The organism is Sphingopyxis sp. Soil_C_28 (assembly GCF_057657055.1).
The window spans coordinates 570,914-623,549 of the sequence record NZ_JBDGJE010000001.1; the positions used below are offsets into that span (position 1 = coordinate 570,914).

65 protein-coding genes and 1 pseudogene (2 of these 66 cut by a window edge) are annotated in these 52,636 nt (G+C 61.9%); 26 read left to right on the top strand and 40 right to left on the bottom strand.

The genetic code is table 11. The features are described 5' to 3' along the window. Both AC3A43_RS02570 and AC3A43_RS02575 read right to left on the bottom strand, forming a co-directional pair. A protein-coding gene (locus AC3A43_RS02570) for a Csu type fimbrial protein (RefSeq protein ID WP_487790975.1) crosses the window boundary here: on the bottom strand, positions 1-299 show its start. The gene continues 331 nt to the left of window position 1, outside the view; 299 of the gene's 630 nt are visible here — the first part of the coding sequence; its start codon is at positions 297-299; the stop codon falls past the left edge of the window. Next, complete coding sequence (locus tag AC3A43_RS02575) at positions 271-813, bottom strand: Csu type fimbrial protein (protein ID WP_487790976.1); 543 nt, start codon at positions 811-813, stop codon at positions 271-273. Before AC3A43_RS02575 ends, AC3A43_RS02570 begins: the two co-directional genes overlap by 29 nt. Before the next feature lie 110 nt (positions 814-923). Between AC3A43_RS02575 and AC3A43_RS02580 the strand changes: the two genes are divergently transcribed. Beyond that, positions 924-1,202 carry a hypothetical protein gene (locus AC3A43_RS02580; protein ID WP_487790977.1) on the top strand — a complete coding sequence of 93 codons (279 nt, stop codon included), beginning with the start codon at positions 924-926 and terminating at the stop codon, positions 1,200-1,202. A gap of 145 nt (positions 1,203-1,347) precedes the next feature. Here the strand turns inward: AC3A43_RS02580 and AC3A43_RS02585 are convergent. Continuing rightward, positions 1,348-2,132 (bottom strand): annotated as a pseudogene (locus AC3A43_RS02585) (threonine aldolase family protein); the annotation flags it as partial. Between the two features lie 16 nt (positions 2,133-2,148). On the opposite strand from AC3A43_RS02585, the gene AC3A43_RS02590 reads away from it, so the two are divergent. After that, positions 2,149-2,514, top strand: a complete 366-nt coding sequence (locus AC3A43_RS02590) for a hypothetical protein (RefSeq protein WP_487792044.1) — start codon at positions 2,149-2,151, stop codon at positions 2,512-2,514. Here the strand turns inward: AC3A43_RS02590 and AC3A43_RS02595 are convergent. Then, positions 2,511-2,714 carry a helix-turn-helix domain-containing protein gene (locus tag AC3A43_RS02595; protein ID WP_487790978.1) on the bottom strand — a complete coding sequence of 68 codons (204 nt, stop codon included), beginning with the start codon at positions 2,712-2,714 and terminating at the stop codon, positions 2,511-2,513. The genes AC3A43_RS02590 and AC3A43_RS02595 overlap by 4 nt on opposite strands. Between AC3A43_RS02595 and AC3A43_RS02600 the strand changes: the two genes are divergently transcribed. Continuing rightward, complete coding sequence (locus tag AC3A43_RS02600; RefSeq protein ID WP_487792045.1) at positions 2,619-3,116, top strand: hypothetical protein; 498 nt, start codon at positions 2,619-2,621, stop codon at positions 3,114-3,116. The genes AC3A43_RS02595 and AC3A43_RS02600 overlap by 96 nt on opposite strands. 83 nt (positions 3,117-3,199) lie before the next feature. On the opposite strand, the gene AC3A43_RS02605 is transcribed toward AC3A43_RS02600, so the two are convergent. Genes AC3A43_RS02605 through AC3A43_RS02625 form a run of 5 tightly spaced genes read right to left on the bottom strand, consistent with a single transcriptional unit; the run spans position 3,200 to position 12,122 of the window. Then, positions 3,200-5,008, bottom strand: coding sequence for a DUF262 domain-containing protein (locus AC3A43_RS02605; RefSeq protein WP_487790979.1), 1,809 nt, complete (start codon positions 5,006-5,008; stop codon positions 3,200-3,202). Positions 5,009-5,034: 26 nt separating this feature from the next. Then, entirely contained in the window at positions 5,035-8,169 is a 3,135-nt protein-coding gene (locus AC3A43_RS02610; RefSeq protein WP_487790980.1) for a type I restriction endonuclease subunit R, read from the bottom strand. Continuing rightward, complete coding sequence (locus AC3A43_RS02615) at positions 8,166-9,188, bottom strand: SIR2 family NAD-dependent protein deacylase (RefSeq protein WP_487790981.1); 1,023 nt, start codon at positions 9,186-9,188, stop codon at positions 8,166-8,168. Before AC3A43_RS02615 ends, AC3A43_RS02610 begins: the two co-directional genes overlap by 4 nt. Next, positions 9,188-10,522: a restriction endonuclease subunit S gene (locus AC3A43_RS02620; protein ID WP_487792013.1), complete on the bottom strand. Its 1,335-nt coding sequence runs from the start codon at positions 10,520-10,522 to the stop codon at positions 9,188-9,190. Before AC3A43_RS02620 ends, AC3A43_RS02615 begins: the two co-directional genes overlap by 1 nt. Next, on the bottom strand, positions 10,515-12,122 hold the full coding sequence (locus AC3A43_RS02625; protein WP_487790982.1) for a class I SAM-dependent DNA methyltransferase: 1,608 nt from the start codon (positions 12,120-12,122) through the stop codon (positions 10,515-10,517). The genes AC3A43_RS02620 and AC3A43_RS02625 overlap by 8 nt, the downstream gene beginning before the upstream one ends. Before the next feature lie 601 nt (positions 12,123-12,723). Between AC3A43_RS02625 and AC3A43_RS02630 the strand changes: the two genes are divergently transcribed. Both AC3A43_RS02630 and AC3A43_RS02635 read left to right on the top strand, forming a co-directional pair. Further along, on the top strand, positions 12,724-13,866 hold the full coding sequence (locus tag AC3A43_RS02630; protein ID WP_487790983.1) for a hypothetical protein: 1,143 nt from the start codon (positions 12,724-12,726) through the stop codon (positions 13,864-13,866). A gap of 422 nt (positions 13,867-14,288) precedes the next feature. Then, entirely contained in the window at positions 14,289-14,777 is a 489-nt protein-coding gene (locus tag AC3A43_RS02635; RefSeq protein ID WP_487790984.1) for a GFA family protein, read from the top strand. Between the two features lie 23 nt (positions 14,778-14,800). On the opposite strand, the gene AC3A43_RS02640 is transcribed toward AC3A43_RS02635, so the two are convergent. After that, on the bottom strand, positions 14,801-15,661 hold the full coding sequence (locus AC3A43_RS02640) for an NmrA family NAD(P)-binding protein (RefSeq protein ID WP_487790985.1): 861 nt from the start codon (positions 15,659-15,661) through the stop codon (positions 14,801-14,803). Between the two features lie 428 nt (positions 15,662-16,089). Between AC3A43_RS02640 and AC3A43_RS02645 the strand changes: the two genes are divergently transcribed. Continuing rightward, a complete protein-coding gene (locus AC3A43_RS02645) occupies positions 16,090-16,455 on the top strand; it encodes a hypothetical protein (RefSeq protein WP_487790986.1) in 366 nt (121 codons plus the stop codon). A gap of 206 nt (positions 16,456-16,661) precedes the next feature. Here the strand turns inward: AC3A43_RS02645 and sciP are convergent, their stop codons facing one another. Further along, positions 16,662-16,943 carry a CtrA inhibitor SciP gene (sciP, locus tag AC3A43_RS02650; protein WP_487790987.1) on the bottom strand — a complete coding sequence of 94 codons (282 nt, stop codon included), beginning with the start codon at positions 16,941-16,943 and terminating at the stop codon, positions 16,662-16,664. A 547-nt stretch (positions 16,944-17,490) separates the two neighbouring features. Here sciP and AC3A43_RS02655 point away from each other — a divergent pair. The 4 genes from AC3A43_RS02655 to AC3A43_RS02670 all read left to right on the top strand — a co-directional run bounded on the left by AC3A43_RS02655 (position 17,491) and on the right by AC3A43_RS02670 (position 20,286). Then, positions 17,491-18,219 (top strand): DUF72 domain-containing protein, encoded by a 729-nt coding sequence (locus tag AC3A43_RS02655; protein WP_487790988.1) that lies wholly within the window; start codon positions 17,491-17,493, stop codon positions 18,217-18,219. Continuing rightward, positions 18,216-19,181, top strand: coding sequence for an NAD(P)/FAD-dependent oxidoreductase (locus AC3A43_RS02660; protein WP_487790989.1), 966 nt, complete (start codon positions 18,216-18,218; stop codon positions 19,179-19,181). Before AC3A43_RS02655 ends, AC3A43_RS02660 begins: the two co-directional genes overlap by 4 nt. Before the next feature lie 358 nt (positions 19,182-19,539). Then, positions 19,540-19,782, top strand: a complete 243-nt coding sequence (locus AC3A43_RS02665) for a KTSC domain-containing protein (RefSeq protein ID WP_487790990.1) — start codon at positions 19,540-19,542, stop codon at positions 19,780-19,782. Positions 19,783-19,938: 156 nt separating this feature from the next. Beyond that, positions 19,939-20,286 (top strand): hypothetical protein, encoded by a 348-nt coding sequence (locus AC3A43_RS02670; RefSeq protein WP_487790991.1) that lies wholly within the window; start codon positions 19,939-19,941, stop codon positions 20,284-20,286. Positions 20,287-20,439: 153 nt separating this feature from the next. Here AC3A43_RS02670 and AC3A43_RS02675 read toward each other — a convergent pair whose 3' ends face one another. The 7 genes from AC3A43_RS02675 to AC3A43_RS02705 all read right to left on the bottom strand — a co-directional run bounded on the left by AC3A43_RS02675 (position 20,440) and on the right by AC3A43_RS02705 (position 25,154). Further along, positions 20,440-21,504, bottom strand: coding sequence for a sensor histidine kinase (locus AC3A43_RS02675; protein ID WP_487790992.1), 1,065 nt, complete (start codon positions 21,502-21,504; stop codon positions 20,440-20,442). Between the two features lie 2 nt (positions 21,505-21,506). Then, a complete protein-coding gene (locus tag AC3A43_RS02680) occupies positions 21,507-21,953 on the bottom strand; it encodes a response regulator (protein WP_487790993.1) in 447 nt (148 codons plus the stop codon). Next, a complete protein-coding gene (locus AC3A43_RS02685) occupies positions 21,946-23,448 on the bottom strand; it encodes a sensor histidine kinase (protein WP_487790994.1) in 1,503 nt (500 codons plus the stop codon). The genes AC3A43_RS02680 and AC3A43_RS02685 overlap by 8 nt, the downstream gene beginning before the upstream one ends. Positions 23,449-23,667: 219 nt before the next feature. Continuing rightward, on the bottom strand, positions 23,668-23,895 hold the full coding sequence (locus AC3A43_RS02690; RefSeq protein WP_487790995.1) for a hypothetical protein: 228 nt from the start codon (positions 23,893-23,895) through the stop codon (positions 23,668-23,670). A gap of 152 nt (positions 23,896-24,047) precedes the next feature. After that, the gene (locus AC3A43_RS02695; protein ID WP_487790996.1) at positions 24,048-24,425 is read right to left on the bottom strand and encodes a lysozyme inhibitor LprI family protein; all 378 of its coding nucleotides are present in this window, start codon (positions 24,423-24,425) and stop codon (positions 24,048-24,050) included. 45 nt (positions 24,426-24,470) lie between these two features. After that, positions 24,471-24,875 carry a PRC-barrel domain containing protein gene (locus AC3A43_RS02700; protein ID WP_487790997.1) on the bottom strand — a complete coding sequence of 135 codons (405 nt, stop codon included), beginning with the start codon at positions 24,873-24,875 and terminating at the stop codon, positions 24,471-24,473. A gap of 105 nt (positions 24,876-24,980) precedes the next feature. Beyond that, on the bottom strand, positions 24,981-25,154 hold the full coding sequence (locus tag AC3A43_RS02705; RefSeq protein WP_082521450.1) for a DUF1328 family protein: 174 nt from the start codon (positions 25,152-25,154) through the stop codon (positions 24,981-24,983). Positions 25,155-25,359: 205 nt separating this feature from the next. Between AC3A43_RS02705 and AC3A43_RS02710 the strand changes: the two genes are divergently transcribed. Continuing rightward, complete coding sequence (locus AC3A43_RS02710) at positions 25,360-25,914, top strand: OmpA family protein (RefSeq protein WP_487790998.1); 555 nt, start codon at positions 25,360-25,362, stop codon at positions 25,912-25,914. 13 nt (positions 25,915-25,927) lie between these two features. After that, positions 25,928-26,539: a flavodoxin family protein gene (locus AC3A43_RS02715; RefSeq protein ID WP_487790999.1), complete on the top strand. Its 612-nt coding sequence runs from the start codon at positions 25,928-25,930 to the stop codon at positions 26,537-26,539. Positions 26,540-26,602: 63 nt separating this feature from the next. On the opposite strand, the gene AC3A43_RS02720 is transcribed toward AC3A43_RS02715, so the two are convergent. The 5 genes from AC3A43_RS02720 to AC3A43_RS02740 form a co-directional block, all read right to left on the bottom strand. Beyond that, a complete protein-coding gene (locus AC3A43_RS02720; RefSeq protein WP_487791000.1) occupies positions 26,603-27,124 on the bottom strand; it encodes a lipocalin family protein in 522 nt (173 codons plus the stop codon). Between the two features lie 489 nt (positions 27,125-27,613). Next, positions 27,614-27,817 carry a hypothetical protein gene (locus AC3A43_RS02725; RefSeq protein ID WP_487791001.1) on the bottom strand — a complete coding sequence of 68 codons (204 nt, stop codon included), beginning with the start codon at positions 27,815-27,817 and terminating at the stop codon, positions 27,614-27,616. 191 nt (positions 27,818-28,008) lie between these two features. Further along, a complete protein-coding gene (locus AC3A43_RS02730; protein ID WP_487791002.1) occupies positions 28,009-28,272 on the bottom strand; it encodes a DksA/TraR family C4-type zinc finger protein in 264 nt (87 codons plus the stop codon). Between the two features lie 91 nt (positions 28,273-28,363). Continuing rightward, positions 28,364-28,621, bottom strand: a complete 258-nt coding sequence (locus tag AC3A43_RS02735; RefSeq protein WP_487791003.1) for a hypothetical protein — start codon at positions 28,619-28,621, stop codon at positions 28,364-28,366. 233 nt (positions 28,622-28,854) lie between these two features. Then, positions 28,855-29,127, bottom strand: a complete 273-nt coding sequence (locus AC3A43_RS02740; RefSeq protein WP_487791004.1) for a hypothetical protein — start codon at positions 29,125-29,127, stop codon at positions 28,855-28,857. Positions 29,128-29,339: 212 nt separating this feature from the next. Here AC3A43_RS02740 and AC3A43_RS02745 point away from each other — a divergent pair, with 212 nt between their 5' ends. Further along, positions 29,340-29,822: a GFA family protein gene (locus AC3A43_RS02745; protein ID WP_487791005.1), complete on the top strand. Its 483-nt coding sequence runs from the start codon at positions 29,340-29,342 to the stop codon at positions 29,820-29,822. Positions 29,823-30,080: 258 nt separating this feature from the next. Further along, the gene (locus tag AC3A43_RS02750) at positions 30,081-30,431 is read left to right on the top strand and encodes a hypothetical protein (RefSeq protein WP_487791006.1); all 351 of its coding nucleotides are present in this window, start codon (positions 30,081-30,083) and stop codon (positions 30,429-30,431) included. Positions 30,432-30,762: 331 nt separating this feature from the next. Here AC3A43_RS02750 and AC3A43_RS02755 read toward each other — a convergent pair whose 3' ends face one another. From AC3A43_RS02755 to AC3A43_RS02765, 3 genes are all read right to left on the bottom strand, one after another. Next, on the bottom strand, positions 30,763-31,557 hold the full coding sequence (locus AC3A43_RS02755) for a DUF1206 domain-containing protein (RefSeq protein ID WP_487791007.1): 795 nt from the start codon (positions 31,555-31,557) through the stop codon (positions 30,763-30,765). A gap of 302 nt (positions 31,558-31,859) precedes the next feature. Beyond that, positions 31,860-32,156, bottom strand: coding sequence for a plasmid stabilization protein (locus AC3A43_RS02760; protein WP_487791008.1), 297 nt, complete (start codon positions 32,154-32,156; stop codon positions 31,860-31,862). A gap of 153 nt (positions 32,157-32,309) precedes the next feature. Continuing rightward, positions 32,310-32,747 (bottom strand): VOC family protein, encoded by a 438-nt coding sequence (locus tag AC3A43_RS02765; RefSeq protein ID WP_487791009.1) that lies wholly within the window; start codon positions 32,745-32,747, stop codon positions 32,310-32,312. A gap of 225 nt (positions 32,748-32,972) precedes the next feature. Between AC3A43_RS02765 and AC3A43_RS02770 the strand changes: the two genes are divergently transcribed. From AC3A43_RS02770 to AC3A43_RS02790, 5 genes are all read left to right on the top strand, one after another. Further along, positions 32,973-33,545, top strand: coding sequence for a DUF4142 domain-containing protein (locus AC3A43_RS02770; protein WP_487791010.1), 573 nt, complete (start codon positions 32,973-32,975; stop codon positions 33,543-33,545). A gap of 556 nt (positions 33,546-34,101) precedes the next feature. Next, positions 34,102-34,626: an Hsp20 family protein gene (locus AC3A43_RS02775; RefSeq protein ID WP_487791011.1), complete on the top strand. Its 525-nt coding sequence runs from the start codon at positions 34,102-34,104 to the stop codon at positions 34,624-34,626. 83 nt (positions 34,627-34,709) lie between these two features. Further along, on the top strand, positions 34,710-35,597 hold the full coding sequence (locus tag AC3A43_RS02780; RefSeq protein WP_487791012.1) for an aldose 1-epimerase family protein: 888 nt from the start codon (positions 34,710-34,712) through the stop codon (positions 35,595-35,597). Positions 35,598-35,625: 28 nt separating this feature from the next. Then, positions 35,626-36,369, top strand: a complete 744-nt coding sequence (locus tag AC3A43_RS02785) for a hypothetical protein (RefSeq protein WP_487791013.1) — start codon at positions 35,626-35,628, stop codon at positions 36,367-36,369. Beyond that, positions 36,366-37,325 (top strand): cation efflux transmembrane domain-containing protein, encoded by a 960-nt coding sequence (locus AC3A43_RS02790; protein WP_487791014.1) that lies wholly within the window; start codon positions 36,366-36,368, stop codon positions 37,323-37,325. The genes AC3A43_RS02785 and AC3A43_RS02790 overlap by 4 nt, the downstream gene beginning before the upstream one ends. 131 nt (positions 37,326-37,456) lie before the next feature. Here the strand turns inward: AC3A43_RS02790 and AC3A43_RS02795 are convergent, their stop codons facing one another. The 9 genes from AC3A43_RS02795 to AC3A43_RS02835 form a co-directional block, all read right to left on the bottom strand. After that, positions 37,457-37,861, bottom strand: a complete 405-nt coding sequence (locus tag AC3A43_RS02795; RefSeq protein ID WP_487791015.1) for a response regulator — start codon at positions 37,859-37,861, stop codon at positions 37,457-37,459. Next, the gene (locus AC3A43_RS02800; RefSeq protein WP_487791016.1) at positions 37,828-38,217 is read right to left on the bottom strand and encodes a response regulator; all 390 of its coding nucleotides are present in this window, start codon (positions 38,215-38,217) and stop codon (positions 37,828-37,830) included. The genes AC3A43_RS02795 and AC3A43_RS02800 overlap by 34 nt, the downstream gene beginning before the upstream one ends. Positions 38,218-38,478: 261 nt before the next feature. Beyond that, entirely contained in the window at positions 38,479-38,844 is a 366-nt protein-coding gene (locus AC3A43_RS02805; RefSeq protein ID WP_487791017.1) for a hypothetical protein, read from the bottom strand. A 25-nt stretch (positions 38,845-38,869) separates the two neighbouring features. Further along, entirely contained in the window at positions 38,870-39,436 is a 567-nt protein-coding gene (locus AC3A43_RS02810) for a hemerythrin domain-containing protein (protein WP_487791018.1), read from the bottom strand. Between the two features lie 21 nt (positions 39,437-39,457). Next, positions 39,458-40,213, bottom strand: a complete 756-nt coding sequence (locus AC3A43_RS02815; protein WP_487791019.1) for an SDR family oxidoreductase — start codon at positions 40,211-40,213, stop codon at positions 39,458-39,460. A 412-nt stretch (positions 40,214-40,625) separates the two neighbouring features. After that, on the bottom strand, positions 40,626-40,946 hold the full coding sequence (locus AC3A43_RS02820) for a hypothetical protein (RefSeq protein WP_487791020.1): 321 nt from the start codon (positions 40,944-40,946) through the stop codon (positions 40,626-40,628). 8 nt (positions 40,947-40,954) lie between these two features. Then, entirely contained in the window at positions 40,955-41,251 is a 297-nt protein-coding gene (locus tag AC3A43_RS02825; RefSeq protein WP_487791021.1) for a hypothetical protein, read from the bottom strand. Positions 41,252-41,370: 119 nt separating this feature from the next. Next, the gene (locus AC3A43_RS02830; protein ID WP_487791022.1) at positions 41,371-43,593 is read right to left on the bottom strand and encodes a hypothetical protein; all 2,223 of its coding nucleotides are present in this window, start codon (positions 43,591-43,593) and stop codon (positions 41,371-41,373) included. 96 nt (positions 43,594-43,689) lie between these two features. After that, the gene (locus tag AC3A43_RS02835) at positions 43,690-44,829 is read right to left on the bottom strand and encodes a glycoside hydrolase family 130 protein (protein ID WP_487791023.1); all 1,140 of its coding nucleotides are present in this window, start codon (positions 44,827-44,829) and stop codon (positions 43,690-43,692) included. Positions 44,830-45,006: 177 nt separating this feature from the next. On the opposite strand from AC3A43_RS02835, the gene AC3A43_RS02840 reads away from it, so the two are divergent. Beyond that, a complete protein-coding gene (locus AC3A43_RS02840) occupies positions 45,007-45,765 on the top strand; it encodes an HAD-IIB family hydrolase (RefSeq protein WP_487791024.1) in 759 nt (252 codons plus the stop codon). A gap of 38 nt (positions 45,766-45,803) precedes the next feature. Here the strand turns inward: AC3A43_RS02840 and AC3A43_RS02845 are convergent, their stop codons facing one another. Then, a complete protein-coding gene (locus AC3A43_RS02845; RefSeq protein WP_487791025.1) occupies positions 45,804-46,040 on the bottom strand; it encodes a hypothetical protein in 237 nt (78 codons plus the stop codon). Between the two features lie 612 nt (positions 46,041-46,652). Between AC3A43_RS02845 and AC3A43_RS02850 the strand changes: the two genes are divergently transcribed. After that, on the top strand, positions 46,653-46,937 hold the full coding sequence (locus AC3A43_RS02850) for a hypothetical protein (RefSeq protein WP_487791026.1): 285 nt from the start codon (positions 46,653-46,655) through the stop codon (positions 46,935-46,937). On the opposite strand, the gene AC3A43_RS02855 is transcribed toward AC3A43_RS02850, so the two are convergent. The 3 genes from AC3A43_RS02855 to AC3A43_RS02865 are packed head-to-tail and all read right to left on the bottom strand — an operon-like array spanning position 46,869 to position 48,309. Further along, on the bottom strand, positions 46,869-47,366 hold the full coding sequence (locus tag AC3A43_RS02855; RefSeq protein WP_487791027.1) for a cupin: 498 nt from the start codon (positions 47,364-47,366) through the stop codon (positions 46,869-46,871). The two genes, AC3A43_RS02850 and AC3A43_RS02855, sit on opposite strands and share 69 nt — an antisense overlap. Beyond that, positions 47,363-48,169: an exodeoxyribonuclease III gene (gene xth / locus AC3A43_RS02860; RefSeq protein ID WP_487791028.1), complete on the bottom strand. Its 807-nt coding sequence runs from the start codon at positions 48,167-48,169 to the stop codon at positions 47,363-47,365. The genes AC3A43_RS02855 and xth overlap by 4 nt, the downstream gene beginning before the upstream one ends. After that, complete coding sequence (locus AC3A43_RS02865) at positions 48,166-48,309, bottom strand: hypothetical protein (protein WP_487791029.1); 144 nt, start codon at positions 48,307-48,309, stop codon at positions 48,166-48,168. The genes xth and AC3A43_RS02865 overlap by 4 nt, the downstream gene beginning before the upstream one ends. A gap of 109 nt (positions 48,310-48,418) precedes the next feature. Between AC3A43_RS02865 and AC3A43_RS02870 the strand changes: the two genes are divergently transcribed. From AC3A43_RS02870 to AC3A43_RS02890, 5 genes are all read left to right on the top strand, one after another. Then, positions 48,419-48,598, top strand: coding sequence for a DUF3606 domain-containing protein (locus AC3A43_RS02870; RefSeq protein ID WP_487791030.1), 180 nt, complete (start codon positions 48,419-48,421; stop codon positions 48,596-48,598). Beyond that, on the top strand, positions 48,598-48,870 hold the full coding sequence (locus tag AC3A43_RS02875; RefSeq protein ID WP_487791031.1) for a hypothetical protein: 273 nt from the start codon (positions 48,598-48,600) through the stop codon (positions 48,868-48,870). Before AC3A43_RS02870 ends, AC3A43_RS02875 begins: the two co-directional genes overlap by 1 nt. 68 nt (positions 48,871-48,938) lie before the next feature. After that, a complete protein-coding gene (locus AC3A43_RS02880; protein ID WP_487791032.1) occupies positions 48,939-49,133 on the top strand; it encodes a hypothetical protein in 195 nt (64 codons plus the stop codon). Positions 49,134-49,148: 15 nt separating this feature from the next. Beyond that, on the top strand, positions 49,149-51,551 hold the full coding sequence (locus AC3A43_RS02885; protein WP_487791033.1) for a PAS domain S-box protein: 2,403 nt from the start codon (positions 49,149-49,151) through the stop codon (positions 51,549-51,551). A 46-nt stretch (positions 51,552-51,597) separates the two neighbouring features. Further along, positions 51,598-52,203 (top strand): DedA family protein, encoded by a 606-nt coding sequence (locus tag AC3A43_RS02890; RefSeq protein WP_487791034.1) that lies wholly within the window; start codon positions 51,598-51,600, stop codon positions 52,201-52,203. Between the two features lies 1 nt (position 52,204). On the opposite strand, the gene AC3A43_RS02895 is transcribed toward AC3A43_RS02890, so the two are convergent. Then, on the bottom strand, positions 52,205-52,636 hold the 3' end of the coding sequence (locus tag AC3A43_RS02895; RefSeq protein ID WP_487791035.1) for a PQQ-dependent sugar dehydrogenase. 906 nt of this gene lie beyond the right edge of the window; the window shows 432 of its 1,338 coding nt (coding positions 907-1,338); the start codon falls outside the window, past its right edge; the stop codon is at positions 52,205-52,207.

Consider the following 52,636-nt stretch of genomic DNA (forward strand, 5'->3'; position numbering starts at 1 on the left):
GTCGCGGTGGAGAAGGTTGAATCGGTGCCGAAATCAAGCGTTCCAATGTTCCCGGCATGCCCGCTGTCGCCAAAGCCGTCCACGAGACACCCCGACGTGACGGTCGCGGATACATCGAATTGTGCTGTCGTTTCTGCGTAAGCCGGAGAAAAAAGGCCGCCCCCGCTCGCGACCACAGCGAGGAAGGCGGCCAGCGCCCGGCGCTCAGGTTCCCAAGTGCCCGCCACGTGTAGGGCCATGACGGGGCGCCGGACGGAGAGCACGATAAACCTAGAGCTCCAGCAAAACGGTGACGACATCGCCGTAGGTGCCAGGAACCAGCGTCGCTTCACCGAAGGCGCGGCCATAAACATTGACGGTCTGCGCAGCACCGCTGGATGAAAGGGTCAGGTCGCCGCCAATCGGGATGATGGTTGTGCGGCCGGCGTCCGAATAGAGATTATAGGTGACGAACTGCCCCGGGGTGCTGCTGTGCGCCATCGCGCGCAAACCCGAACCCGCGCCGTCGCCGTCATTCTCTCCGGCATCAAACGACAAAACCGGGGTGATGCCGGGGCTGCACTGGATAGTGATGGCGCTGCCACCGCTCAGGACTTCGCCGTCGGCCTCGGTGAACAGCGTGTTCTGCGTTCCGAAATCGAGACTGCCGAAATCGGCGCCGGATGCACCATCGGAATAATTCTGGCCGTTGACGATGCAACCGGCTTCGAGTGTGATCGTCGCGTCGACCGAGCCGGTAATGTCCGCATAGGCTGGCGCCGCGGTTAAAAACGCGACGCCAATCCCAAGGACTGGAAAGAGGATTTTGCGCATAGCTTGTCTCTGCCTCCTTGGCGCTGTCGGCCATTGACGCGAATGCGCTGCTGGCCTCACCTCAGAGATAGGCCAGACGGCTTAACCATAAGCTGCTTGGACCCCGCGAATTGGACCAAATTGGAGTAGATGACGAAGCGCTCGCGGCGAGGCAGTTAGATGCGCAGGATCGCGGAAATACGCGATTTTCAGTACTGCTGACGGCTTTATTGTTGGGACAAAACAAGGTCCAATTTGGAGAAATAACGGTCGAGAAGCATCAATGGCGCTATCGTATCGCGCACCTTGACGTCACCCAAATCGATCCGGCTTTGCATCGCAATGGGGAAACGGCCTTCGAGCGACATCGTTGGCGAGTGGGCGACATCGCCGGTTTGCGTTTTACGTAAACGCCGCCGCGTCGCTTTTCTCGATGAAGACTTTAGCGCTATTCTCCGCGCTACGCGATCCACGACACAACAGAACGGCGGTAGCCAATGACGGCTTCGCACAAACCTCACCTAGCAGCCGACGGACCGGGACGGCCATCGCAGGCTAAAATTGAAGATCATAGGTCGCCTCGACGGCCAATCCCGCCATATGCTCTGCCAATAGATCGACGGCCTCGATACTGGCATCCCAGGCGAACATGAAGCGCGCGCTGCCACCTATGAACGTGTAAAATCGCCAACCCCTCGCGCTGAGACCTTCAAGGATATTGTCGGCAGCGTGGAGGAACACCGCATTGGCCTGCACCGGGAAGGCAAGGCGGACACCGGGAAGACTTTCGACCGCCGCAGCGAGGCGCGCGGCACAGCGGTTCGCATGTTCGGCATTGCGGAGCCAGGCACCGCTTCGAACAGGCCGATCCACGGCGCCGCCAGGAAGCGCATTTTCGAAGCGAGCTGGCCCGCTTGTTTGCAGCGATTGTCGAAGTCGGTCGCGAGCGCGGTGTCGAAAAAGACGATCGCTTCCCCCGCCGCCATGCCGTTTTTCGTGCCGCCGAAGCAAAGCTCATCGACGCCTGCCCGCCAGGTGATATCGGCTGGCGCGCATTGCAGCGTTGCGCAGGCATGCGCGAAGCGCGCGCCGTCCATATGGAGCTTCAGCCCGAGATCATGGCACGTCGCCGAGATCGCGTGGATCTCGTCGATCGAATAGCACTGTCCGGTCTCGGTGGGCTGGGTGATCGTCACAACGCGCGGTTTCGGAAAATGAATGTCGGACCGGCTGGTCGCGAGATCACGAATCGCCTCGGGCGTCAACTTGCCGTCGGGCGATTGCGCGACGAGCAGCTTCGATCCGTTCGAGAAGAACTCCGGGGCGCCGCATTCGTCGGTTAAGGAGGAATGGGATGTGGCGATTTCGGGAAGAATGAGTTCAGCCAAGCAGGGTGCCGTCTTAGCTCCTTGGCGGATTCACGACATCCGAAGGACGGTGGCGACGGGAATCCAAGCTTTGCAGGTCAGAACGGAAATCATCGAGGCGGTCCTCAATCATCTCTCCGGCACGAAGAGCGGCATTGTAGGCGTCAGTGCGCCGCAATATACGCAGGTCGATGGCAGGATATTGCTCAACAGCCCCGCGACGGACGCTGCGCCGCCGACCGGAATTGATACCGCCCATGATGGCCTCTCTATGTCGCTAATGCTGGACATTATACGAAATAGTCCGGCCAAGATCAGGCGAAACCCCGGTCGTTGGGCTAGCCTATACAGCTAGTCGAGTAGGCGGCCGGGGGCGACTTCCAAAGCGATGGCGAGTTTCTCCACTACGCTAATTGTCGGATTGCGAGCGGCGCGTTCAAGGTCGCTGACGTAGGTGCGATGCAAACCCGCTTCGTCAGCGAACGCTTCTTGGGACCAGCCCTTGTCCTGTCTCAACTGACGCAGGTTCTTCGCGAGGCGCTCTCGGATATCCATCTGCGCGACAGCACCTTTATGTCGCCGATTGGTCTACAGACGATGAGTGACAAATCCTTTGACCCCGGAATCAACTCTACTTATCGATGTCACTTATCGACTACACTATGGGGAAGTGAAATGCGGAAACATTATGTCGTCTTTGCTGCGCTGTTGCTTGCTGGCTGCGTTTCAATGGGCACGAATTACGACGCTACCGCAGTTGATCGGCTCCGGGTTGGCATGACCAAAGCGGAGGTTGTCCAGATGCTCGGACAGCCCAATCAGGTCATCACGATTGCAGATGGAACCGAGCGCCTAATATGGGTGCATTCAACCGGGTCAGCCTTCGGTGCAAATGCGCGATCGGTCGGTTTGCCTTTCGGACGCGACGGCAAGTTGATGGACGTACCCGCCGATTAAGATTGAAGGATAGTCATTCGAACGAAAACCGGTCGATTTTGGCTTGGTCACTTTCGACGGCGACAGGTCAACCCTTTCCTAAATCATTCGGCTGCCGCCCTGACATTCCAGACATCAAGCGCCGCATCGGCCAGCCATTCTTGCCGTTTTTCGATTGCGGAGGCGTTCCATTCTGCTGCGGGATTGAGACGCTTCATTGCTCGGGTTATCTGGTCCTTTTTCCCGGTGACCAGCAATCTCTGTTGGCAACGAGCCACCAGAAACTGCGAACTCGGGTAGGCTTCCGCTTTCACCGAATAAGCTTTGTTCTGGATAACGCGATTTACGGAACGTTCGATCAGCATCAAGTTGCCCAAGCGGTTGACCAACTCTTCATCGTCGGCCCCTTCGCCGAACTCTTCGATTGCGGAATCATCGGGGGTTTCGGGCATAATATGTTCGATGTCGTTTTGTGTGTCGAGATAGTGCGAAAGTGCCATCCTCCCCTGAGCACCGTAAGCTTCTATGTCGAAGTATTGTGTGATTTTCGCGAGCAGATAACGAAGCCGAAATTTGCGCAGCTCCCATGAAACTAATTCCTCCATCGCTTCTTGAAAGTCTTTGAGATTCTTTGACTTTTCCTTAATGAAGTAATTTTCTTCGAACGCGTCGAATGCCGGAGCCTTGCGGACTTTTCGTAGCTCTTTTGCAGCCTGCACAATAATGCGCTCATAATCCTTCGCAGGCACGCCAGCGATCAACCAGACAAACATGACCTGTTCAATCTGGCTGCACAGCCGTGAGAATAAGCTGGCGTCCAGATGACGTCCAGCAAGGAGCAGAACAAAATGCTGTTTTATCGCGCTGCCGCCTAGCGCTCGAGTGTTGATAATACCGAACTCGGGGTCGCCCTTAGGATTGTTACCCTTGACGAAGTGCTGGTAAGCTTTGGCCGCTTCCTTGAGACGGGTCGCGAAGCCTAGCGGATCGCGAGCATGCTCAGTTTGTTTTTCATTCTTGGTCAGCCAGTCGTAAATTTCCTCTTCTCGCAACTTGGAGTCCACATCGAAGCTAGCCATGATGTAATATCGCAAGAAGCGGAGCGGCTTTTCGTTGGCGTTATAGATTTCCTGTGTCAGTTCTCGCCAAAGCTCCTTCAGCTTTGAAAAGTCGCCCGGTTTGGCGTTCATGAACAGCAGATTTTTCAGCAGATCCATCGCGTCGAGGCCGACACCACGGTCGTTGATGGTTTCAAAAATTTTCAGTGCGCGGCTAACGCTGGGTGTTTGAATGCGGATCAGTTTCACCTTATTGGTGAAGTACCCATAAAACCGACGGACGCCGTCCGGATCGTCTTTGAAGGCGTCAGATAGAAATTCTCGGATTGCGGCATAAGCGTTGGCGAGATTTTGTATCGATCGCGTTCCCTCAGCCCGCGCCTCATACGCTTTTCCTTGACCATATTCCTCAAGAACACCGCTCGCGTCCTCGTACTGAAGGTCCAGACGCATCCGCTGCACGGTCTTTCCCTGCCAGTCGGTACTCCCATCGGCAATCTGAGATTTAAGGGTACTTGGAACTTCAGAATCAAGCTCTGTCAGCGCATCCCGGAGGGCACAAAGCGTGAGGAATGACGTCGTCGTCCGCTGTTGCCCGTCGATAAGGTCGAACACATTGTCAGGCCCTAGGCAGACCACCACGGTTCCGATGAAATACTCCGGGGCATCAGCACTGCTGGCTTCCTCGAATTCACTGAAAATGTCTTTGAGAAATTGCTCGACCTCATCACCGCGCTCGCCTTTGGTGTCAGCCTCACCCCAAACATACTCACGCTGATAATCGGGAACACGGTAGAACGATTGGAATACCTCGGCGAGGCTCAGATCTTGGGAAACGATCGACTGCGGCGTCATATTAAATCCTCAAAAATTGACGACTGTCAGCGCATCTCGCGCAATAAAATCTCTGCTTGAGCAAGGACGGTCTGGACTGCTTCATCTGCGAAGTCAGGCGGGTAACCATATTTTTTTAGAATGCGCTTCACTAAAACACGCATTCGAGCACGTGCGCTTTCTCTGTATTGCCAATCAACCGTCGCGTTGTTGCGTAGCTGCTCAAGCAGATCATGCGCTATCACACGCAGCTTCTCGTCACCCATCGCTTCCAAAGCGCTCTTGTTCTCGGCGAGGGCCATGTAAAAGGCGACCTCCTCGGATGACAGACCAAGCTCATCGCCGCGAAGCCGGGCTGTCTGCATGTCCTTGGCCATGGCTAACAGTTCTTGGATCATTTCGACTGCGGAGATTGCACCGGCATGATACCTCGCGACCGCGTCCTCTAGCCGCATAGAGAAGGCGCGACTCTCGACAAGGTTTGACTTGGATCGGCTCACAATCTCGCCGTTCAGCAGCTTCTTGAGGGCTTCCAGCGCAAGATTTTTCCTCTCCATCTTTTCGATTTCTATTAGGAACTCGTCAGATAGGATGGAGATGTCGGGCGTTTCGATTCCTGCCGCTTTCAGGATGTCGATAATCTCGGATGACGCGACAGCTCTATCAACCAATTGTTGCACGGCGAAGGCGCGGGCGTTGTCACTAAGTTTGCCGGTTGCTGTGTTTTTGGCAATTGCCGCACGGATTGCTTGAAAGAAGCCTACCTCATCCCGAATAGCCTTCGCCGCGTCGCTTGCAGAGGCGAGAGCGTATGCTTTCGAGAGTTCAAGGATCAAGTCGAGGTAGCGACGATGTGCGCGCTTCTTTTCCTCGACATCTTTCTTCAGGGCTGCCTCGGATTCCTGCCATTTCAGGACCCAATCAATCGCTCCGCCGAGACAAGCCAGTCGTTCCCGTGGCTGTCCATCGATTCCGCGGCGATAGTCAAACCCATGGAAAAGTTCGCGCACCTTTTCACAACGCTCCATCATAACCGCGACGGCGGTTGACTCGTCCACGCCGGTCTTTTGTTGATCGGATTCCGTGTATTGGCTGAGGGCGCTGCGCAGGTTTTGCGCGATGCCGATATAGTCGACGACGAGGCCACCTGGCTTGTCTTGAAAAACGCGGTTTACGCGGGCAATTGCTTGCATCAATCCGTGGCCGCGCATGGGCTTGTCCACATACATGGTATTCATGCAAGGTGCGTCGAACCCGGTCAGCCACATGTCACAGACGATCACAAGCTTGAGTGAGTCGCTCTGCTTCCGCGCTCGCTTGGCGAGAGTATCGCGGCGCTTCTTTGCGCCGATGTGCTGCTGCCATTCAAGCGGGTCGGACGCCGCGCCCGTCATGACGATCTTGACAGCGCCCTTGTCATCGTCTGGCGAATGCCAATCTGGCCGCAGCGCGACGATCTTGTCATACAAGGCCACGCAAATGCGCCTGCTCATACAGACGGCCATCGCCTTTCCATTTATCGCCTCAATGCGGGCCTCAAGGTGTGTAACGAGATCCTGCGCTATCTGATTGAGTCGCTTATCGGATCCAACCAACGCTTCAACCGTCGCCCATTTGGCTTTCATTTTCTCGGCTTCGGTCAACGATTCATCTTCGACCAGCGCGTCGATCTCGGCATCAATCAGCGGCTGTTCATCTTCGTTCAGGATAATGCGTGCCAGTCGACTTTCATAGTAGATCGGCACGGTTGCACCGTCTTCCACCGCCCGGCTGATGTCGTAGATGTCGATATATTCGCCAAAGATAGCGGGCGTGTTGACGTCGCTTGCCTCAATCGGCGTGCCGGTGAAGCCGATGAACGAGGCATTGGGCATTGCCTGCCGGATATAGTGCGCATAACCATAGCGGCGCAGGCCGGTCGTCCGGTCCAACTTGGCATCGAAACCGTATTGGCTCCTATGGGCCTCATCTGCGATGACGATGATGTTACGGCGGTCGCTGAGCAGCGGGAACACCTCTTCGCCCCGATCCGGCGAGAATTTTTGGACGGTGGTGAACACGACGCCGCCCGCTGCTTTGTCGAGGAGTTGCTTCAGGTCATATCGGCTATCTGCCTGTTCTGGGTTCTGCCGGATAAGGTCGCGGCAAAGGCCAAAGGTTCCGAAAAGCTGATCGTCCAAATCGTTGCGGTCGGTCAAAACGACGATGGTCGGGTTTTCAAGTTCTGACGACTTAATCGCAAGCCCGGCGAAGAAAGCCATCAGATAGCTCTTGCCCGACCCTTGAGTGTGCCAGATCACGCCGATCTTGCGGTCGCCACCTTCGCGTGTTGCGTCAATCGCCTGTTCGACCGCCTTCAGTGCACCATGGAATTGGTGATAGCCCGCGACGATCTTGAAAGGGCCGTCGCCCTTGTCCCCAAAGACGATAAAGTCACGGATCAGGCGCAGCAAGTTGTCTTGGGTGAATACACCGCGCAGCAGGGTTTCCAGTTCGGGAGTGCCGCGATGGGCGAAGACTTTGCCGTCAACCGTGCGCCACGGCATGAACCGTTCAGCGTCAGCCGTTACAGAGCCGATCCGCGCTTCCATGCCGTCCGAGGTGACCAGAATTGCATTGGTTCGGAACAGGCTCGGGATTTGGTGCTTGTAGGTCTGCAACTGGTTGAACGCGTCTTCAATCGTTGCGTTCTCCGCCGCAGCATTCTTGAGTTCCAGCACCGCCAGCGGCAAGCCGTTGACGAAAAGCACGACGTCTGGCCGCCGATTGAAGCGGTTTTCGACAACGGTAAATTGATTGACCGCTAGCCAGTCGTTTGCCTCTCGGCGATCGAGATCGATCAGCCAGATTTTTGTCGAGGCGGGTTGCCCCATGTCATCGCGAAATTCGACATCCACGCCCTCGGTCAGCATCCGATGAACGCGGCGGTTCTCTTCGATCAGATCAGGCAATTCGCCAGAAACCAGCTTGCGAAGTGCCTCGCTTTGCGCCTGCTCTGGGGCGTCAGGGTTCAGTTTGGCAATTGCCGCTTCTAGCCGCCCTATCAAAATGACATCGCCGTTGGATCGTCGCTCGGGCGCAATACCATCTGGCGCGAGCATTGGGCCGGGAAGATAACCCCAGCCAAGTTCCTGCAAGGTTTCCAGCGCGGCTTGTTCAACAATGTCTTCGGTGATGCTCATGTGATGCCTTCCATGAGCGCGATCAGCAGGCTTTCAACCATCAAATCATGATCGCCACGCGGATAATAGATTGGATGGATGCCAGCCTCGGCAAGGAACTCCCGCCGTGCCAAACGCTCCGCATCCTCTGGCTGTTCAAGGAACGCAAAATGGGGCGCATGTCCGACCGCTGCCTTTGCGTTCAATTGCTTGAGCGCTTCAACAGTTCGATCCTCGGTCAAGCTGCATCCAAGGAAAAGGAAGCTGCGCGTTCCGGAGATCGCCCCAATCAACTCGGCCAACGTGCGTTCTTGGGTATAGGTCGCGTCATATTCAGCAGCGGTCAAAACGCGACCATTGTCCGTTTCTGCTTCACCATGAAGACGGAGCAGACAATGCGGATCGTTGCCAATCCTGCCGGGGGCGTCGCGCAAGGCCGCGCCCGAAAATGTATTCGAAAACGGGGCATTCACTCCTGCGTATGTGTTGGTGAGGACGTAATCGAAGTTCGTCGTCACCACCTCTTGGTTGAACAATTGGGGTAGCAGCGTGACCGGACCGGCTACTGGGTCCTTTCGATCACCCAGCTTTTCGCAGATTTCGCGGGTGAAGATTTTCGATCCCAAAATGTCGTGGACCGCTTGAGCCGCATCCTCATACCGATTGGCTTGCAAGAGCTCGTCGATTTCAGGAATTCGGCCCTTCGCATCCGCCAAGAGTGATTTGAGGAATTCGCCCCAAGGCCGATGTCCGCTGGCGCAAGACATTCCGGCTCCCACAAACGGGATGACGGCCCCCTGACGATGCCGATGAACAAGCGCTTTGAAGCGATCAAGGCATCCATTCTCTTGAAGGTATTCTTCGACCTGATCTCGGGCGTTGGTTCTTTGCGCGCTTACCCAATCAACGAGAAGCCCATTGAAAACTTCGTCGCCCGCCATCTCCAAGATTTCCGACCGCCGCCAAACCTTGGTGCGAATCTCGATGTCGCCTTCTTCGTTCAACTCGTCGATGAACCGCTGTCTGAAATAGGTCTCCATTAGCCGCGCTCCCGTTCCAAGGGCGCAACACGCACTTCGCCAGACATCAGACGAGGCAACAGGTAATCCCTCGTTTCCGCCAAGAATTGAGTTTCCTTTGCTCCAGCAACGATGCGGTCGATCAAGGCGGTGGCGATTTCACCAAACTTCGCGACAATGTACCGATTATCAGGGACGGCCGACGTAATTGGACGGAAGTTCCGCTTGCTGATTTCCTGAAAGGTGGATCCATTGGCGTTGGCGGTGATCTTGTCCATGCTCGCCTTGCACCAGAAGTATAGATAGGCGCTGCTAATCTCTGGCGTTGGTAACAGGCCGATGAAACCCTGATTGATAGCCACAGGCACTTGGGCGATGGCCAAATAGCCAATCGGCGCGCGGGATGAGAGCAACACGGACCCAACGGGCAATAGGCCTGACGTGATCTTGCCTAATCCCGCATCGCTGATTTGTCGGGACGTACCGAACAGGGCTAGATTGTTCATGTTCGAGAGGTCTTTTGGCGTTGCCCAATGATGGATACGGGGCGACCACAGGCTTTCGTCTGCTGTGCTGGGCGTCGAGCCGCCTTGTATTTTCACCAAATCACCGATGGGCGTTTCTGCCCAACCCTCCGGCAAACCATCATTGCCGAAGGCGGCGGGGAAGAGTGCGGCGAGCTGCGCTGCGCGGGCGGGGTCTGGGGTAACGCCGCCCATGATGGCGACAGGATCGCTCGAGCCTGCCAAAACTCGGCGCACCGGGCCGAAATCGACAAACCAATCCTGAAAGATTGCCTGCCCCATCCCCTCCAGCGTTTCATTCATGCACCGGTTGAGTTCGATGCGATCATCAATGGCTGTCAGCGCTTCCAGAATCCCCTGTCTGACTGACTCATCGGGGTAGGGGATGGGCAGTTTCGCCAAATCGCCAAGATTGAAGGTAGCCTGCACTGTCGTGTTGGCGCGCTGCCGGATGAACTCTTGGGCATCCCGATTTTTGATCGAGTATGAAATCCATTGGGCATGATGGTGATCGGGCATCGGAAGCAAACCAACGGCGCGGGCTAAATTCCATCCGGAGATGCCTACTGGAGCGATGGCTACCTGACCAATACTACCAACGAGAGTGACCAAAACATCCGAAGGTTGAGGCCGTGATCGGGCATATTGTTTCTCAATTCCCGGGTCCACGCTCAGTACTTCGGCAAGATCCAAGCCCGTTGCAGAAAAGTTGTTCACGCGCACAATGGGAACGCCGCCGGGAAACGGCTTACCGGGCTGGACTATGCCGTATGCGATGGCCCTGTTGGGGTCGCACAAGTCCTTCAACGGTTTACTTGGCCATTCATTCATCACCGATCAGTCCGCCCAGTACCGCACTTAGGCGTTTCTCGCTCTCGCGCGAAGCCAACAGATGGCCCTGAAGTTGAGCGCGCAATGCGCCGTAGTGTTCAGCAAAACCCACACCGTCATCCTCTGCATCTTGGGTTCCGACATAGCGTCCCGGCGTCAACACATGACCATGCTTGCGGACTTCATCCATTGTCGCTGACCGGCAAAAGCCGGGGATGTCCTGATATTCGCCAAGCCCCGCGTCCGGCTTGGCGCGCCAACGGTGATAGGCTCCGGTGATCTTCGCGATATCGCTTTCGGGACCGTTTTCGGAAAACTCGCGCCGGGTGCGATCCACCATATGACCAAGGTTGCGGGCGTCGATAAACAGGAACTCGCCACGCCGGTCCCGGTGACCGTTTGCGCTCTTGTCGCGCGCCAGAAACCACAGACAGGCGGGAATCTGCGTTGAATAGAAAAGCTGACCGGGCAGGGCGACCATGCAGTCGACCACGTCTTGTTCGATCAGTTCCCGGCGGATGTCACCTTCGCCCGATTGTTGCGATGACATAGAACCGTTCGCCAGCACCACTCCTGCGGTGCCGCGAGGGGCAAGGTGGTGGATGATGTGTTGCAACCATGCGAAATTGGCATTGCCGGCCGGTGGCGTGCCGTATTTCCAGCGGATATCTTCGGCCAATTGCGGCTGCCACCAATCCGAGATGTTGAACGGCGGATTGGCCATCGCATAGTCGAATTTGAGCATCGGGAAGGCGTCATTTAGAAACGAGCCTTCATTGTTCCATTTGATGTCCGCATCGATGCCGCGCACGGCAAGGTTCATCTTGCACAGTTTCCACGTTGTGTGGTTGCGCTCCTGCCCGTAGATCGCAATGTCGCTGCGCTTGCCCTCATGGCTTTCGATGAAGCGCTCGGACTGCACAAACATGCCACCCGATCCGCAAGCGGGATCATAAACCCGGCCATTGTGAGGTTCGAGCATCTCCACAATAGTCTGAACCACCGAACGCGGCGTGAAAAATTCGCCCCCGCGTCGCCCTTCGGCCCCAGCAAATTGAGAGATGAAATACTCATAGGCACGCCCCAGCAAATCCTTCGATTTGCCATCCGCGCTGTGCATGCCAACCTTTGAAAACAGGTCGATCAGTTCACCCAGCATCGTCTTGTCGAGCTGAGGCCGACCATAGTCCTTGGGTAGCACATCCTTCAGCACCGCCGCATTCGCCTTTTCGATGGCGTCCATGGCGTTATCGATCAGGTTGCCAATGTCACCTTCGCGTTCCTTGCCTGTATTGACATCAGTGAACTTGATCTTTGGGAGTTTGGCATTGGCCTGCAGGTGGGCCCATCGTGCCTCAGGCGGCACCCAGAACACATTGGCCGCGAGGTATTCCTCCGGGTCTTCGAAATCAGCATATTCTTCTAAGAGGAGCTTGTTCCAATGGGCCGTGAAGGCTTCGGAGATGTATTTGAGAAAGATCAGCCCAAGTGCGACATGCTTGTATTCTGAGGGTTCCAGATTCCCGCGCAGCTTATCCGCAGCCTTGAACAGGTCCGCCTCGAAGCCAAGGTCGCTACCGCTGTTTGCTTGAGATGCCATCGAACCGATTTCCCCTTTGAGTTCGCCCTAGCGGGAAAGGCGGTCGCGCGGCAACGCCCATTGCTTCAATTTGGTAATGGATTGCGTCGGCGGATTTGGAATTTTGTAGCAATATTAACCTCACTCGCGCTAAGCACGGCAATTGATGTGTAAGTTATCGGATATTGATACCTAGTTTTCTTTCGGGAACACCGGATTACTGCCCCGGCGATTCAGCCTCGGAAAGTGACGCCGTCTTGTTCAGGGCGTGTGATACTATCCCGCCCACAGCTGAAGACGTTACTTCACACGCGCATTCAAAGCTTCCTCGAAAGTTCAAGAAGGCGAACCCGGAGCGTTGCAATAGCTGGGGTTTGTCAGTGTGGGTTTCCACTGACGACGTTCACCACGCGATGAGGCTCCATGAGAAATGGTTGCCGAGAAAGCACATACATAAATTCACCGTTGCCCAACCTGATGGCCGATTGGCGCAAACTGGCACCGCGCCACATCATACCTTTTGGCCTTACGATGGTGTCGATCTGCTTTCCCGGCTAGAGCTTGTGCAGCTATGACGTGGGATCCAAACCGAGCAGTGCAAGCGAACTGGCAAGGCGGGCCAGTGACGCCTTGTGACGTGTTGTATGAAGTAGATGGGCCGACGATTTTTACAGCGCGAGTTGGCCTATCCAGCTTTCTTTTTTTCAAGCACGACGAAACCGAAGACGCAGAGATATTCGTGGCTGCCGCTGTTGACGATGCGGACCTGGCTGCGCTGCGTGAAGGGCGTATCTCCGTGCGGGGCGCTCTTAGCTATCGCAATGCGTGGCTGGTAAATGCGGATCATGATTACGTGGTGCAGCGTTATCAGGCGCATGATTATACTAGTATAGAGCCATTTCTGCCGCCGAGGGGCATGGGGTTGTCGGCTGCGTTCGGTGTCGTTCCCGATTCGATCGAACAGGCGGAGTCCTTGTTGTCGTTCAAGTTCGTGGGGCAATCGATGACAGAGGAATCGATGCCGCTTTCCGTGTTCAAGGAACTAGTCGACAACATTTCATCGTTGGTTCGCCATACGTTGTTGCCGAAGCCACTGCAGAAGGGGCGGAACAACCGCTTCTTCGACGTCATCATTGGCCAGCCGAGGTTTGCTAGCCTTTTGGTTTCGATAAAGGGCTTTGATTTCGACTCAGAAGGGCTGCGCGAGTTCAAAAATACCAAGCACCTTGAACCGGAGCTTTTGCGTGAAGAAGCTGTGGAGCTTGGTGGTGACCTCTGGAGATCTATATCTGAAACGCTGGCATTAGCGGACCAAGGAGAGTTGGAGATCGAGCAGGCGCGCCTTCACAGCGTGATTTTAGATCAAATTGCCAACCTCGTCCCTTCGTCCGACAACGATCTTGAACGCCTAGAAATCTCCTATCATGGGACAAAGAGGTCGCAGGTCATCACCATCGACCAAGCTGCTGGAGACCGGCTAATCCAAGCTGGGCGGCTTGAGGGTATCCAGCAAAAGTCGCTCACGGGTGTTGTTGTTGAGATCAACGGGGATGCGAGAACCTTCATCATCAAGAACGATATGGATCGGCAAACCACCGTTGCGCCCAAGTGGCGAGTGTTTGACGAGCTTGAAAAGAACGAAGCACTGCGCCGCGGCGTGGTCATGAAAATCACTGGGCCACATTGGCGACGAACACGTCGAGACTACATGGTCACAGACGTTTATCCCGAGATAATTGACCCGAAGGCAGGCAAATTGCTCTGATACCCCAATGGGACCCCGAGCTGGATCGCAATATCTTACTGTCAACTAAGTCATTGAAAAAATGGTGGACGCACTAGGGCTCGAACCTAGGACCCGCTGATTAAGAGTCCCTAACTTGTAGAAATATATTGTTTAACAACAATCACTTGGCTTGCATTCGTGTAATTAACTATTAACTCTAGACGATGGTGATTCACGTTAACAAACGATGGGTTTCGTCACAAAACTGGCCACACGAGGCTGAACACATCTCTGATTTCGCATGAAATTGGTCGTTGCGCTGCGAAGCTTCTCGACCGACCTCAGTCATTCCGGCGCTCTGGGGATGTCCGATACTGGCCAGCTACAGCGGTCAGTCTAGGCGATGACGAGAGGCAACTGCAGTCCGGTTCGCATGTTTCTGAATTTGAAAGGATCGCAGTATGACTTTGAAGCTTGAAGGGTCGTGCCGCTGCGGAGAGGTCCGTTTCTCCGCCGACAGCCACGCGCCCGTACCATTCATGCGCTGCTATTGCTCGATATGCAGGAAGACCGCCGGCGGGGGCGGATACGCGATCAATCTCCACGCCGACAAGCGAACGCTGAGAGTGGAAGGCCAGACTGTGGTTTTTCATGCCGAGCTGGACGACGGGAGGGGCGGTTGCGAACTCAGCACGGCAGAACGCCACTTCTGCGCTAAATGTGCCAGCGCGCTGTGGGTGTTCAGCCCGGAATATCCTGACCTGTGTCATCCTTTCGCCTCCGCGATTGATAGCGACCTTCCCAAAACTCCGTCGAGCGTGCACATGATGCTCGCGTCGAAGGCGTCCTGGGTCGACCCCGAGATCGGCCCGGACGACCAGTGCTTCGAAGAATATCCCGAGGACGCGCTGGAGGAGTGGCACCGGGCGCGAGGCCTCTGGATCGACTAGTGCTACGCAGTCGCGACGAGACCCTATGATCGCGCCACCAGTTGCCGAACATACTCGTCGAGCGTCGTTGCTCCCCGGATGGCTCTCCCGTCGTAATCGAACCCGCCGTCTAGGCTGACCTCGGTCATCCGGGCGTAAGAATTGGCAGCAGGCTCAGAAAAGCCGAGCTTGCGATAGGCCGCCTCCCACTGTTCACGCGGCGTTACGACGACCTCGACCGGACGGCCGAGAGCCTCGGCGAAAGCCTGCGCCACATCGTTGGAAGAATAGCGATCCGGGCCTTCTACATAGCGGACTCCGGCGTCAGCGGCAGGCGAGAGCAGCCGGTCCGCGGCCGCTTTGCCCAGGTCACGCGGCGCGGCCATCGGAAGAGCGAGGTCGGCAGGGTACATCGTCTGCAGCTTTCCAGTTTCGCGTATCGAATCAAGCTGCTCGTCCCAATTGCTGAAATAGTAGGGCGCGCGGTTGATCGCGGCAGGGATGGGTTGGGTGCGCAGGCCTTCTTCGAACTCCCACAAAACATTGAGATCGCCGATACGGTCGCCCGGCTGCGCCCCGGCGGTAGATTCCGCGACGATTTTATCGAGTCCGGAATCGGAGAGCGCGTCGAGGATATTAGCGATCGTGCTCCGCTCCACCCTGTCCGTATCCGTCTTTATATCGGCGGGCGGATTGAGCAAGAAGGCGCGCCGTCCGAGGAGGAAGGCCGCACGCAGCGATGGCACATCGTTCACATCAGCTTCAATGATCTCGGCCTTCGTGTCACGCCAGCTATCGGCGTGCTCAGGATCGTGCGTAATGATCCCGACCGGCTCGCCCAGCGCCAAGAGTGTTTCCGCCACTGCGGATCCGACGTGCCCGGTGGCGCCCATGACAATATACATCGACCTTCTCCAATCGACCATGCCAACGGATGATTATGCGGATAGTTTCGGTGCCATAGCCTCGGATCTAGCTGCTCAGGACCCGGAACGGGCTGGCCTGTGCGTCCAGCCGGTCGGTGCGAAAAGCCCTCCAGTCGGTATTTCGAACTCAGACCAGTCCCACCGCAATCAATCTCTGCGTGGACGCACCCGCAGCACGGGACGGAGGGCCGGGACGGCATAGATCGAAATAGGTCGCCGAACACTGCCGCTCGATGGAACCGGCCCGACCTTAACGCGAACGTTCCAGCAGAGGGGCAATGCCGGTCTGCCCGGTTCTCGCTCCGAAGCCGCCCGGCCGTAGTGCGCCAAACTTCTTTGGGATGAAACCACACATTTTCCCTGCGCGTTATGGGTCAATCAACCTCTGCATTGCGAAAGGATTGGCCATGTCGCTTGAAGAAAAGCTCTTCGAAATCGAGCGCGGTTTCTGGCTCGAGGGGAAAGACTACTTCCTGGCTCACCTCGACGAGCAGTGCCTGCTCGCCTTTCCGCAGTCAGGAGAAATGCACGGTGTGTTCTCGCGCGAGAAAGTGGCGTCGACCGCGACCGGCGCAAATCGTTGGCGGAACCTTGAGATGAGCGACCGGCATCTTTTGAAGTTGGCCGAGGACGCGGCGATCATCAGCTACCGGGCCGATGTCACCCGGGCGGACGGTATTGCCTATTCCGCGTTCATCGGATCAGCCTATGTGCGTCGATCTTCGGCCTGGCTGCTGGCCTCGCATCAGCATTCGCCGATCGCGGCAGACTAGAAGATTATTTGCTGAGACATCTGGTCGAGCGCGTTGCTAGCGGGGAGTCCATATAGGGGGCGCTTCAGCTGGTCGTTTCCTCGATGGGCGATTGACCGCAACAGTAGAGCCGGTGAAATGAAAGGACGGCGCGAGAGGGACCAGTCTGCTCGCGCCGTCCTCATTGGCGCCATGCGTTCATGTGGGGGGACGCACGGCACCTTCAGTTATCCGGTGTATCGACCGCGATATTCTCGCATCTTCGTAACGCGAAGACCGGGAATACCAGCGCGATCGATCGACTGCCGCCAAGCCGCAAGTTCTTCGGGGCTAAGCTGATATCTTACACAGGCGTCTTCGAGCGCCAACATCCCGCCATCTATCGCGGCCAGGACCTCCGCTTTGCGGCGCGAGACCCAATAGGTCGTGCAGGACGATGGCAGATCGTTCATTGTAAGCGGGACCAGCGGTCCGGCGACCGATGCAGGCCTCGTCTTGAATTCGAGCACCGCGAACTCTCCATTCGCGCGGCCAATGCCGCTTTGTGTGCCCCCCACCCCGAAACTGCGCTCGTCAGGTTAACAAAAGCTTTCGAAAGGGCGGCTAATGCGGCCAACCGTTCACCGCTGCGCCGTCGAAAATCGTCCACGATGCGGCGCATCTCTGCTCGAAGACCACCCGCGGGAATGCGCGTCGCTCTTGCGCGAGTTCGCTCGGGACGCTTTAAATCAGTTCCCGCCATTTTCGCGCCAAAAGCGCACTAGCCGCGGCTGGCTATTTCTTGCCGGGCAGGACGGCATTTCAAAGTCTCATACTTTTCCCGGACCCAAATAAACCCCGCGAGGCAGCGTCGCGCACGACATTGCCGACGCTTCGGCCATGGCAACGACCCAAAGTGGCGAAGGCCAACGCGGCGTCATGACTGTGCAGGCCATTCATTGCATCTGCAAACGCCAGCACCGCGGCTCTGGTTGCGTGGCTGGCGGGGGCGGATGGCCGCGATCGCCAAATCGCAGCCGCGGTGCATCCAGTTGCGGGTGTGGGCGTTCTCCAGCCATGATATGGCGGATCGGAACGGCAGGCTGGAGCATTGCGTCGCAATATGCCGACCGGTTTCCGGAAACGGGGTTTGCGCTCGAACGCTATGCGAAACGCTTCTCGTGCGTCGAGATAAACTCCTCTTTCTACCGCTCGCATCGCCCGGCGACCTGGACGCGGTGGGCGTCGATCGTGCCCGAAGCTTTTCGCTTCGCGGTCAAAGTGCCGCGCACGATCACGCATGAACGCGGACTTCGCGATTGCGGTGACCTGATTGCCCGCCTGATCGAAGAAACGGCCGGCTTGGGTCAAAAGCTCGGCGTCCTGCTTGTCCAGTTGCCACCTAAGCTGAGTTATCACGCCGGTACGACCGAGGCATTTTTCAGCGAACTTGCAGCAGCGACGCCGGCGCATATCGCCTGCGAGCCGCGCCACGAAAGCTGGTTCGAGCCGGATGCCGAGCGCATGCTCGCGGAGTACGAAGTCGCGCGCGTCGCCACCGATCCCGCCAGGGTCGCTGGGGCCGGATTGCCGGGCGGTTGGCGCGGGCTGGCCTATTGGCGACTTCACGGGTCGCCGGTGATGTATCGCTCGCCCTATGGCAGGGGGCGGGTCAGCACTTATGCGGCGCTGATCGAGCGCGAACATCGAGGAATCGAGGCGCCCTGGTGCATTTTCGACAACACCGCCGCGGCGGCGGCGATCGGCGACGCGTTTGAGCTCGCTTCGCAGGCGCCGTCGGCGTGAAGTCCGAACCGCCTTTTTGCGGCGAGCCGCCCGCGCTCGACGTGCTGATAGTGGGGGCCGGTCCTGCGGGCCTGACCGCGGGCATGTACCTCGCGCGTTACCGGCGCCGCGTTCGGATCGTGCATGACGGCAGCTCGCGCGCGCTCTGGGTCCCGCGCTCGCGCAACGTCCCGGGATTTCCCGACGGGATATTCGGCAGCGATCTCATCGCGCGCATGAGCGAACATGCGGAGCGCTACGGCGCCGAGATTGCCAAGGGCAGGGTCGTCGAAATCGCGCGGAGAGAAAATGACGAGGGCTTTCGTGCACGCCTCGACAGTGGCACGACCGTTGACGCGCGCGGGCTGATCCTGGCGACCGGCGTCGACACCAATCTGGCGAAGCTCGACAGCGGCGAGCACCAGACGGCGGTGCGTGATGGCGTGCTCCGCTATTGCCCGATCTGCGACGGCTACGAGCACAGCCGCGAGCGGATCGCGGTTCTGGGCTCCGACCTCCACGGCGCCGCCGAGGCAATGTTCCTGCGGCAATATTCGAACGACGTGACGCTCATCCCCAATTGGCAGGTCGCGCTGACCGATGCGCAGCGCGCCGAACTCGAAGCGAGAAAGGTCGATGTGCTCGAAGGGCGGGTATTGCGCCTTGACGCCACGGGAGAGGCCATGCTCGTCACGCTTGAAGGCGAAACCCTGCCGCGACGGTTCGACATTCTTTACCCCGCGTTCGGATCGGCTCCGCGCAGCGAGCTGGCGGCGATGCTGGGGCCGTTGACCGATCCGAACGGCTGCCTACCCTTCAACGCATATTCGGACGGACTGTTTCCCGGCGTCTACGCGGCTGGCGACGTCGTCGCGGGTCTCGACCAGATCAGCGTCGCCATCGGACAGGGCGCGATGGCGGCGACGCGCCTCCACAACTGGCTGCGCGAGCAGGAGGGGCATGTGATGGCCGACCAGAAATAAGGTGGCACGCACCGCGGCAGCTGGCTGTCGCAATTGCACTCATCTCCGGCTTCGGTACCGTTCGCGACGAGGGTTTTCTTCCAGGATGGCTTCGCTGCGGGCGTCGTCTCTGCCAAGAATGTCCAGATGCTGGTCGCGCTATCGCGAAGATAATTCTCGGTCTTCCGCGGCGAGACGGTGAGGCCGAATTTTTCACAATCGGCGGCCGGCGTGCGCTTGCGCGACTGTACGAGCTTTGACGGCGATGCTCTGCCAACGCACGAAGCAGGTCGGTGCTCGACTCTTCAGTCATATATCAGAGTCCCGAAGGTTCCGGCCGCCGCGCGGAACGCTGCCGCGCTCCATGCGCTGTGCTCGCATGCGCGCGCACCGGTTCAGCCAGAGTTCGACGATCGATCGCATCGTCTATGACGATAGGGCGAGCACCCTGTTCATATCGTTCCGCGACACCGGGAAATATGTCTATGACGGTGAGCCTTCGTCGCTGTTCGACGCCTTCTGCCGCGCACCGTCGGCTGGCGGCTTTTTCAATGAGCGGATCAAGGATCGCTGTCGTTTCCGCCGCGACCCCGCGCGACGGCGGTTCGGGCCGAACGCCTGATCGGCGCACCGCGCCGTGCGATTGGCCTTCGCGGCGGTCGTGGGCGCGAAGACGCGATGGCGTTGATTCAGGCAGTTGGACGGCGGCGGTTGCCGCAATTTGCGCCTTGCGACGCCGTTGCCGCCCGCATAGACAAAGGGCGCTGCGGGGAGGGGAATGCGTTTGCGACCCGCATTTACTCGCCGCAGCAATCAATCCGGTTTTGCCAGCTCGATCAGCCAGTCGCTCGTTGCGGTGAGCGGAAGCAGCGCCGCGTTCGCCTGCTCCCGTCGTGAAACTTCCGTTCGATCGAGGCGTTTATCAAGCATCCGCAAAGTGGAGGTTCTGATGAGCATCGAAGGCAAAGCGAAAGAAGCAGCAGGCTATCTCAAGGAAGAAGCCTATGAGCATGGCAAGTCGCCCGAGGCGAAGCGCAAGGCTCAGGAAGGCCGCGATCTGCGCAATGAAGGCCGGATCGAAGACGGCAAGGCGCCGAAGACATCGGAGCCCGGGACCGAAGACTGATTTAGCCCGTCATCCCCCCCTTTTTATGGCCCGCCCCGGCGGGCCATTTTTTTAGCCTGCGATCATGCGCAATGGCGATCATGCTTCGCAGCTTCATAGCCGCCGGGGTCCAAGCATCGCCTTGGTCCTGAGAAGAAACGGTAGGAAGCGTGCTCAGGCCGCGTTCGTATCGCCCGTCTTGAGCGGTAAGGTCGCGATCGCGCGCGTGCCGGGACGGGCGCAATCGGCGTGCGTCTGCCCATAGCGTATCTCGGCACGGTGCGGCCTCGCGAGCGCGGCGATCAGTTTTGTGCCCAACCCGGTTCCGCGCGCCGCGCCGCCCTCGGGCCACCCGTTTCCGTCATCCTCGACCACAAGTTCGAGGTGGCCATCGTTCGCCGAGAGCAGGATGCGGACTTCGCCGGGGCCGCCATCATAGGCATATTTGCAGGCGTTGCTGACCCACTCGTTGACGATCATGCCGAGCGCGACCGCCTTGTCGGTGGCGAGTTTCAGCGGCGCGACGATCGCATGGACCTTCCGCGCGCAGGCTTCGGTCGACCAGGTGGCGGCGAGATCGTCGGCAAGACCTTCGAGATATTCGTCCATCGCAACATATTCGACATCGTCGCTCGTATAGAGGCGGCGGTTCACATGGGCGATCGTCGAAATCCGCTGCTGCGTCTGCTGAAGTGCGTCGCGCGCATTGGCGTCGGTAAGCGTCCGCGCCTGGAGCGCGATGAATGACATCACCATCTGGAGGTTGTTCGCGACGCGGTGATTGACTTCCTTGAGCAGCGCCTCGAGCCGCGCGTTGCTGATCCTGAGGTCCGCCTCGGCGCGCTCGCGGTCGCGGCGGAGCTGCGCGCGTTCGAGAACCTGCTCGAAGCTCGACGCCAGCAGGTTGAAGAAATCCTCGCCGACCGATTTGACGACATAATCATCGGCGCCCGATTTCAGCGCTGCAACTGCGATCCGGCTCTCTTCGGACCCGGTCACATAGACGATCGGTGGGCAGGCGGGCCGGGCGCGGAGCGCCTCGAGCGTCGCGAGCCCGTCCATGCCCGGCATATAATGGTCGACGGCGCACAGGTCGAAGGCCTCGGCCTCGACCATCGCAACGCCTTCGGCACCGCTGGCGGCAAGGCTCACCTCATAGCCCATTCGGGTGAGCGCACGCGAGACGAGGCGCCTGATCCCGTCGTCATCGTCGATGTAGAGAATGCGCGTCGCCGCCATTGTCAGACGGGGTCCGGGTCCGGAACCTGGATCACCGAGAGGAACAGGCCGAGCTGGCGGATCGCGTCGGCGAAGCTCTCATAATTCACCGGTTTGGTGATATAGACGTTGCACCCCAGATCATAGCAGCGCTGGATCTCGATCTTGTCGTCGGTCGTCGTCAGCACCACGACCGGCGTGCGCCGCAATGCGCTGTCATCGGCCTTGATCTTCGCAAGAATATCGATGCCGCTCATGTCAGGCAGGTTGAGGTCCAGCAGGATCAGCGCCGGGCCGTTGCGCACGGGACCGTCCTCGGCATCGTAGAGGAAGGCCAGCGCGCTGCCGCCATCGGTGAAATGATGAATTTTGTTCGAAATACCCGCGCGGCGGATATTCTTCTCGATGAGCCGGGCATGACCTTCGTCATCCTCGATCATGACGATATTGACTGCCCGATGATCACTCATCTTTATTTTCACCTCGCCATTCGCTCGGCAAGATCAGGCGGAAAACCGATCCTTCGCCGAGCGCCGATTTTACTTCAATGAATCCGCCGAGGCGATAAGCGAGCGCCCTGGCATGCGCAAGCCCGATGCCCTCGCCAGGCTGATCCTGGGTGCCCGAGCGGCGGAACAGGTCGAATATCCGCTCGTGGTCGCGCGGGTCGATGCCGCGGCCATTGTCTGCGACTTCGACGACGACACGGCCATATTCCTTGCTTCCCGTGACGGAGATGATGCCGGGCACGCCGGGTTTCAGATATTTGAGCGCATTCTCGACGAGATTCGAGAGGATCTGCTCGACCCCGACGCGGTCGTTGACGACCCCGGGCAACGGCTCGATCGTGAGACTCGTGCCGGTCTCCTCGACCCGGTGATGGAGGCTGTCGCTGATGCCATGCGCGATGGCAGTGAGGTCGAGCGCCTCGGGGGCGAGGTTGCGGCGCCCCTGCCGCGAGAGCTGGAGGATCGCGTTGATCAATCGGTCCATCTTCTGCGTCGAACTGCGGATGAAACCGATCGCCTCGGGCAGATCCTCTTCGATCGCGAGACGCGTGTCCTTGTCGGGGGCCGCCCAGCCGTCGCGATCGCTCTTTTCGGCATAGCCCGCGATCGCCTTGCGCGCGGCTTCGAGCTCGGCGGTGAAGCCCATCACGTTGACGAGCGGCGAGCGCAGGTCATGAGAGACGATATAGGCGAAACGCTGAATCTCGTTGTTGGCGCGGGTCAGTTCGGCGGTCCGCGCATCGACGAGCTGTTCCAGTCCCAGATTGAGGTTCGCCAGTTCCTCTTGCGAAGCGCGGAGCGCCTCGAGATTGCGCCGGATGAGAAGGAGCGTGGCGGCAGCCACGATAAGGATGAGGAGGCCCGTCCCCGCGAGCGTCGCCGTGAACAGGAACTGGGTCTGCTTCTGGCGGGCTTCGCGGGCGTGCAGCAGCTCGAGTTCGTCGGCAACCATCGTATCGACGATCTGGCGTGTCTCGCGAACATAGCCGACGCCCGTGTTATTCATGAAACCGTCGAGCATCGCGCGCCGTGCGTCGCCGGCAAGGCCGATCGAACGCTTGTGATAGGCATGATACGCATCGAGAAGAGACTGCAAGCGCGCGATACGCTGCTGTTGGCGTTCATTGTCGCGAGTGAGCGTAGAGAGATCGGCGAGGTGCCGGCGAGCATTGGTCTCGGCGTCGTTCATAATGCGCTGGAATGCGGGATTGCCGGTGAGAAGCAGGCCACGCCGCGCCGTTTCGAGCCGCTCGTTAGAACTCGCGAATGTGCCGAGACGAGCCTCGACCGCGAGCGTATGCGACACGAGAGCCGCGCTTGCCTCGTTGTCGCGCTGGATCCAGAAAACCGCAACCGCGGCCACGAGCAGCGAAGTGAAGCCGACGCCGAGAAACAACAGGATCAACCGGTTCGCGCGCGTGTCGCGGCCAAGCGATCCGAATATCTTCGTTGCCATAATTACCGGTTCCCCCGAGGCGTGCGATGTGCCGCGCTGCGTCCATCTCATAAGGGTGAGCGCGCGCTCTGCAAGTGCGGCGGGCAACGGAGAAAGCTGGTCATCGGAGAGCGTGGCCCTTCGGCCTTGCACGATGCAGATAGTCGCAAACCCGCGCATTGGCCGGACTAACGACCGCGACCATGTCTCCGTCTTGGGCGTGCTGGGGATGCGCGCCCCTCATTCTGGGTTGCGGACCGAGACGTGCGAACCCAGCGCGGCGAACCATTCGGCATAAGGGGTATTGCGCGCCATATGCCGGTTATAATCGGGCGCGCCATCGTCCCACCATGCCGGTCCGCGCTCGCCGAGCGCGCGCTTCGTCCGGTCGACTTCGGCGCGCGCGCCGCGTGCTGCGAGCGTGTCGCCCGAACCCTTGGCGGCGGCGATCGCGCGCCGCGCGGTCATCAGCCGCTCGACTAGATGGGTGCGTTCTGAAGTACCTAGGGCCGGGTTCGATAATCGCCACAGGCGCCCGCGGACGACAAAATAGCGGCCGTCGGGCGTCGCGGGGTATTGCCCCGCATCTCCCGCGGCCGCGCTCGTCGGGTCAGGCGCGCTCAGCCTCGCCAACGAAGCGCGGCGAGCCGCTTGCCGCGCTCGCGGCTAAGATCGGCCAGGCAGCCGAAGCGAGCCATCGCCTGCATGGAGCCGCCGGCGAACTCGCCGCCTTCGATGGCGCACTGGCTGTCGCGATACTTGAGCCACGCTCGCTGGCTTGCGAGCAGGGCAGCCGCATAACCGAACCCGCCGCCCCGCGAGCGGTCGGCACTGTCGCGCTTCTTCATGAAGCTGTTGGTCGCGTTCCATTCGCGCGTCATCGCCGCGTCTGCGGATTTATAGCTTTGCTCCGCAGTGCGCGTCATTTGCGCTTGGGTCTGCGCGCCCGCGGGCATGGCGGTGAGCGCGAGAGCAAGCGTGAGGCCATGTTTCAGCATATCGTCTCCGATCGATTGAGAGCGGTTATTCGACGCCGCTTCGCCTTACGCGGCGGGCAGCTTCACTTCGGGCAGCGCCGCGACCTCGGCCTTCGTCATCGTGGTCGCCAGATCGGTGTCATTGCCTTTGACCACCGTCTTGAGCCCGAGGATTGGGACATGGACATAACGATCGGGATTGCTGTCCTCGATTTCAATGAGCAAGCGGTCGACCTTGTCGTCCGGGCCGCGCACGACCTGCGCGACATCGCCGAGTTCCTTCCCGTCCGCGCCGACAAGATCGGCGTCGAGCAATTGCGCTTCGCTGAGGCCGAGCGCGGCGGGCAACGGACCGGCGACGGTTGCGCTGGTCTCGGCCGCCTTTTCGAGCTTGTCCTCGGCGGCTTCATTCTTGTCGGTGCAAGCGGCGAGAAGTGCTGCCGAGCAGCCGACGAGGAGCAGCGTGCGCATAGTCTGACCTTTCAGAAACGAGGTGCCGGCGATCCATGGCAGACCGCCGGCACAATATGGGATCGCGACGCGTGGGCGCACGACCCCGGATCCAAGGCCGGGGCCTCAGGGCAGGGTGCGTCGTCCGCCGCGTCCGAAGACGAAGCCGAGAACGACGAGAACGACCGCGACGACCAGGAGGATTTTGGCGAAATCGGCCGACAGCCCGGCGATACCGCCAAAGCCGAGAAGCGCCGCAACCAAGGCGACCACCGCGAAAATAATTGCCCATCTGAACATGTTTTTTCTCCCTTTGCGGGCGCGCGCTCCCGCATCGCGGCACGCGCGCCGATGCGGCGGGCGAGGCCGCCGATTCATCCTGTCTGGATAATGCGTCAACGCCGTTTTGAGACGAAAGTTCCTGCGAGGATCCCGGCAACGGCCGGGCGAGACGCGCGTTTCATCATTGTGACGCGGGGGGCATTGCAAGATCGGATCCTCGTTGATGCTGCGTTTCCTCCTGCTCCTTTCCACCGCCCTTCTGGCTGGCGCTGCCGCACTCTCGCTTCAGTCGTGCAACGGCGAAGCCGAAGTCGCGGTCGAGCGGCCCGGAGGCAGCGACGATATTGTGGTGCTCCCCGACGGCGCGACGATGGTCGCCCGGCGCGGCTCGCGGGACCGCGCCATGGCCGAATGGCTGACCGGCGCGAGCGTCGAAGGTGAGGCGTTCGTTTTTGGCGATGCAACCTTCTTACCCGGCACGGCGCGCCTGAGCCGCGACGGCCTTGGAGAAGGCGCGACGCTCGCGACCCTGTTGCGCGCCACGCCCGACGCCCGCTTGCGCCTTGTCGGTCAGGCGGACGCCCCGCAACCCGACGTCGGCGATGACTCTCTTGCCCATAAGCGGGGTCAGGCGCTCGCTGCCTTTCTGGTGGATCGCGGTATCCCCGCTGACCGGCTCGAAATCGTCTCTTCGGCAAACGGGCATGGCCCGGTTCAGCTTGTTCTGTTCGCGCGCCGGTCCGCACCCGCCGTGCCGCTTCTCACCGCCTCGAACTAACAGGGGAACATCGATGACCGCTCGACTGACCGCCGCCGCCATCAATTGCTCCTTGTCGGCGAAGGGGCGCGCTTCTTCGACCGACGCCATGCTTGCGGTCCTCGCCGAGCATTTCGCGGCGCATGACGTCGTTGGCGGCAAGCCGATCCGGATCGCCGCGCACAATGTAAAATGGGGCGTCACGTCGGACGAGGGAGCGGGGGATGACTGGCCGGCTATCCGCGAGCAGATCCTGGCGGCGGACATCCTGATCTTCGGTACCCCGATCTGGATGGGACAGCCCTCCAGTGTGGCGAAGCTCGTCCTCGAGCGGATGGATGCCTTCCTCGACGAGACCGACGATCGGGGACGTATGCCCAGCTATTCGAAGGTCGCCGTCGCCGCGATTGTCGGCAACGAGGACGGCGCGCATCATGTGTCGTCGCAGCTTTTCCAGTCGCTGAACGACGTCGGATGGACGATCCCCGCGGTGGCTGCCTGCTATTGGGTCGGCGAGGCGATGGGGTCGGTCGATTTCAAGGACCTCGAGCATCGCCCGCGCAAGGTAACCGAAACCGCGAACATGGTTGCGGCCAATGCTTCTCATTTGGCCCGCCTCTTACGGGACGCGCCCTATCCTGGATGACTGCGGCATCCGCGATCCAGCATCTCTTGGTAAACCCTGGCTTCAGCGTTCGGGCAGCTTGCGTCAGGTTTCGCCGAAAGCGCTATCGGGGACCATCCGGCCCGACTGGCGCGGCGTGATCAGACGGTCGAGGTCGAAACCCTGCGACTTGGCGACCGCGAGATAATTCTCGACCGTCTCCGTCGGTACCGCCGCACTGCGTGCGATCAGCCAGAGATGTTCGCGGTCGGGGGTGCCTACGAGCGCCACCGAATAATCGGAGGCAATGGCAAGTACCCAATAATCCCCCTGCGTGAAGGGGATCCAGCGAAGATATTCGGGGAGGAAGCTGACCTTGAGCTTGGCATTTGTTTCGTCTTGCGGAACCGCCACGCCGATCGAGCGGTCGGGCTTCCCATCCTTGTCGAGGCATCGGTTCTCGACCCTGATGCGGCCGTCCGCGGTCTCGCTGTAGGACGCGCTGATGTCGCTTGCCTCGGCATCTTCCCATTTGAGCGGGAGCCGGCATATCTCGAACCAGCTGCCCAGATAACGCTGGAGGTCGACGCTCGGTACGGCGACAACATCCTCTTTTGAATTGTGCATATTGTTTCCCATCCTTGGGGAAACTTCGCAGCGACCGACTCGTTCCTTTTCTGTCCGGCGCGTGGCGAACGCGCGGGCGAATTATGGCCGGCCGGCTTGTGGCCGACGGGGGGGAGAGCGCGATGAGAATCTATATTCTGGCTATAACTCCGGTATTGCTCCTCGGCGCTTGTCAGGGGCCCGAGGCATAAGCCGGCGCCGAAAAGGACAAAGCGGCCGCCGCGGCGGCCGGCCATTCCTATGATGGCGATGGACCCAATGAATGCATCGGCGGCGCCCGCGACCGCGCGGCCGATGCGGCCGAGGATGCCCGTGAGGCCGAAGCCGAAGCGATCGAGAAGGAGCGCGACAGCATCCGCTCGGCGGCCGATATCGAAGCCCAACGCCTGGAGCAGGAGGCGAACGCCGTGCGTAAGGCGGCCGACGAGCGAGCCGACGCGGTCGAGGGCGGCTCCGGCAGATAGGCGGTGGGGCGACGCCCCACCTGCGTCAGTTCGACCGACCGGTCATTCCCCGGCTTTGTGCCCAGCCGTAAAGATCCGCGATCATTCCGCGCTCGGTCTCGGCCTGAAGAAACACCACGATCGCCGTTTCCGCTTCATGGTCGATAAACCGCATCGTCGCGTAGCTTTTACCATCGCGTTCGGTATCGCCACCTTCGATCTCGTCGGGCCAGATTTCAATCGTCCGCACCTTTTCCTCCCGTCCAATGGTCAAACTCAGCGAATGGTCCGAAAATGCGGCTGCTCAAAAATGGTTGCGAGGGCAGTGTCCGACCTTAAGGGTAGCGAGCCAACGCCTGCGTGAACCGGCGCAAAGGGAAGAGGGATGAAGATCAGCGCGGCGCGTGTCTCCGGACGCAACGGCCGCTGTGGTCTCGGTCGTTAGCGAAGCTGGCTGTCCTTGCTGCCGCGGCGGTTGAACCCCGCGGGCCGCATCGCACCATCTCGCTTGGACTGGCAGCCAACGCAGGTTCGGATACCCGGAAGCGCCTTTCGCCGGCCCTTCGGGATATCCTCGCCGCAATCGTCACAATAGTCTGCCCCCTCGCCGGCAGGCAGACGCGCGCGGGCACTTTTGACCGCGTCCGACACCGTATCGTCGATCTGATCCTGCACCGCGCCGTCGCGGGCCCAGCCGTTGGCCATATCCTGTCTCCAACCACCAAAACGTCCGACCGCGGCATTAGCTCCCGCATAGGGCGCAGGGCGCATAGGCTGGCATCGTTAAGGCAAGCGCTTACAAGCCGACCTTTGCGAGCGCGGACGCCAGTTCGGGGTCCATCGCGCCGCTGCGCTTCGGTGTCAGGCGGTTGAGAGCAGTTTGTACGCGTTTCTGCGCTACCTGCAGCGTCTTGTGACGTACTTCGCGAATCTGGTTGGCTCGCCACGACCGGCTTTCGCCGAGCAACGCCGACCATTTGGCTTCTTCCGCCGCGAGCACCGCGAGGGCAAGTCGCAGACCGTCGCGCTGGCCATGAGCATAATCTTCCGACATCGCGCACATCTACAAGAGATCATGATCGCGCAGCAATGGCGCGCAAGCGCACGTGCGCGGTCGACGACCGGGTGGCGACTTCGGCCTTAGAGGCGCACGCGCTTCTTCGTCTCTGCATCTCGGCCGACAAACGGGTCAGCAACGGCTTGGTCGCGCCCGGCCCGCTTGCGAGTGAGAGCGCCGCGGACACCGTGAACAAGGCTGCGGGGCGAGCGCGATCCCCCGCCGTCAGGCTATGTCCCGGACTTCGTACGGCGTTTCGGCGTTCCGGCTTCGGTTCTTCGGGCAACGGACCCGCCAATCTTTGGGGCAGAAGAAGACAAGGGAGCAAGCCGCTCGATCATCTCGGCCCTCTCGGCGACGCCGTCCCCGAGGAACGCAATCGCCTGCTCGCGGGTCATGCCCCACGTCGGCGCCAGCGCGCCACGCTCGATGTCGGCCATGAGCCGACGAGCGAAGATCAACTCCAGCTGCGCTTGCGCAAGAAATGTATCGAGCAGGCTCATCGCAACAACAACGCTTCGACCCGCCAAGCGTTCAATGCTGGCTGCGCAGTCCAGACCCGGCCTGGCGGGACGATCGGGCCGGTATTCTATGGACGCGTTTCAGGATCAAGGGGAACGATGCGTTGTCCGGTGAATTTTTGAATTCGCGGTCGCGTCGGTTCAATGACTGTCGCGAAGACGAGGTTTTGCACCCATAGCGAGGGCAGAATGGCATGACGGCACGAACGGACAGGAAGCAGGCTGGGAATAATTTTTCATCTCTTGAAGGTGGGTGCGCATGCGGCACGGTGCGCTATCGGCTGGGCGAGCCGCCCTATGACACGGGTTGGTGCCATTGCCGCGTCTGCCAGCATGTATCGGGGTCGGGGGGGATGGTGTTCACCACGGTGCATTTCGACCGGTATCGCGTCATCCGGGGCGAGGAGCATGTCGGCAGTTTTGCTTCGACCGATTTCGGAACACGAACCTATTGTCGGCAATGCGGCTCGCCGCTCACGATCCATGTCCGCCATCAGCCCGACGAGATCGATATAGCCGCCGGCACACTCGACGATCCCGAGGAGGTCGCGCCGAGCTTTCACCTCTATGCCGCCGAAGCGCCGAGCTGGATGCCGATGATGGCGTTCCTGCCGCGCCACAAGGCGCTGCGACCCAAGACCCGCGGGCTAGAAGAAGGGCAGACCGAAGCGAGCTGAACCAAATGTCCGCTGTCGCCCAATTGCTGTGACCCCGTGATGTTCGTTCCTTACGAACTCAAGTCTTGGCGGCATCGATTGATAAGTGCCCGAACCCCGATGGCGACGGCAAGGATGAGCTGTCGTCCGGCGGATGTGACACTTTGACCGCGTCTGCGGCGAAAAAAGGATCGGCCAGAAAGGATCGAGCGGACATTCGGCAGCGCCATGCGTCGCATAAGGTGCCATGCAAGACGCTGGCGCCGATGGAGGTTTGACATGATTGTTCGAAAATTTGCGATCGCCGACGCAGCATTCGAGCGTTCGCCCGGACAGGACGGCGATGTGTTCGCCGGCAATGTGATCGATCAGCGCGACGGCGGTCCCATCACGATCGGCTATGGCCGGTACGGGCCGGACCAAAGCCTGGAGGAAACGCTGATTGTCGACGATGTGATGCTGATCCTCGAAGGGAAAATTTCGGTTGAGAGCGGCGCGGGCTCGATCACCTCGGGTCCCGGCGAAATCGTCTATATGCCGAAAGGCGAGACCGTCACCATCCGCTCTCACGCCGAGGGGGCCGTCACCGCCTACGTCACCTATCCGCACTGGCAGGAGGCGCGGGACTGAGTCCCGTCCTCAGCCGGGATCGGCAATCCCTTTTCCGTATCGAGGTCGGGCGAGCGCGAACCTCGTCGCGTTGCGCGTTCATTCGCATCAGATCGGCATCGCCGAAAAAAAACGGCGTCCGCCCGATCGGAACCGGGCGGACGCCAGATGAAGATCTCTAGTTTCCTGAAAGGAAAGAGCTCTCTTGGGTCGCAGGGCGCGGATAGCCTCGTGCGTCGGCCGATAATTGTACGGCAGCGCCAAAAGGACGCACTTTTGAATGGGTGCCCAAGATTTTCCCGGCTGCGAGGACAATCGCCTCGCCTCGCTGTATCCCGGTGCAGCGCTATACTTAGCGCGCTGCGGCCCTGAGCCGGGCAACGACATCCTCATCGCGGATGCGGCGCCATCGGGCCTCGACGAGGCTGTGGATTCCGAACAGGAACAGCCCTGCGGCAACGAGCATATAGAGCGTGCTGTTCTGCGTGAGCGAAGAAAGGGCATCGCCGAGCCCCTTGACCTCGCCGGCCGCCCCGAACCAGCCTGCGCGTACCAGCGAATAGCCGATGATCGCAAAGACGACCGCGCGTGCCGCGAGCCCGGCGCGACCGACCGGAACGACCCAGGCGGGCGCCTCGGGTGCGACGCCCTTCATGAACTCGGTGGTCCATGCCTTGACCGTCTGCTGCGCAGCGCCGGCGAGGAAACCGAGCCCGATAACGCCGAGCAGTGTCTCGCCGAGCGGCATGTCGAGCAACATGCCGGCAGCTTCCTGTTCGCGCTCGCCGCCGCCCGATTTGCCGGTGACTAGCCGAAGCGCCGCCCAAGCGAGAATGAAATGCGCTAGACCGCTCGCGGCGTAGCCGATGCGGATCGCTATCCCTTTCGCCTCCTGTCCCTTGCCTTCGCTGTCGAGCGCGGCACCATAGAAGCGGTAGGCCCCGTAGAGCGCAAGGCCGATGGCGAGCAGGATAAGCAGCAAGGGTCCGCCGGGCATGTTGCGGACTGAACGAAACACACCCTGCGGACTTGCGTCAGATGCCCCCGCGCTGGTCAGCGCGATATAGGCGAGCAGGCAGTAGACGATCCCTCTTGCCAGCCACCCGGCCCGTGCGAATGTTTCGAGCCGCCGAAGTCTGTTCATCATGCCTGCTCCCTAATTGCCAACAGGGCGAACGTGCCGCGTGCGCCGCAGTTCCCTGGCGCGCGGTGAAGCGAGCGAGTTGCCTCGGTTCCCGCTTCGTGCACCGTCGCTCGCCAGTCGAGTCGCGGCATGGCGATCGGATCGACGCGAAGAATCCGCGAAGAAAGGGAGGATGCCGGCCGAGGCCGCCGGCTCGTACAACGAGCCGCGATGGCCGGAGGAATCCGGGCGCGAGGTCATTCGTCAATTGAACAGGCGAGGGGTCGTCGCGCTGCGATGGCGGCATCTTTGGCGCCCGGACCGCGTTATCCCTTCGCCTGACGGCGCCGGGACTCCCAACCCTTCTTCACTGCGGCTGACCGCGATGTTTGGCTCTGACCCGTTCCGCTCTTGCGGCCGCCCTTGCGCGCTGAGGCATGATTGTCCGGCGTGCCGCGGCCCGATCCCGATTTGTTGCCGCCTCCCGATTCCTTGTTTACCGTTGCCCAGGCGCGGCGCTCGGCCTCATCCTTGCTCACGCCGCGATCCTCATATCCTTCCTCGATATGTTCGGCCTTGCGCTTCTGCTTGTCGGTGTAACTCGACTTGTTTCCTCGGGGCATGACGCTCTCCTTCGCATCCCCCTCGTCTATTCGAGAAACCGGTTTCGGTGCGCGAAGTTCCGCGCGCAAGGTGCGCGCCGCGAGGCGGCCGGCAGGGAATCTTCGGCGTGCACCTCAGGCCGTCGCATGACGGACAGGCACGGCGAGGGGGGATCAGCCAAGCTCCTGCGCCAGTCCGACGAGAAGGCCCTCGGGCCGGCGGATGTAACAAAGCCGGTACACGTCCTGATAATCGACGACTTCGCCGACGAGCTCGGCACCATGCGCGCTGAGGCGCTCGAGTGTGTCGTCGATGTCGTCGACCGCGAACATGGCACGGAGATAGCCGAGCGCGTTAACAGGCGCGTTTCGGTGATCGGCGACGACGGGCGGGCAGACGAAACGCGAAAGCTCGAGCCGGCTGTTCCCGTCGGGCGTGCGCATCATGGCGACCTCGACATGCTGGTCGCCGAGGCCGGTGACACGGCCCGCCCATTCGCCTTCGATCGCCGCGCGCCCTTCCAGTTCGAGGCCGAGCTCGACAAAGAAATCGACCGTTGCATCGAGATCTTCGACCACGATACCGATATTGTCCATCCGCTTGACCGCCATCCGATCCATCTCCTCGCTAGGTCCCTCCACCTATAGGGTCTCCTCCGGTCGAACAACGGCGGTGCTCGCGTTTTTCGATGTGCGGCGCGCGGCCGCATCGGGGTTGGATCGGCATCCGGCGCCAGGGAAAAGTCGGAAAAGCAGCGAGGTCGGGTCGGCGGAACTTCGGGCGGCAGGCGGTGTTGCTGGATGGTGGGGGGGCGACATTCCGGGATGGAGGTTCGCATGAAACGCCCATATATTTTATCCCTCGCTCTCATTCTGGCCGCGTGCGGCGGGCCCGATGAAACGGCCCCGACCGAAACACCGGCCGTCGCCGATACGACGGTCCCCGAAAGCGACGCCGCGCCTCAGGTCGCCGTCACGCCGGTCGATGCGGCAGGCTATATCGCCAAGGCGGGAGCCGGCGATCTCTGGGAAATCGAGTCGTCCAAGGCATTGCTGGCCAAGTCGACCAACGCCGAGGTGAAGAAATTCGCGCAGAGGATGATCGACAATCATGGCCAGTCGACGGCGAAGGTGAAGGCCGCAGCCACCGAGGCCAAGCTGACCGTCGCGCCGCCCAAGCTCGATGGGGATCAGCAGAAGATGCTCGACGAGATCAAGGCCGCCGATGCGGCGGGCATCGATGCCGCCTATATCGCGCACCAGAAGACGGCGCATGATGCGGCGCTGGCCCTGCATCAGGGTTATGCCGCGGGCGGCGACACCGAGAGCCTAAAAAAGGCGGCGGGCGAGATCGTGCCCGTCGTCGAAGCCCATCGTGCTGAACTCGCGAAGCTGACGCCGATAAACTGACGCTAAATCCGTGCCGGGTGTTTCCACCCGGTGCGGGCAGGGCGAGCTTTGCAAACTGCTAGGCCAGCGCCCGTCGGTCGCAGCGGCCAGCGTTCCGTGCCCTCGTCCGTTCGCCTTGAGCAGCCTGCCGTCTTCGATACCACCCTTTGGTCGAGAAGAAACAGGCACACATCCGTCGATCGCGGCGGCACTTTGAATGGAAGACCCCGCCGATGAAGCGGGGCCTCCCTCTTCTCTCACATGGCTACGCAAGAGAAGCCCACAGACCAGCTGGGTTGCACCGCCAGTCTTCCCAAAGGATGATATAAATCGGCCATTGGCTGTCAATACCGGACGCAGTCTGGGGATAATGCGAGGTATCCAGCGCCATGGCGGCGACCAGTTTGTCTGCCGAAAAACTTGCGACCGCCCGCTTCCGGACCTCTTGAACCCGACTTTGGCTGACCTAATTATTTTTCACCGGACGCCAATTCGGGTCCGGCTGGACATGGAGAGCGCCGGCTCTGCGTTTCCGGCGCGTCTCATGCCCATGTCGCTTCAATAGGAGGATCTGGAAATGAGGAATGCTTTTGATTTTACCCCCTATCGCCGTTCGACGGTCGGCTTCGACCGGCTTTTCGACCTGCTCGAAACGGGCATGCGAGCCGACGCGCCCGACCCCTATCCGCCCTTCGATATCGAGATGGACGGCGAGGACAGCTACCGCATCACGCTCGCCGTCGCAGGGTTCCGGCCCGAAGACATCGAGATCGTCGCACAGCAGAACCTGCTCAGCATTTCGGGCAAGCGCGCCGAGGATGAGGACCCGGGCCGTTACCTCCACCGCGGTATCGCCGCCCGCGCGTTCGAACGGCGCTTCCAGCTCGCCGACTATATCGAGGTCGGCGAGGCGCGCTTCGACCACGGCCTGCTCAGCATCGATCTGCAACGCGTCGTGCCCGACGCGATGAAGCCGCGGAAGATCGCGATTGCCGGACCGTCCGGTGCGGGCCGGCGTATCGAGGCGCCGCAGCGCAAAGCGCTGGAGAACGAAACTCAGGGCAACGCGGCGTCGAAAGACAAGCTGCAAGAAGCCGCTTGAGGCCTTAAGGAATGGCGGCGCAGCGCCCGTCGCCATTCTCGCAGACGGGCGCGCGCGAGCCCGCGGGCTGGAAAGGGGAGCGAGTGACGAGCGGTCTGATTGCGATAGCGAACGAGTTCCTAGAGGCCGATATCGCGCCGCTTGGAGCCGAACTCTTTTCGCTTCGCGATGCCGCCGGCCGCGAAATGATGACCGACGCCGATCCGCGCTGGTGGACGGGGCGCGCGCCGCTGCTTTTTCCGATCGTCGGCCGGCTGGCGGGCGATCGCTATCGCCTCGGCGCGGCCGAATATGCGCTGCCGCAGCATGGTTTCGCGCGCCGCCGCGAATTCGCGCTGATCGACGCGCGGGTGTCGCGCGCCCGCTTTCGCCTCGAGGATGATGCCGAGACGCGGGCCGTCTATCCCTTCGCATTCGAACTCCTCGTCGATTTCGCGCTTGAGGGGGCTGCGCTCGCAATCTGTGTCACCGTCGCCAATCGCGGCGACGAGGATATGCCGTTCAGTTTCGGCTTTCATCCGGCCTTCGCCTGGCCCCTCCCATTCGGCGCCCGCGCCGACGCGCACCGCATCCGCTTCGATACCGACGAGCCCGCGCCCGTTCGCCGGGTCGCGCCGGACACGGGGCTGATCGCCCCCGGCACCGAGCCCTCGCCGGTGTCGGGGCGCGAGCTTGCGCCCGCCTCCGGCCTGTTCGAACGCGATGCCTTGATATGGGATCGGCTCTCAAGCCGGGGGCTGTCTTGGGGCGCCGACGGGACGCCAGGCCTGCGCATCGAATTTCCCGACACGCCATGGCTTGCGTTGTGGCAGAAGCCGGGCGCCCATCATCTTTGCATCGAGCCATGGGCCGGAATAGCGGACCCGCTCGGCTTTACCGGCGAGATCTGGGAGAAACCCGGTATCATGCGGCTGCGCCCGGCGGAGCAGCGCCAATTCCGCCTGCGGATCGCGATCACGCCTATTCCTTAGCTCGGGCCGGCTCGATCTGGGGATCGCCATGGCGCCGCAGAAGAAAATGGCGGCGAGGCTCGCATGGGCGGGAAAGGGAAGAGGCTTCGTTCCGAGGTGCCGACAAACACTGCGTTTGGCATTGTGGAATGGAAGATCGCAGTGCCATTCTGATCGGTGCCTTTTTTGGACGGCGAGCAAAGGCGCGCGGCCGAACCGGTCGATCCCGGAGGCGAATGAAGGAACCGCGCGGCGCGCCGGGCGTAACGGCAGAACAATCAAGTGCTGCGTTCTGGAGGGTCGATTGACCGAAGCCGCAAAGATCGAGCCCGGTCGCGGGCCGCATGGCACGGTGGTGCCCCGCATCGCGATAGTCGCGGTTATCACGCTTCTGCTGGCCGCCTGTGACCGGTTCCCTAGCGATCCCGAACAGAGTCTGGAGAGCATTCGGTCGCGCGGCACGATCCGGCTCGGCGCCCCGGAGAATATTCCGCCCGAAGCATCAGCGCTGCTGCGGCGGCTCGAAAGGGAAACCGGCGCGCGGACGCTGCGCAGGTCGGGCGAAATCGAGCCGTTGTTGCAAGCGGTCAAAGACGGCGACATCGACCTCGTGATTGCGCCGTTCCGCAAGGATACGCCTTCGGCCACCGCCAACGCCCTGTCACCGCCGATCCGGACCGACGGAAGCGGCGACAAGGCGATCGAGTGGCGCGCTGCCATGCGCAACGGCGAGAATCGCTGGATATCGCTCGTCGAAGTCAATGCACGGCAAGTCGCCGGGAGGGCGAAATGAGCGCGCTGGCCGTGACGACCGACGAAACACTGCCGCCGCAATTGCTCGAAACCCTCAAGCGCGCCGAGCGCCTCGAATATTGGAACATCTTCTGGACGATCACGATCGTCATCGTGATGGGGCTCGTGCTCGGGCAGAGCCAGACGATGAAGACCGCGTGGATCGAGGACACGCTCGGTCTCGTCCCGCCGATCGCCTTCCTGATCGCGGCGAAAATGGAGCGCAGCGGCGACAAGTCCCACAAATTTCCGTTCGGGTTCGAGCGGGTCAACGGCCTCGGCTTCTTTCTCGCGGCGGTCGCACTCGCTGCCACGGGCGCACTTTTGCTCTGGGATTCGGCGATAACGCTGGTCGAGGGCGAGCATGCGACGGTCGGCACCGTGCGCCTCCTGGGTCGCGATATCTGGCTTGGGTGGCTGATGATCGGCGCACAATTCTACGCGATGATTCCGCCGATGATCATCGGCCGCAAGGAACTGCCGCTCGCCGAAGAGCTTGCCGACAAGCTGCTCCATACCGATGCGCTGATGAACAAGGCGAACTGGATGACGGGCGCCGCAGGTATCGCAGGCATCATCGGCTTGGGTCTTGGCTGGTGGTGGGCGGACTCGGTCGCTGCCGCCTTCATCTCGTTCGACATCCTGCATGATGGCCTGAAGGCGATTCGATCGTCCACCGCCGAGCTGGTCGACGGCACCCCGCGCGGCCTTTCGAGCCCCGCGATTTCGGAAGAAGCAGAAGCTTTGCAGGCCATGCTCGAAGAGCGCTATCCCGGTGCGTCGATCCGCCTGCGCGAGACGGGCCGGCTCATTCGCGCCGAAGTGCATGGGTGCCATGCTCCCGAGCCATATCCCGGTACTGCCGACCACTGGCCCGGCAAGGACGAAAGAAGCTGGCGGCTCGCCCAGGTCAGTTTCGTGCCGGCGGAATCCCGTTTTGGTGGGCCCGAGAGGTAGCATCGCTGATTTCGCGGCTGCTCAGCCGATTGGACTGTCCGGACTTGACGCGGAGTCGTCGGGAAGCCAACGGCCGGTCGCCGGCTCGCTCCCATGGCAACGGGCATGTGGCATCCTGCGCTCCGGACGCGCTAAAGCCTCTGTCGCCGTGTCGCCGCCAGCAGCCGCTTGATATGCGCCGCCACGCTTGCAGGATCATAGGGCCGCTGGAGATGCGGGCCCTCGTCACATAAATGGCCCGTGGCTTTCGCCGCCGCATCGATATTGCCGGCCAGCACCACCTCGACATCGGGATAATGGTCGCGGACCCAGATCCGAAGCTCGAAGGCATTAAAGCGTCCTGCGAGTTCGGCGTCGGCAAGCAGGGCATCGATCTTCACCGCACCTTCCTCAAGCGCAATGACGACCTCGTCCGACGTCGCCGCCTCGAAGACTTTATAGCCGCAGTGCCGTAGATAGTCGGCGAGCGCGTTGCGGATCAGGACGTCGGCGTCTGCAACGATCAGGCACTGTGGGTCTGGGGTGTCGTCTGCCATGGGTCTCCTATCAGCCGAGCGATCAGGCCGGCGAGCGTTTCGATTGTATAGGGTTTGGCGAGAAACTCGTCGGCAGGGTAGGACTCGGATTTCAACAGGTCGGCCGAACAGACGATCACCGGGCGCGCCGGCGTCAACGATTTCGAGCGGCGTGCCAGTTCCATCCCGTCGATGGCGCCGGGCATGCGAACATCGGTGACGATCAGATCGATGATCTGGCCGCTCATGAGAATTTCGAATCCCTCATCGCCGTCCGCAGCTTCCAAAACCTGATATCCGATCTCTCTCAGAGAATCGGCCAGCATGAAGCGGATGAGAAACTCATCCTCGACGACGAGTATCGTTTGTGCACCCACCTTCGGTCCTCATCCACAATCTGAACCAGCGGCTCCGATTGGAGGCGCACCTCGTCGCATTGTGGACGAGAGCTAAACGTCTGTCGATAAAGGCAGGTTCCGAAATGCCGCTAGCGGGACGAGGAAATAACCGGCGACGGCGGCGAATCTACGCTGGCTCAGCATCTCATCGACGACTCTCGAACGTCGCAATGCCGGTCGTTGTCCGCCGGCAAGTCCTTCTCGGCGGAGTCGACGGCGGCGCTACACCCTTCCTCGCCGTTAGCGGCTGCCGCCGACGGGGGCGTCAGCACCGGTCTTCGGGCCGTGATCGGTGCGAATAGGCTTGTGGCCGCCGCCCGCCTGCGGATCATCGTCATAATCCTCGGGATTACCGCCGCCACCGGCTCCCGCGCCGCTGCCGGTAACCGGGCCGCTGCCTTGCTTGTTCGCTCGCTTGCCGCGGTTTTGCGCGGCGGTGACGTCGCCATCCTTGCGCTCGCCGACCGGATAATCTTCGGGCTGCGCGGTGCCGACATTGTCGCGGTCTTCGACTTTCTCCTGTTTGCGCGACCCAGGGGTAGGCGCGCGCGGCTCCCGGTCGGGGCGGGCGTCCCCGAGCGGGCCGCGGGGGGTGGTATCGCTCATATCATTCTCCTTTGTTCGTGCACGATCAGGCCGCGGCGAAGCCAGCCTTGTTCATCTCGGCCGTGACATGCCTGTTGCCTTCGGCGCCGAGCGCGGCGCGCAGGCGCGGGAAGAGCTCGCTTTCCTCCTGCTCGATATGCGTCTCGATATCGGCGCGGAATTCGCGGACTTTGGCGATCCATGCGGGATCGTCGTTTGCGATCTCGCTGAGGTCGTGGAGATATTGCTTCACATAGCCATGGTCGTGCACGAGCTGGTCGGCATCCTCGACCTGGCCATGGTCGCGCATCGCCGGATAGACGACATTCTCCTCCTCGAACGCATGCTTGCCGAGCGCATGCTTGAGCTGGGTGAGCAGCATGCCGCGCTTCCACGTCTGCGTCGCGTCGGTCTTCTCGATCGCATCGAAGAGCCTCAGCGTCAGCCGGTGCTCGGCCTTGAGGCCATCGTCCCACTCGCCTTGTGCGGCGGTAATCCCCTGGACCACCGCCTTGCGGCCAAAATTGGCGGCGAGACCGACGACGAAGCCTGCCGCGGCTGCGCCGAGAAGAAAGGCGGGGCTCTTGCTACTGGTCAGAATATTGGTCGACATGATGGGCTCCTTCGGACTGAATCAGGGATGTTCGAGCCGCGTCTCGACGCGGATCAGCGAGACCGCGGTGCGCCGCGGCTGCATCAGCATGAAATGCGCCGCCACCGCGATATCCTCGGCGCGCAGCATCTTGTTCGCGTGGATCAGCTCTTTCTGCTTGTCGGCCGGGAATTCGGGATATTGGAAGTCGGCGCCGGTGAAGCCCGGCTCGATGAGCCCCACCTTGATATCCTCGTCGGCGAGCTCCTTGCGGAACGCCGGCACGAAGCCCTCGATGCCGGCCTTCGCGGCCACATAGATCGAGCTGCCGGGCTTTTGCGATACTGCCGACATCGAGCCGATGAAGATAATATCGCTCCCGCTTTCCATACGCCGCGCGGCTTCCTGCGCGCAGATGAGATAGGCGCTGAAATCGGTCTCGAGCTGGTAGCGTGTCTCGCTCTCACCGGAATCGGCAAGCGCTGCCGCGGGAACAGCGGCGTTGATGACCGCGATGTCGATACCGCCGAGAAAATCGGTAGCGGCGTCGAAGAATCGGTCGACGTCTTGCGGGATCGAGAGGTCGACATTGATGCCGTCGCCGTGACCGACTTCGCCGATGCGCTGCAACGCATCGTCGAGATGCTCGGGCGTCCGCCCGCAGATGAAGACCTTTACGCCTTCGCTCGCAAGCAGCACGGCGATCGCGCGCCCGATCCCCGTCGTGCCTCCGGTGACAATTGCCTTGCGACCCTTGAGATCGGGTGCCTCGGTATGCGCGTCGTTTTCGTCGATCATCGTGCGTCCTCTCCGGTTAGAGCAGGGAGCGAACGGGCCGGGGCCAGCAAGGAGAGCCGCGGTCTCCGCTCCCCTTGATCTACTGACGCCCGTCGATAGTCGGGGTTCCACCTTGGTCCCCGGCGCGGGTAAAAAATCCTGGACGTCGGGACGCGCGCGTCGCTGCGCAGCTTTCTCGGCCGTCGCTCCTCGGAGGGCCAATCATTCGGGAAAAGAGAATAGTTATGACGTGCGCATTGATCATGATCGTCGGACCGATGTTCGCACGCGTCTTCGGCTGACGGATGCGAAACAATCGCCGCGCGCGTGCCGAAAACCAGCGCAGCGACGAGACGAAGCGCGTCGGGCGGATGAACGAGCACCGGGATGCGAAGGCACCGGTAGTGGCTGGCCGGAACGCGCGGGGCGCGGCTCATCGGGCGGTCCCGCCGACCGGATCGGCGCGCGCGTGGTCGCGCGCGACGATCCAGTAAGGCGCGGGGTCGGCCGCGGCCTTCACCAGCTGGCAGAGCGGCTCGCCGTCGGCGAGCAACAGCGCCCGCCGCCCTTCGGCTTCGCCCATAGCAATCTCGAGCGCCGCCGCCGGGCTCTCGGCCTCGAACTCGATCCGCTTCGGCAGGCCGAGCGCATCCTCCTCATAGCGCAGCGTGTAGGTGCGCCGCCGGCCCTGGCCGGCGACAGCTGCCTGTTCCGCGATCGCTTCGCCCGCGAAGCGCAAAGTCTCCGTCGCCATGACCACGCTCAATAGGCCGGCGGGTCGCTGGCGGGGAAAGATTCATCGGCCGCCTGGTCGACGCGGTCCCACGTCCGGCGCGGTTCCGAGCGCATTCCGTCCGGGCCCGCCGAGCGCGTCTGGTCGAAGTTCTCGGGGTCGGTCTCGTTGTCGGCAAAGGCCGTCGCATGGTCATCCTGCTTCCGCGGTGCGCCTGGTAGCTTGCGCGTAAACCACACAAGTGCTCCCAGTACCGCGACGCCGAGGAGCTTGCCGAAACCCGATGTCCCAGTCCCGTCCGCGCGGGATGCTGCTGTCCTGGCCATGATCCTGTCTCCTTCCTTCGTTCAACAAATTGCCGTGCCGAAATCATGCTGTCGGCTCCACGGGCGTGGTAATCCGGCGCGCGCGCTTCGTGCCGACCGTCTGCGGCCTCTGCCCATCCTCAGGCCTCCCAGCGCAACACGAGGCGGCCGCTTGCGGGCACCAGATAGTCGATCCGGTCGGCGCTCGTCGCATGGGGCCGCAGCACGTCGCCATCGACCGTCGCCACATGGGTGCGCGGAAGCTTGCGGCGCTTCGCGCGCACGAAGCTCAGCCGCGCCGTGCAGGTCTCGCCCCCGTCGAGCGTGACCGACATTGCCTGCGTATCGGTGCGTTCGCTCGCGCGGACGAAATGGTCGCAATACAGGAGGAAGGGCGCACCCTCGACCTTGTGGAACGACCGGGTCGCGAACACGAACGCCGCGCCAGCGCCGTAAATCTCCTGGCCGACCTGGCCCGCTTGCTGACCGTCGGGATAGAGGTCCTCGAGCGGGAAAGAGAGCTTGCGGTCGATATGACCATTATGCTCGCGCTGCTCCTTCGCGATCGCCTGCGGCGGGAGCCCATCGGGATAATAGAACCAAGCGCGATCGAGCGCATATTTGCAATATTCCGCGATCAGCATTCGCGCCGCGGGCTCAAGGTCGGGGCCGCTGTCGTCGAGATAATGTTCGAACGCCGAGAAGCTGTCGAAGCATTCGTAGATCGCCATATAGGGTGCATCCTGGAGGCAGGTCACCCCGAGGAAGTTGCGGAAGTGGACCGCGTGGCCGAGCTCGCTTTCCCAGATCTCGCAATTGTGGAAGAAGCTGGCGAGATAGACATAGCTCTGGTCGCGGTAGACATCGCGGTCGGCGATCCGCCACAGCCGCATGCACGCCGCGGCGCCCCAGGCGGTGAGATTGGCCTGATAGTTGATGCCGAAGCCGAGGCCGATCGCCGCATCGATCGCAGCGCGCGCCTCGTCGAGATAGCGCTTGTCGTCGGTGAGGTCGAACGCCTGCAGCATCACCCAGGCATAAACGCCGCCGACATCGGTCTGGCCGCGCCCGTCGGCGCCCGCGGTCTCGGTGATCACCGAGAAGTCGGTGATCTTGTACTGGATCGGCCATTTATAATCGAAATGGTGCGCCGCCTTGATCGCATAGTCCATCGACTTCAGGAACAGTGTCTTGGCCTGCTTGTCGCCGCCATGCGCGAGGCGGCCGAGATTGAGGAGCGGATGGTAAAGATACCAGCTGTCGACCGCATCGGCATCCTTGTCGTCGCCGACATTGGGCAGATAGCGCCGCAATGTCTTGAGCTTCGGATCCCAGAATTTGTTCAGTCCCGCCTTGAACTCGGCCTCGAGCGGGTGCGGCTCGCCCTGCCACTTGCCCCAGTCGTGGATCGCCTGGACGATCGACATCTGCACCATGATGTCGGGATATTCGGCGGCCGTGTAGGGATGCACGTAGCGATGTCCATAATGGCGGATCGTCGCCTCGGGCGCCCTGTCCAGATCGTCGAGCGTGCGGTCCGCGCGATCGATCCAGTCGCGAAACTCGGTCGGCGGCAGGTCGAGAAGCTGGTACGCGCCGCCGAGCATCTGGAGGAAGTGGCGCGCGCAGTCGCGTTCGTCGTTCGGCCCGTCGGGGCGGCACAGCAGGATCGCATCGGAAAGGATGATCTCCTTGCCAGCAGCGAGCGGTTCTGTCCCGGCGCCTTGGTCGGGCGTCGGAAGGAGGAACCCGAGCTCTGGCCACTCGCCGCCGACGACATCCTCGGGCTTCGTGCCTGTCGCACGGCAATAATCGTTGAGCGCGGTCAGATTCTGGAAGTAGAAAAAGCTGCCCGCCGCCGGATCGTCGAGCTGAAAATAAAGAAGGCCCGTGTTGAGGCCGCGCTGCACCGCATGGACGCGGCCGCGCGCACCGAGCGGCTCGTCATGGCGATCGAGCGGATAGAGATCGCGGGGGACGAAAGGGAGCCGTGTCGGCGCGCTCGGCGTAAAGCGCGTGACGAGGCGGAAATAGGGAAGCGTCCGCGCGCCGGATCGCACCGAGACGATATGTATGCCAAGACCGCTCGTGACGCGAATACGGGCGATCTCGCCAGGCTCGGGCTTCATCGCCCTGGCGACGGTCTCGCCGGCCCATGCTGCGGCGCGAAGCGCAATCCCGCCCTGGCCGGACCGGCGAACGATCAGCCAGAGAGCATCGCCGAGAAGGCGCACCTCGGCAGCGAGTTCGCCCGCGGTGAAGGCCGCCAGCGGCTTGCCGCGCATGCTCGCGAACGCGTCGCCGAGCGTAAGGAGATAGGGGGTGACCGGCGCGGTGCCGTCTTGAAGCGCGCTCGATTTCATGCGGGTCGTTCCCTGTTGGACGTCTCATTCCTGCCGGTTTTGTTCCCTGTTAAGGCGCGACAGGGGCAAATGTTCCCGGCGCTTGATCGAGGTTAATCATATTGTCCGCGCGGAGCGCCCGAGGCCGAAAGCCGCCTTGGGAATATGGGTGATGCGGCACGCAAGGTCGGCTTCGCCCGAGGCAACGACATAATGATCGCCGGCATCGGCGATGCCGGTCGTGAAGACGACATCACGCACATAGAGCTTGTCTTCGAGCGGCCGCGTGAGATCGGGGTCCGCCTCGAGCAGCGGTGCATGGTCGGTGCGCACGACGCGCGCCGGATCGTCGCGGTCGAGAAGCGACCAATAGGTCCGGTAGATGCCGACAATCTCCTTGGGCTCGACCCCGTGCCAAAGCGTTAGCCAGCCATCGTCGGTCAGGATGGGCGGGGTGCCGCCGCCGATGCGCGCCGTCGCCACCGTATCGGCATGCGGTCGGATGCCCGGCGCGCGGTGGGGTTTCCAGTGGAGCGCGTCGGGCGAGGTCGCGAGATTGATCGAAGGGCCCGCGCGCCACTCGGAGCCCGGGGGATACGCAAAGTAGAGATCGCCGAGCGGGCGCGTTTGCGCCCAATATTGCCCGTCGATCCGCCCCTCGAAGATCAGCATGTCCTTGTTCTGATGGTCGAGGACGATATCCTCGAAAGTCCAGTCCAGACCATTGTCCGAACTATAGAGGGTCGTCGAATGCCGCTCGGGGCTGACCGAGCAGCTCGTCATCAGCCAGCGTTCGCCGACGCGGCTGATCCGCGCATCTTCGACGCCATAGCATTGATAATCGCCCGCAGGCGCGACCGCGCGATTATAATGGACCGCAACCACCTCGAGGCCGTCGGGGGTGAGCTCGACCGGGAGGAGCCAGGACAGAGAGGTCAGCGCCATCACCCGCCATTTGCCGCCGCGCACCATGAACTTCCGGGGATCGGCGGTATCGCACAGATCGAGCGGCCAGGCATCGAGGGCATATTTGCCAGCGGCCCAGCGAATACAGTGGACATGGCCATCGAATATCGGGGTACGGAGCGCCTCGGCGACGCGCACCAGCATCAGCAGATTGCCGTTCGCGAGCCGCGTCAGCCCGGGATTGAAGGCGCCGAGCACATAGGTCTCGGCATCGAAATGGCCCGCGAGCGGCGAGCGCGACAGATCGACATGGTCGGGGCCGAAGACGAGCCGGTCGACAGCAAAACCCATGGACGGTTCCTTCCCTTTGGTGGCGGCGGCACGCCCGCCGATGCCGCTATCAAGTCGCGGCGGGCACCATCGTTCCGCAGAACCGCGGCGTGGAACTATCGGCAGTGCCGATCGATTGGTGTGGCATCCCTGGCGACCGTCGGGGTCGATTATCGCCCATCAGGAGCATTGTCCGCCATGAAGCAGCTCGTCGCCTTCGATCTCGATGGAACCCTCGCGGAGAGCAAGCAGCCGCTCGAGCCCGAGATGGGCGAGGCGCTGGCCGATCTGCTTGGTGTCGCCGACGTGGCGGTGATCTCGGGCGGCGACTGGCCGCAGTTCGACAAGCAGGTGGCGAGCCGGCTCCCCGCGCGCGCCGACCGGGCCCGCCTGTGGCTGATGCCGACAACGGGGACAAAGCTCTATAGGCACAGCGTGTATGGCTGGCAGCCCGTCTACGCCGAACTCTTCGAGGAGGGGCAAAAACGCGACATCCTCAAAGCGTTCGACGCGGCGCTCGCCGCGACGGGTTTCGTGCCCGAAGAAGTGTGGGGCGAGCGCATCGAGGATCGCGGCAGCCAGATCACCTTTTCGGCGCTCGGCCAACAGGCGCCGATCCGTGCCAAGGAGATTTGGGATCCCGATTTTGCAAAGCGCAAGATCATTCAGGCCGACCTGCGCAGGCGCCTCCCGGGGCTCTCGATCAACATGGGCGGAGCGACATCCATCGACATCACGCGCGAGGGCGTCGACAAGGGTTATGGCCTCGCGAAGCTTCGCGATGCGAGCGGTATCGCGCTGGACGATATGCTGTTTATCGGCGACGCGATCTTTCCCGGCGGCAACGATTATCCGGCTCTGGAGCTCGGGCTCGACACGGTCCGCGTTCGCGACCCGCAGGAAACGCTTTCGGTCATCGCCGCGATCGTCGCATGCCAAAGACCAGCCCGGCTTTGACCGCAGGCGGAAGGCCGGGCCTCAACAATCGATGCCGCTTAGCCGGACTGCGGACTCGGGATATCAGCCGCGGGCGCGCCCGGCTCGTTGGAGCGCGGTACGCGCATCTGGGCAAGGCGATCAAGCACCGCGCTCCAATAGTCGATTTCTCCTTGCGCGGACCGCTCGCGCGACCAGCTTATTTGCTGCTCGACGACGCTCTCGGCCCGGTCGGCGTAGCGCTGCCGCACATCGGTGGCTGCGGCCCAAATCATATGCTCCGAACAGGATGACATCTGCCATCTCCATTAATGATCACGCCCCGTTCGCAGAGAATTTCTGATTCCTAAATCGACCGACGGCGGCGGTTTGTTCCGCGCCGCGCGCGTGCTTTTTGCTTGTCGGCGTCGTCGATGACCGAGCATCGATGGATGCGGCGGCTTTGGACGTAGTCCGGCGGCGGCAGACGCCGTCCGTAGTAACGCAGATCTGGGGCCAGACGGGACAATTTGCCCGGGCCGGGGTCGGGCAGCGGCAGGGACGCTAAGATCGCCTGTTCTTCGGCCCTGCGCACCGGGCGGTCAGATTGTCAGATAATCGCAAAGGGTAAGCCCGTCGCATTTCTGCGGTGGAGCTTTCCTAAGGTCCGTCCGAAGATAGGACTTAAATTCTGACCATATTTTCATATGGAGAGGTGCCGGAAACGCGCCGGCCCCGGCTTTCGTTCCCGCGCGGCGCGGTCGGCGCCATTTTCTTCGATATGAGGCGGACAGGCCGCAGACCGCGTTGCTTTGCCGGCGCGAGCCTTGAGCGGCGGGTTGTTTCTGCATAAAATAACGTGGCTGCCGAAGTATGCGCGAGTCTCATCGCGCCCCGGTGGCTTGGTCGCAACGATGGTGGAGCATGCCATGCACCGCTTCTATCTGGTAATCAGGTCCGCCGGCGCTCCGGGGACCCAGCGTGTCGCGCTTGATGCCGCCGATAGCGATCACGCGCTCCATCTGGCCGAGGGGCGCGCCCGCGGCGCCGACGTCGAGCTTTGGGATGGCGACCGCATGCTCGCGAAAATGGAAGCGAATATGCCGCGCGTCTGGACGGTGCCGCCCGCGCCGGTCGGCATTGCGTCAGTCGCCGCCGGCGGCTTCGAAAGAACCGGGAAGGCCGGTGACGGGATCGCGATGGGGCAGGGGTAGCGCTTTCATTCGGGCGCCGGTTTCGGCCGAGGGCGCCTCGGTGCAAACGTCCCAATTCATTCCCTCGGGATAGGCGCCCACGACCTGGAAATCGTCGCTGCCCGCGACGCGGCAGTGGCCCGTGCCGACCGGAAGCAGGAGCGCATCGCCGGCCTGCACGTCGACGCTTTTGCCGCCGGGGCCGCCGAGCTGGAGCGTCGCAAATCCGGCGAAGACGCCGAGCGCTTCGTGCGTGGTCGAGTGATAATGATGATAGTCGAACACGGTACCCCGCCATTGCGGCGGCCAGCCATGGTCCGCAAAGAGCTGCTCGAAGGCTTCAGCGGCTTTCCTGCCTTCGGCTATGACCGCGTCGCGGTAGAGGAGCAGCCGCTCGTTGTTCGGAACCCAGCCCTGCTGGCGGAGGATGAAGGTTTCGGCTTGGGTCATGATATCTTCTTCTTGGCCTTGCGGCTCGGTGCGCCGCCGAGCTCGACCCATACCGGGGTGTGATCGCTCGTTTTTTCCCAGCCGCGCGGGCGCAGGTCGACTTCGGCCGCCTCGAGGCGTGTCGTCGCGGGCTTGTTGAGCAGCAGATGATCGATACGGATGCCCGCGTTGCGTTCGAAGCTTTGGCGCCAATAGTGCCAGAAGGTATAGATGGTCTCCTTGGGGTGGAGATGGCGGATCGCGTCTGTCCACCCTTGGTCGAGGAGACGCCGGTAGGCGGCCCTTGCTTCGGTTGCGAAAAGCGCGTCGTCCTTCCAGCGCTCGGGCTTGTAGACGTCCGCCTCGGTCGGGATCACGTTGAAGTCGCCCGCGACGACGACGGGGGCCTCGAGGTCGACGAGCGAATTGAGGTGCGCGTGAAGTCGCTCCATCCAGTCGAGCTTGTAATCGAACTTGGGACCGGGGCACGGGTTGCCGTTGGGGAGATACAGGCCGGCGACCAGAATGCCGCCGACCGCTGCCTCGATATAGCGGCTCTGTTCATCCTTCGGGTCGCCGGGCAGGGAGCGGCGCGTCTCGTGAATCTCGCCGACGCGGCTCAACAGCGCGACGCCATTCCAACGACTCTGGCCGTGCCAGATCGCCTGATATCCCGCTGCCTCGATCGCGGCCCTCGGGAACGCCTCCTGCGGCGCCTTGAGCTCCTGAAGCACGACGATGTCGGGCTCGGCAAGCGTGAGCCATCGGAGCAGCACGGGCAGGCGGCCGGCAATCCCGTTTACATTGTAGGTCGCGATCTTCATCGGTCGGGTAGCTCGCGGTCGTCGGCGCTGCCCCAGCACGCCAGTGCTTTTGCCTGGGCGCGTTTGAGCAGCGTTCTGGTGTCGCCCGGATCGCTCCGGACGGGTTCCTTGTTGCGGAGGCAGGCAGGGAAGCGGGTCATGGAGTCTCTACTCGACGGGGCCTCCTTCGTTCCCGGCCGTAAGCGGGCCATGATGCTGCAACCCGCGCGGCGCGCAAGCGTTGACCGGAGATAGACGAAGGAGTGGATCATGGCCGACGACAAGACGCATGTAGGATCGCCCGACCGCGACAGGATCAGCCTCGGCGAAGACCATGACGTGCGCGACTGGATACAGAGCCTCGGGGTAAGCGAGGCGGAACTGCGCGAGGCGGTCGACGCCGTCGGCAATTCCGCGGAGGCCGTGCGCGCCTATCTGAAGAAATCCTGATGGCAGGCGACTTCGACCGCGCCGCGACCATGCCGGTCGAGCGCGTTGCCCGTACGCTCGTGGCCCATGCGCTGAGCAGAAATGGCGAAGGCGAGATGGCATCGGCCGCAGAAGCGGTCGATGCGCTGTGGCCCGACCATGCCGATGCCGCGCTCGCGGTGCTGCGCACCTTGCGCGAGCCGAGCGGCCGCATGCTGGCGGTCGGCGATGCGGCCGTCTGGGATCGGATGATCCGCGCCGCGATCGAGGATGAGACGATTTCCGAAAGCTGAGGTGATCGCTGGAACAGGTTCGAGGGCCCGGCCGTTAGAACCGGCGAACAAAACAGGGGATGAAAAGCATGTGGAGCGCCTGGGGTAGAGGAAACGGCGACGGCGACCGCGATTTTCTTCGCCACGACGGGGAAATGGGCCGGCTGATCGAAGCCTATGACTGGTCGGAAACCGCGCTCGGGCCGATCGGCGGCTGGTCGCCGAGCCTGCGCGCCATCGTGGCCTTCCTCATCCATACGCCCGTGCCGATGGTCATGCTCTGAGGCAAGCCAGGGACGATGATCTACAATGACGGCTATTCGGTCTTTGCCGGCGAAAATCATCCGCGAATCCTTGGCTTGCCCGTTCGCGAAGCTTGGCCCGAGGTCGCCGATTTCAACGACAATGTCATGAAGGTCGGGCTTGCCGGCGGCGTACTCGCCTACAAGGATCATCTGCTTCAGCTCGATCGCACCGGCGGGCTCGAGGACGTCTGGATGAACCTCGACTATTCGCCGGTGTTCGGCGACGATGGCGCGCCCGCGGGCGTGCTCGCCGTGGTCGTCGAGACGACCGAAGCGATCAGGGCCGCGGCAGCGTTGCGCGAAAGCGAGGCGCGGCTGCGCTTCCTCGATGCCCTGGGGCGACAGACGATGATGAGCACCGATGCCGACGAGATACTGGCGACCACCACCCGGATGGTCGGCGAGGAGCTCGGCGTATCGATCTGTGCCTATGCCGATATGGACGAGGATGGCGACGGTTTTACGATCCGCGGCGACTGGGCGGCCGAAGGCTCGGCCTCGATCGTTGGCCACTACCACCTCTCGGCTTTCGGGGAACTGGCGGTTCGCAACCTGCATGCGGGCGATCCGCTCGTCATTCACAACAACAGCAGCGAACTTCCCGCTGCGGCAGCGGCCACGTTTCGCGATATCGGCATCGCCGCGACGATCTGCATGCCCTTGGTGAAGGAAGGGCGGCTCACGGCGCTGATGGCGATCCATCATCGCGACCCGCATGTCTGGAGCGATTATGAACTCGCGCTCATCCGCGACGTGACCGATCGCAGCTGGGCCCATATCGAGCGCGTCGGCGCCGAAGCGGAATTGCGCAAGACCGCCGAGGTCCTGCGCGATCTCAACGAGACGCTCGAGATGCGCGTTGCCGACCGCACCGCGGCGCTCGATCGCAGCCAGACCCAGTTCCGCCTGCTCGTCCAGGGGGTGACCGACTATGCGATCTACATGCTCGACGGCGAAGGCCATGTCTCGAGCTGGAACGCGGGGGCCGAGCGGATCAAGGGCTATCGCCCCGACGAAATCATCGGGCGCCATTTCTCCGCCTTCTACGGGGAGGCCGACCGCGCAGCGCAGGAGCCGCAGCGCGCGCTCGAGACGGCGCGGCGCGACGGCCGTTTCGCCGCCGAAGGCTGGCGAATCCGCAAGGACGGTACGCGCTTTCGCGCCAGCGTCGCGATCGAGACGATCCATGACGACGATGGCGCGCTGATCGGCTTTGCCAAGATCACCCGCGACATCTCCGAGCGCGAGGAAGCCCAGCAGGAACTCGAGCTCGCCCGCGAGGCGCTGTTCCAGTCACAAAAGCTCGAGGCGATCGGCCAGCTCACCGGTGGGATCGCGCACGACTTCAACAATCTCCTGATGGCGATACGCAGTGGCCTCGAACTGCTGCGCAAACGGCCCGATCTTGAGCCGCAGGCGGCGATGCTTCTCGACAATTGCCTCCAGGCGACCGATCGCGGCGCCGCCCTGACCCAGCGCATGCTCGCTTTCGCGCGGCGCCAGGAGCTCTCGACCGAGGCGGTGGCGCTTCCGCAGCTCGTCGGCGGGATGATGGAATTGCTGCAGCGCGCTCTCGGGCCCGCCTTTGTGATCGAGACGCGCTTTCCCGCGGGTCTCGGTTCGGTCGCCGCCGACGTCAACCAGCTCGAAATGGCGCTCCTCAACCTTGCGGTCAACGCGCGCGACGCGATGCCGGGCGGCGGTGCGATCGCGATTGGCGCGATCGAGCAGGATGTCCGGCGCGGCGCGGTCGCCGACCTCGCGCCGGGCCGCTATGTCCGGCTGTCGGTCACCGATAATGGCGCGGGCATGGATGCCGCGACGCTCGCGCGCGCCGCCGATCCGTTTTTCACAACGAAGGGTATCGGCAAGGGCACCGGCCTCGGCCTGTCGATGGTCCATGGTTTCGCGCAGCAGATCGGCGGCGCGCTGCAGATGGAGAGCGAGGTCGGCCGCGGCACGAGCGCGCATATCTGGCTCCCGTTGAGCGACGAGAAAACCGCGACTGCATTGCCCGAAGCCCTGACTGCCGAAGCGGCGCAGACCGCTAGCCGCCGCATCCTGGTCGTCGACGACGATGCGATCATCCTCATGAACACCGCCGCGCTGCTCGAGGACCTCGGCCACCAGGTAATCGAGGCGGGTTCGGGCGACGAGGCGCTCGCGTTGCTTCGCGCGCATCCCGATATCGCGATCCTGATCACCGACCAGGCGATGCCCGGCATGACCGGCAGCGAACTGATTGCCGCCGCGCGCGCAGAGCGTCCCGCGCTCCCGGTCATTCTCGCCACCGGCTATGGCGAGACCCCGGCCGACGTCGCGCAGGGTCTGCAGCGCCTCGGCAAGCCCTTCGGGCAGAAGGAGCTCGAACGCGCGGTCGCGCAGGCGGCCGGGTGACGGAGCGCTGCCGGGGCAGGGAGACGATCATGGGTATTCCGCCGCGATGACCGACTGGATCACCGATCTTGTCGAGACGATGGGTTATGCAGGCATCGTCCTGCTCATGTTCCTCGAGAATGTCTTCCCGCCCATTCCCTCGGAAGTCATCATGCCGCTCGCCGGCTTCGGCGCCGCCGACGGCAAATATAGTCTTGCCTTCGTCATTCTCGCGGGTCTCGCCGGAACGCTGGCGGGCGCGCTCTTCTGGTACGCGCTCGCGAGGCGGATCGGCGACAAGCGCCTGCGCCGCTGGGCCGACCGGCACGGTCGCTCGATCACCTTGAGCGGCGACGATATCGCGAAGATCGAGACATGGTTCTGCCGCCACGGCAGCTGGGCTGTGCCGCTCGCGCATCTCGTCCCCGGGCTTCGGACGCTGATCTCGATCCCGGCGGGGGTGTTCGCGATGCCGCCGACGCGCTTCATCCTCTTGAGCGCGCTCGGCGCAGGCATCTGGACGGGCGCGCTCGCGGGGGCGGGCTATATGCTCGGCGCGCGTTTCGAAGGCGTCGAAAAATATCTCGGACCTGTCAGTACGGCGGTCATGGCGGCGCTGCTGCTCACTTATGTCTGGCGGGTGATCCGCTTTAAGCCGGGCAGGGCGGGCTAGATCATTTCTGGCCTGCTGCCGGTGCAACCGGCGAGGCAAGCGCAAGCGGTGCCGGACCCGTGACGCGCCATACCGTGTTCGAAAGATCGTCGGCGATCCAGAGCGCGCCGCGCGCCGCATCATAGGTAACCCCCACCGGGCGGCCGCGTGCGCGCCCGTCCTTGATGAAGCCGGTCACGAAATCCCTCGGCTTGCCTGCGGGTCTGCCGCCCGCAAACGGCACGAAGCTCACCTTGTAGCCCGCGAGATGCTGGCGGTTCCAGCTGCCATGCTCGCCGATAAAGGCGCCTTGCGCGAAGCCCGGAAAGCCGGTGCCGCTGGCGAAGCTGAGGCCGAGCGGCGCGACATGCGAGCCGAGCCCATAGTCGGGCGCGATCGCGCTTTTGACGAGGTCGGGTTTCTGCGGATGCACCCGTGGATCGACATGCTGACC

Excerpts from the sequence above, each read along its gene's own strand:
- AC3A43_RS02850 (WP_487791026.1), top strand. The coding sequence starts at position 46,653 with ATGCACCGCTTCTATCTGGTAATCAGGTCCGCCGGCGCTCCGGGGACC.
- AC3A43_RS02610 (WP_487790980.1), bottom strand. The coding sequence starts at position 8,169 with ATGAGCATCACCGAAGACATTGTTGAACAAGCCGCGCTGGAAACCTTG.
- AC3A43_RS02625 (WP_487790982.1), bottom strand. The coding sequence starts at position 12,122 with ATGGCATCTCAAGCAAACAGCGGTAGCGACCTTGGCTTCGAGGCGGAC.
- AC3A43_RS02665 (WP_487790990.1), top strand. The coding sequence starts at position 19,540 with ATGCGCGCGCACCGGTTCAGCCAGAGTTCGACGATCGATCGCATCGTC.
- AC3A43_RS02845 (WP_487791025.1), bottom strand. The coding sequence starts at position 46,040 with ATGTCATCCTGTTCGGAGCATATGATTTGGGCCGCAGCCACCGATGTG.
- AC3A43_RS02605 (WP_487790979.1), bottom strand. The coding sequence starts at position 5,008 with ATGACGCCGCAGTCGATCGTTTCCCAAGATCTGAGCCTCGCCGAGGTA.
- AC3A43_RS02765 (WP_487791009.1), bottom strand. The coding sequence starts at position 32,747 with ATGGCGGTCAAGCGGATGGACAATATCGGTATCGTGGTCGAAGATCTC.
- xth (WP_487791028.1), bottom strand. The coding sequence starts at position 48,169 with ATGAAGATCGCGACCTACAATGTAAACGGGATTGCCGGCCGCCTGCCC.
- AC3A43_RS02635 (WP_487790984.1), top strand. The coding sequence starts at position 14,289 with ATGACTTTGAAGCTTGAAGGGTCGTGCCGCTGCGGAGAGGTCCGTTTC.
- AC3A43_RS02600 (WP_487792045.1), top strand. The coding sequence starts at position 2,619 with ATGCAAACCCGCTTCGTCAGCGAACGCTTCTTGGGACCAGCCCTTGTC.
- AC3A43_RS02825 (WP_487791021.1), bottom strand. The coding sequence starts at position 41,251 with ATGGCCAGGACAGCAGCATCCCGCGCGGACGGGACTGGGACATCGGGT.
- AC3A43_RS02775 (WP_487791011.1), top strand. The coding sequence starts at position 34,102 with ATGAGGAATGCTTTTGATTTTACCCCCTATCGCCGTTCGACGGTCGGC.
- AC3A43_RS02840 (WP_487791024.1), top strand. The coding sequence starts at position 45,007 with ATGAAGCAGCTCGTCGCCTTCGATCTCGATGGAACCCTCGCGGAGAGC.
- AC3A43_RS02770 (WP_487791010.1), top strand. The coding sequence starts at position 32,973 with ATGAAACGCCCATATATTTTATCCCTCGCTCTCATTCTGGCCGCGTGC.
- AC3A43_RS02620 (WP_487792013.1), bottom strand. The coding sequence starts at position 10,522 with ATGAATGAATGGCCAAGTAAACCGTTGAAGGACTTGTGCGACCCCAAC.
- AC3A43_RS02655 (WP_487790988.1), top strand. The coding sequence starts at position 17,491 with ATGATATGGCGGATCGGAACGGCAGGCTGGAGCATTGCGTCGCAATAT.
- AC3A43_RS02715 (WP_487790999.1), top strand. The coding sequence starts at position 25,928 with ATGACCGCTCGACTGACCGCCGCCGCCATCAATTGCTCCTTGTCGGCG.
- AC3A43_RS02685 (WP_487790994.1), bottom strand. The coding sequence starts at position 23,448 with ATGGCAACGAAGATATTCGGATCGCTTGGCCGCGACACGCGCGCGAAC.
- AC3A43_RS02720 (WP_487791000.1), bottom strand. The coding sequence starts at position 27,124 with ATGCACAATTCAAAAGAGGATGTTGTCGCCGTACCGAGCGTCGACCTC.
- AC3A43_RS02670 (WP_487790991.1), top strand. The coding sequence starts at position 19,939 with ATGCGTTTGCGACCCGCATTTACTCGCCGCAGCAATCAATCCGGTTTT.
- AC3A43_RS02890 (WP_487791034.1), top strand. The coding sequence starts at position 51,598 with ATGACCGACTGGATCACCGATCTTGTCGAGACGATGGGTTATGCAGGC.
- AC3A43_RS02820 (WP_487791020.1), bottom strand. The coding sequence starts at position 40,946 with ATGGCGACGGAGACTTTGCGCTTCGCGGGCGAAGCGATCGCGGAACAG.
- AC3A43_RS02855 (WP_487791027.1), bottom strand. The coding sequence starts at position 47,366 with ATGACCCAAGCCGAAACCTTCATCCTCCGCCAGCAGGGCTGGGTTCCG.
- AC3A43_RS02830 (WP_487791022.1), bottom strand. The coding sequence starts at position 43,593 with ATGAAATCGAGCGCGCTTCAAGACGGCACCGCGCCGGTCACCCCCTAT.
- AC3A43_RS02790 (WP_487791014.1), top strand. The coding sequence starts at position 36,366 with ATGAGCGCGCTGGCCGTGACGACCGACGAAACACTGCCGCCGCAATTG.
- AC3A43_RS02865 (WP_487791029.1), bottom strand. The coding sequence starts at position 48,309 with ATGACCCGCTTCCCTGCCTGCCTCCGCAACAAGGAACCCGTCCGGAGC.
- AC3A43_RS02640 (WP_487790985.1), bottom strand. The coding sequence starts at position 15,661 with ATGTATATTGTCATGGGCGCCACCGGGCACGTCGGATCCGCAGTGGCG.
- AC3A43_RS02880 (WP_487791032.1), top strand. The coding sequence starts at position 48,939 with ATGTGGAGCGCCTGGGGTAGAGGAAACGGCGACGGCGACCGCGATTTT.
- AC3A43_RS02835 (WP_487791023.1), bottom strand. The coding sequence starts at position 44,829 with ATGGGTTTTGCTGTCGACCGGCTCGTCTTCGGCCCCGACCATGTCGAT.
- AC3A43_RS02575 (WP_487790976.1), bottom strand. The coding sequence starts at position 813 with ATGCGCAAAATCCTCTTTCCAGTCCTTGGGATTGGCGTCGCGTTTTTA.
- AC3A43_RS02740 (WP_487791004.1), bottom strand. The coding sequence starts at position 29,127 with ATGAGCCTGCTCGATACATTTCTTGCGCAAGCGCAGCTGGAGTTGATC.
- AC3A43_RS02735 (WP_487791003.1), bottom strand. The coding sequence starts at position 28,621 with ATGTCGGAAGATTATGCTCATGGCCAGCGCGACGGTCTGCGACTTGCC.
- AC3A43_RS02615 (WP_487790981.1), bottom strand. The coding sequence starts at position 9,188 with ATGGAGACCTATTTCAGACAGCGGTTCATCGACGAGTTGAACGAAGAA.
- AC3A43_RS02810 (WP_487791018.1), bottom strand. The coding sequence starts at position 39,436 with ATGTCGACCAATATTCTGACCAGTAGCAAGAGCCCCGCCTTTCTTCTC.
- AC3A43_RS02690 (WP_487790995.1), bottom strand. The coding sequence starts at position 23,895 with ATGACCGCGCGGCGCGCGATCGCCGCCGCCAAGGGTTCGGGCGACACG.
- AC3A43_RS02695 (WP_487790996.1), bottom strand. The coding sequence starts at position 24,425 with ATGCTGAAACATGGCCTCACGCTTGCTCTCGCGCTCACCGCCATGCCC.
- AC3A43_RS02595 (WP_487790978.1), bottom strand. The coding sequence starts at position 2,714 with ATGGATATCCGAGAGCGCCTCGCGAAGAACCTGCGTCAGTTGAGACAG.
- AC3A43_RS02730 (WP_487791002.1), bottom strand. The coding sequence starts at position 28,272 with ATGGCCAACGGCTGGGCCCGCGACGGCGCGGTGCAGGATCAGATCGAC.
- AC3A43_RS02705 (WP_082521450.1), bottom strand. The coding sequence starts at position 25,154 with ATGTTCAGATGGGCAATTATTTTCGCGGTGGTCGCCTTGGTTGCGGCG.
- AC3A43_RS02805 (WP_487791017.1), bottom strand. The coding sequence starts at position 38,844 with ATGAGCGATACCACCCCCCGCGGCCCGCTCGGGGACGCCCGCCCCGAC.
- AC3A43_RS02745 (WP_487791005.1), top strand. The coding sequence starts at position 29,340 with ATGACGGCACGAACGGACAGGAAGCAGGCTGGGAATAATTTTTCATCT.
- AC3A43_RS02815 (WP_487791019.1), bottom strand. The coding sequence starts at position 40,213 with ATGATCGACGAAAACGACGCGCATACCGAGGCACCCGATCTCAAGGGT.
- AC3A43_RS02795 (WP_487791015.1), bottom strand. The coding sequence starts at position 37,861 with ATGGCAGACGACACCCCAGACCCACAGTGCCTGATCGTTGCAGACGCC.
- AC3A43_RS02875 (WP_487791031.1), top strand. The coding sequence starts at position 48,598 with ATGGCAGGCGACTTCGACCGCGCCGCGACCATGCCGGTCGAGCGCGTT.
- AC3A43_RS02785 (WP_487791013.1), top strand. The coding sequence starts at position 35,626 with ATGGCGCCGCAGAAGAAAATGGCGGCGAGGCTCGCATGGGCGGGAAAG.
- AC3A43_RS02710 (WP_487790998.1), top strand. The coding sequence starts at position 25,360 with ATGCTGCGTTTCCTCCTGCTCCTTTCCACCGCCCTTCTGGCTGGCGCT.
- AC3A43_RS02675 (WP_487790992.1), bottom strand. The coding sequence starts at position 21,504 with ATGGCGGCGACGCGCATTCTCTACATCGACGATGACGACGGGATCAGG.
- AC3A43_RS02645 (WP_487790986.1), top strand. The coding sequence starts at position 16,090 with ATGTCGCTTGAAGAAAAGCTCTTCGAAATCGAGCGCGGTTTCTGGCTC.
- AC3A43_RS02700 (WP_487790997.1), bottom strand. The coding sequence starts at position 24,875 with ATGCGCACGCTGCTCCTCGTCGGCTGCTCGGCAGCACTTCTCGCCGCT.
- AC3A43_RS02885 (WP_487791033.1), top strand. The coding sequence starts at position 49,149 with ATGATCTACAATGACGGCTATTCGGTCTTTGCCGGCGAAAATCATCCG.
- AC3A43_RS02760 (WP_487791008.1), bottom strand. The coding sequence starts at position 32,156 with ATGCCCCGAGGAAACAAGTCGAGTTACACCGACAAGCAGAAGCGCAAG.
- AC3A43_RS02680 (WP_487790993.1), bottom strand. The coding sequence starts at position 21,953 with ATGAGTGATCATCGGGCAGTCAATATCGTCATGATCGAGGATGACGAA.
- AC3A43_RS02870 (WP_487791030.1), top strand. The coding sequence starts at position 48,419 with ATGGCCGACGACAAGACGCATGTAGGATCGCCCGACCGCGACAGGATC.
- AC3A43_RS02755 (WP_487791007.1), bottom strand. The coding sequence starts at position 31,557 with ATGATGAACAGACTTCGGCGGCTCGAAACATTCGCACGGGCCGGGTGG.
- AC3A43_RS02750 (WP_487791006.1), top strand. The coding sequence starts at position 30,081 with ATGATTGTTCGAAAATTTGCGATCGCCGACGCAGCATTCGAGCGTTCG.